We start from the raw sequence: 40,822 nt of genomic DNA on the forward strand, positions 1-40,822 counted from the left end.
TCAGCACGACGAACGGGTATTCGACGCGCCAGTCGGTCGCGTCGGTCACGTGCGACACGCGCGACAGCCCGTCGAAGCGGATGTTGTCCTTCTGCGTGCAGCGGCCGAGCGCCTTGGTCGCGCGGCGGCGCAGCTCCGCCATCTTGTCGAATTCGTCCGTGAATTCGTCGACCGCGCGCTGCGCGGCGGTTTCGAGCATCTCGACGCGCGATGCGCGTTCGCGGCCGGCGTCGTCGCGGTGCGCGGTGAGATCGGCGCTGCGGCGCTTGCCGATCTCGGTCAGGCGGTGGTTCAGCGCCTCGATCAGCAGCGCGCGGCGCTTCGGGTTGTCGAGCAGGTCGTCCTGCAGGTACGGGTTGCGACGCACGACCCAGATGTCGCCGAGCACTTCATACAGCATCCGTGCCGAGCGGCCCGTGCGGCGCTCGGCGCGCAGTTCGTCGAGCACCGCCCACGCCTCTTCGCCGAGCAGGCGGATCACGATCTCGCGATCCGAGAAGGACGTGTAGTTGTAGGGAATCTCGCGCAAGCGGGGCGCGGGGTCGGCGGCGACGGTGGCGGCCGCGCCATGCGGATCGAAAACTTGTGGTGCGTTCATGTTCGGACGACTCGGAGGGCCGATATCCCGTGCACGGGCGTCGGCAAGCGCGTGGGCGCAATCTTGGGGAAATCTGTTCTGTTACCAGGCGCGCGGCTGTCCTTCATGGGGCCGGAGCGGGCGACTCGCCCCTCCTGGCCGGCGACAGGGCCTGGCGGCACTCGGGATCATCAGCACGATCGCGCGCGGCGCGCATGCCGTTCGGCCGCGGGGCTGGCTGCGCGCGGCGTCGGCTTCAACGGTGCGATCCGAGGGTGCCTCTGCATCTTCCGAATCCTTGATTCAAAACGGAATTCTAACCCATGATCGCGCCGCCCGTGACACGCCGGACAGGTCGTGGGGCTATCGCCGCGAGCCGCGCCGGGCGGGGCTCGCGGCGGTTTCGCGCGACCATTCGCCGTCCGTCCGGTCGGTAACCATGCGGTTAAGCCGGTAAAGCGCGCCGGTAAAAAGCGGCGCCCCGGCGGCGGGAATGCCCTGCCCGCGCGCACACGCGGCCGCTCATGACCACCCGCCCGGCATGCCGCTTGCGTGCGGGCGGACCCTTGGCGCTATCATTGACCCTTTACCGTCTGCATCCGCACTGCACGCGAGCGCCCATGGCATCCCACGATTACCTGAAGAAAATCCTCACCGCGCGCGTCTACGACGTCGCGATCGAGACGGAACTCGAACCGGCCCGCAACCTGTCGGCCCGGCTGCGCAACGCCGTTTACCTGAAGCGCGAGGACAACCAGCCGGTGTTCTCGTTCAAGCTGCGCGGCGCGTACAACAAGATGGCGCACATTCCGGCGGACGCGCTCGCGCGCGGCGTGATCACGGCGTCGGCCGGCAACCATGCGCAGGGCGTCGCGTTCTCGGCGGCGCGGATGGGCGTCAAGGCCGTGATCGTCGTACCGGTCACGACGCCGCAGGTGAAGGTCGACGCGGTGCGCGCGCACGGCGGCCCGAGCGTCGAGGTGATCCAGGCGGGCGAATCGTACAGCGACGCGTACGCGCACGCGGTCAAGGTGCAGCAGGCGCGCGACCTCACGTTCGTCCACCCGTTCGACGACCCGTACGTGATCGCCGGCCAGGGCACGATCGCGATGGAGATCCTGCGCCAGCACCAGGGCCCGATCCACGCGATCTTCGTGCCGATCGGCGGCGGCGGGCTCGCGTCCGGCGTCGCCGCGTACGTGAAGGCGGTGCGCCCGGAGATCAAGGTGATCGGCGTGCAGGCCGAGGATTCGTGCGCGATGGCGCAATCGCTGAACGCCGGCGAGCGCATCGAGCTGAGCGAAGTCGGGCTGTTCGCGGACGGCACCGCGGTGAAGCTCGTCGGCGAGGAAACCTTCCGGCTGTGCCGCGAATTCCTCGACGGCGTCGTGACGGTCAACACCGACGCGCTGTGCGCGGCGATCAAGGACGTGTTCCAGGACACGCGCAGCGTGCTCGAGCCGTCCGGCGCGCTCGCGGTCGCGGGCGCGAAGCTGTACGCGGAACGCGAAGGCATCGAGAACCAGACGCTCGTCGCGGTCACGTCCGGCGCGAACATGAATTTCGACCGGATGCGCTTCGTCGCCGAACGCGCCGAGGTCGGCGAGGCGCGCGAAGCCGTGTTCGCGGTCACGATCCCCGAGGAACGCGGCAGCTTCAAGCGCTTCTGCTCGCTGGTCGGCGATCGCAACGTCACCGAGTTCAACTACCGGATCGCCGATGCGCAATCCGCGCACATCTTCGTCGGCGTGCAGATCAAGCGCCGCGGCGAATCGGCGGAGATCGCCGCGAACTTCGAGTCGCACGGCTTCAAGAGCGTCGACCTGACGCACGACGAGCTGTCGAAGGAACACATCCGCTACATGGTCGGCGGCCGCTCGCCGCTCGCGCTCGACGAGCGCCTGTTCCGCTTCGAATTCCCGGAACGGCCGGGCGCGCTGATGAAGTTCCTGTCGTCGATGGCGCCGGACTGGAACATCAGCCTGTTCCACTACCGCAACCAGGGCGCGGACTACAGCTCGATCCTCGTCGGGCTGCAGGTGCCGCAGGCCGATCGCGCCGAATTCGAACGCTTCCTCGCAGCGCTCGGCTATCCGTATGTCGAAGAGAGCGCCAACCCGGCTTACCGCCTCTTCCTGTCGTAAAGGTTTCGTGCAATGAATCCCGAACACTCCCCGCTCGGCAAGGCCACCGTCTACGCGGCGCAGTACGACGCGTCGCTGCTGTTCCCGATTCCGCGCGCCGGAGCGCGCGCGCAGCTCGGCATCACGTCGGCGCTGCCGTTCTTCGGCACCGACATCTGGAACGCATACGAGCTGTCGTGGCTCAACGCACGCGGCAAGCCGCAGGTCGCGATCGCGACGTTCTACGTGCCGGCCGAATCGCCGAACATCGTCGAATCGAAGTCGTTCAAGCTGTATCTCGGCTCGTTCGCGCAGTCGAAGTTCGACTCGGTCGACGCGGTGCGCGACGTGCTGAAGCGCGACGTGTCGGCCGCGTGCGGCGCGAGCGTATCGGTGCAGTTGGTGTCGGCGCACGATTTCCGCAAGCTGGAGATGGACGAGCTCGACGGACTGTCGCTCGACCGGCTCGATCTCGACACCGACGTGTACGAACCCGATCCGTCGCTGCTGTCGGCCGCCGAGGATGAAGCGCCGGTCGAGGAGACGCTCGTGTCCGACCTGCTGCGCTCGAACTGCCCGGTCACCGGCCAGCCCGACTGGGGCAGCGTGCAAATCCACTACGTCGGGCCGCAGATCGATCATGCGGGGCTGCTGCGCTACATCATCTCGTTCCGTAATCACACGGGCTTTCACGAGCAGTGCGTCGAGCGGATCTTTCTCGACATCCTGCATGCGTGCAAACCGGTGAAGCTCGCGGTGTATGCGCGCTATACGCGCCGCGGCGGGCTCGACATCAACCCGTTCCGCACGAATTACAACCAGCCGATGCCGGATAACGCGCGGACGGCGCGGCAGTGAATGAGTGGGTTGGCGGACATTTTCGGTCCGCCAACTCCGCCTGCGTGCGGAAAGCGCGCTTCTCTAATTCGGTGCGAATACGTCGGCCCGGCACTTCGGACAATACAGGTGGATTGTTCGACCATCGTCCACGGAAATGAAGCCTCGCCTTGCCTGGTCTATTCTCCATTTCGCCGCGCCACCACCCGCCAGACGCGCTTCGCCTTCGGCATAGCAACGCGCCGCGTCCAGGTCATGGCTGTACGCCCGTTCTGTTACGCGGCCCGCACGCTTGAAAAATGCGCTGACATCTGCACGCCGAAGAACAAACGTACGACACATATCCGCCGTTTCGTCCCCGCTGATGTCAGCCGACCATGCATCGTTCCTGAAGATTTCGACTGACTCCGGCACGACAATGGGTAGCGCGCCGCCAGGCGATAACCTATTGGACAGCGTGCCCGCAAGCGCACCGTGGTCGGTCAAGAGCGCCAAAGTCAAAACTGCGATCCAGATCACCATTGCCCCCCGGCGGCGTCCGTGGGGTTCTTCCGCAAGCCGCGACGTACACTGTCACCTGTCCCGCGCCGGCAAGCCGCCAAAGGTGCGTGCAAAGTTGCTCTCGATATAGGCCAGCGCACGCGTCAGCGCGTCGTGGTCTTCGTACAGATCGACAAGCGCGTCCTCATCGAGCGAATCTGGACCGATGCGCTTGATCTGTTCAAGCCGCAGACGGATGGTTTCCATCAGTACGGCGCATTCGCCCATCAGCAATGGTACGGCCATGTCGGCTGGAATTTCTGCTGGGTCACCTGAAGTCGTTTCAATTCACCTTTTGACAATAAGTAGCCTACTCCCGCAGCAAACCGATGAATTTGGCAAACGGCATGTTGCCGGGAGGCGCCGACCTGTGATGCCCCTCAATCAAGGCATGCGCCTTACCAAACACAGCCCCAAGAGCAATTACGCATTGCCCGGCATCCGCCAGACACCGCGCCTGTTCGAATATCCGATGTTTCACGGCAGCGCGGCCAATCGCGCGGCGTCCCATCTCCTTTCCACGGCTGCACGATGCAGCATCGCGAGCGTAATCGGTTCCCGTTTGAAGTCGTGCGGCTTTCGGAGCACCCATCGCAGGAATAGCGAATAGAGCAACCCTTCGCCTTCCATTAGGAAATATCTGTGGAAATCGAAATCCCCCGTATCCACAGCAAACCGTTCAAAAAAGTGCCCCATGAAATCGTTGGCTTCGTCGCCGGTTTGACCCAGGTCTTCCCAGAGCCGAGTGCCAGCGGCGAGCGGCTTCGATGGGCCGAGCCCTGCCTCCGACCTGACAAAGGCCTCGATCTCGTCCCAACTCACGTTTTCCATCGGAACACCCTATCCTCGCGTTTGACCAGGCTGTTGTATCTGGAGACCGTGCCGTGAACGATCGCGAACACGTCACGCGCAAGCAGCGCCCAACCCACGCCGGGAACGGCACGTCCGACGAACACGCTGAGCTTACGGGTCAAGATGATCCGAAACGACTTGATACTCTGCAGCGTGACGGTGGGTAAAATCTTCCTGTTCAACTGGTATCGGAAAATCGATCGAGCCATGACGGATGCGACGGACGTTCCTTTCGTCGCGCCGCCGAATTTCTGCCGCGTCGGCAAAACCGGCCAGCCCGCGAGAATCAGGATCAGAGCTTCGACATCGTCGATCCCGGCCCGTGCACACGTCTCTTCTACAGCCACGAAAAAGAAAAGCTCGGCGGGAGTGAGATCCGAATGAACGCTGTCGCGGTATGTATTGCTCGACATGGTGCGACTTCACGAAATCGTTGATCGGGAAGACGACCATACCCAGCAATCCGCTTAGTCTGCTCGTTCGAATTTCACGATGCCGGTTGCGAATTACGCGCCCATCACTGCCGTCACCCGTCAGACGGACCTATCGTCTCGCGCTCTCATCGACAGGATTCTATTCAAAGTGTAAAAATTCAGTGCCAACGCAACAAGGCCGGTGCACATCAATGCACCGGCCTTGTTGTACAGCTTCCGCCCTCGCCGCGTTACTTCACCGGCGGCTTGTACGCGATGCAATCGACCTCGACCTTGCAGTCGATGACCATACTCGACTGCACGCAGGCCCGCGCCGGCGGGTTCTCGCCGAAGTACGACACGAAGACCTTGTTGAACGACGCGAAATCGCGTGCGTCGTCGAGCCATACGCCACAGCGCACGACGTGCTCGAGGCCGTAGCCGGCTTCCTTCAGGATCGCGATCACGTTCTCGATCGTCTGCTTCGACTGCGTGACGATCCCGCCTTCGACGACCTCGCCGTTCACCATTGGCGTCTGGCCCGACACGTACAGCCAGCCGTCCGCCTCGACCGCACGCGCGAACGGCATCACCTGGCCGCCGGTCCCCTTCGCTTCGCCCACGCCATATCGCTTCATCGTTTCACTCCTCAAATTTCGGTTACGGATGCGCGCGCCGACAGCGGCGCGCGCGGAAGATCGAAATGCACACGTTCAGAACGCCGCATCGGCACTCGCGGGCACGCGCTCGCCGCGCGCGACGAAACCGCCGGCGCGCTCGCCGGTCGGCTGGCCGTTTTCGTACGTCAGCACGCCGTTCACCCACACCGCGTCGATTCCGTGCGCGGGCTGTTGCGGCTTCTCGAACGTCGCCGCGTCGATCACGCTCGCCGGATCGAACAGCACGAGATCCGCGTGGTAGCCGACGTGCACCTCGCCGCGCTTCGCGATCCCGTAGCGGCGCGCGGACAGCGACGTCATCTTGCGGATCGCCTCCTCGAGCGGCAGCAGGTTCGTATCGCGCACGTAGTGACCGAGCACACGCGGAAACGCGCCCCATAGCCGCGGATGCGGCAGCGGATCGTTCGGCAGCCCGTCGGAGCCGACCATCGTCGCCGGATGCGACAGGATTCGGCGCACGTCGTCTTCGGACATGTTGTGGTACACGGCGCCCGCGGGCCGGATGCGCTGCGCGGCTTCCTGCTCGGTCACGCCCCAGTCGGCCGCGATCGCCTTCAGCAGCTTGCCCGCGACTTCCGGGTGCGGCTCCGACCACGTGATCGTGATGTCGATGTCGCCCGTCACCTGCTTCAGGTCGAGCGTCGACGAGCTGCGGCTGTACGGATAGCAGTCGCAGCCGACCGGCTGGTAGCGGCGCGCGCCTTCGAGTGACGCGAGCACTTCGGTGCTGCGCCCCCAGTTCGACGGGCCCGCGCACTTCAGGTGCGAGATCACGACCGGCACCCGCGCGTGGCGGCCGACGCGATAGGCCTCGTCCATCGCGTCGAGGATCGCGTCGAACTCGGTGCGCATGTGCGTCGTATACAGCGCGCCGGCCTTGGCGAGCGGCTCGGCGAGCGCCATCACTTCCTCGGCCGGCGCCGCGAACGCGGAGCCGTACGCGAGGCCCGACGACAGGCCGAGCGCGCCGTTCGCGAGCGCTTCCTCGAGCTGCGCGCGCATGCCGGCGATCTCGCCGTCGGTCGCCGCGCGGTCGAGGCGGTCCATCTGGTTATTGCGCAGCGCCGTATGGCCGACGAGCGCCGCGACGTTCACGGCCGGGCGCGCAACGTTCACGGCCGCGACGTAAGCGGCGAAGGTCGGGTACTGGAACGCGCCGCGCTCGCCGAGCAGGTTCATCGGGTCGGGCGGATCGCCCGCGAGCGTCACCGGCGATGCGCTGATCCCGCAGTTGCCGACGATCACGGTCGTCACGCCCTGCGAGATCTTCGGGATCATCTCCGGCGCACGGATCACGTGCGTGTCGTCATGCGTGTGCACGTCGACGAACCCCGGCGCGAGCGCACGGCCGTTCGCGTCGACGACGTGCTCGGCCAGCCAGTTCGACAGGTTGCCAATCGCCGCGATCAGGCCGTTGCGGATCGCGACGTCGCGCATGACGGGCGGCGCGCCGGTGCCGTCGTACAGTTGCGCGCCGACGATCAGCGTATCGGCGGCTTCGGGATGCGAATGCATGGTCAGTCTCCTACCGGTTGACGGTCTCCGCCGCCACGGTGCGCATCGAGCGCGTGTTTGATGCGGCGCAGCGATTCCCGGCCCGCATCGCCGAGCCGCAACGCGACGCCGGTGACGAGCACGTCGATCGCCATCATCATCGCGTAGCGCGACGTCGACGGCTTGTAGATGAAATCGGTTTCGAACGCGACGACGGGAATCAGGTGGTCGGCGAGCTTCGCGAGCGGCGACGCCGGCGCGGTGATCGCGATCAGCTTCGCGCCATAGCGCTTCGCGAGCCGACAGCTTTCGAGCAGCTCGGGCACGCGCCCGCTCACCGACAACGCGACGACGACGGTATCGCTCGACAGCGTCGCGGCCACCATCCGCTGCAACAAGCTGTCCTGGTAGCTCGCGACCGGCCGGCCGAAGCGCACGAGCCGGAAGCGCAACTCGTCGGCCAGCGCGGTCGAGCCGCCGCCCTGCCCGTACACGTAGGTCATCTTCGCGCCGGCGAGCAGGTCGGCCGCCGCGTCGAACGACGTGTTGCGCAACAGCTGGTGGTTGTGCGCGAGCGCCACGCGGATCTCGTCGTAGACCATCGACGCAGGGTTCGCGTCGTCGGCCGGCGCGTCGTCGGACGGCACCAGAAAGCGCTGGCCGACCGCCGCCGCCTGCGCGACGAGCACCTTCAGTTCGCGCACGTCGCGGCAGCCGACGGCCTTCGCGAAACGCGTGACCGTCGCGACGCTGACCTCCGCGTCGCGCGCGAGCGCGCCGATGCTCGCATGCGCGGCGCGCGCCAGATCGGCGAGGATGAACGCGGCGACCTTGCGTTCGGCCTCGCGCAGCTCGGGCGCGCACTCGGCGATCCGCGCGACGATGTCGAGGACCGGCGGGGCGACCTGAGCCGGATAAGGCTCGGCGGCGAGCGGAGTGGGCGGGGAAGCGGGCGTGTTCATCGACGGAAAAGGGTATGAAGCCTGATGTTATTAAATAACATCACCGCGCCGATGCTACTTTCTGTACCATCTGCATGTCAACTTCAGTGCAATGCATAGTGATGATGGAGCGGGATGACATGAAAGTTACAAACTATCAGGAAGCGACGATCGATCCGTTCGGCAAGGGTCTGGGCAATGTGCCGAGCGCGAGCGTGCCGCTCGGCGACGCGGGCCGGCTCGAATGGAACCTGCTCGCGGAAGACGTCAGCCTGCCGGCCGCCGTGCTTTACGAGGATCGCGTCGAGCACAACCTGAACTGGATGCAGGCGTTCGTGCAGAAATACGGCGTCAAGTTCGCGCCGCACGGCAAGACGACGATGGCGCCACAGTTGTTCCGCCGACAGCTCGACGCCGGCGCGTGGGGCATCACGCTCGCGACCGCGCACCAGACGCAGGCCGCGTATCACGGCGGCGTGCGGCGCGTGCTGCTCGCGAACCAGTTGGTCGGCCGCCAGAACATGACGATCATCGCGGGGCTGCTGTCCGATCCCGATTTCGAATTCTTCTGTCTCGTCGATTCCGCGGAAAGCGTCGACCAGCTCGGCCGCTTCTTCGGCGACGCGAAGAAATCGCTGAACTTGCTGATCGAACTCGGCGTGCCGGGCGGCCGCGCGGGCGTGCGCGATGCCGCGCAGCGCGAGGCCGTGCTGGCCGCGATCGCGCGCTATCCGGACACGCTGAAGCTGGCCGGCATCGAACTCTATGAAGGCGTGCTGAAAGAGGAAGGCGAGATCCGCGCGTTCCTGCAACAGGCGGTCGCGCTCACGCGCGAGCTGGCCGAAGCCGGCCGCTTCGCGCGCACGCCGGCGATCCTGTCCGGCGCCGGTTCGGCGTGGTACGACGTGGTCGCGGAGGAATTCAGGAAGGCGTCCGACGCGGGCTTCGCGGAAGTCGTGCTGCGGCCGGGCTGCTACCTGACGCACGACGTCGGCATCTACAAGAAGGCGCAGACCGACGTGTTCGCGCGCAACCCGATCGCCCGTTCGATGGGCGAAGGGCTGCTGCCGGCGCTGCAGCTGTGGGCGTACGTGCAGTCGGTGCCGGAAGCCGATCGCGCAATCGTCGCGCTCGGCAAGCGCGATGCGGCGTTCGATGCGGGCCTGCCCGAGCCGGCGCGCCACTTCCGCCCGGGCCGCGACACCGCGCCGCGCGACGTCGCCGCCGCCGAAGGCTGGGCCGTCACCGGGATGATGGACCAGCACGCGTACCTGCAGATCCCGCCGGGCGCGGACGTGAAGGTCGGCGACATGGTCGCGTTCGACATCTCGCACCCGTGCCTGACGTTCGACAAGTGGCGCCAGGTGCTCGTGCTCGATCCTCAGTTCCGCGTGACGGAAGTCGTCGAAACCTTCTTCTGACGCCCGCCGCGCGCGACGCCGCCTTGCCGCTCGCGCGGGGCGGCCGTCACGCGCGCTTCAATCTGGGGGAGTACACTGCGCTTTCGTCCTCGGGGCCCGTCGCGGCCGTCATGCACGGCGCGACCGGGCCTTCAACGCTGCTTCACTGGAGAAAGCCATGGCCGCGAAGAAGATCCTGTTCCTGACCGGCGATTTCGCCGAAGACTACGAAACGATGGTGCCGTTCCAGGCGCTGCAGGCCGTCGGCCACCACGTCGATGCAGTCTGCCCGGGCAAGCGCGCGGGCGACAAGATCAAGACCGCGATCCACGATTTCGAGGGCGACCAGACCTATACCGAGAAGCCCGGCCACCACTTCACGCTGAACGCGGCATTCGACGACGTCGATGCGGCACGCTACGACGCGCTCGCGATCGCGGGCGGCCGTGCGCCCGAATATCTGCGACTCGATCCGAAGGTGATTTCGCTCGTGCGCGAGTTCGCCGAAGCCGGCAAGCCGATCGCGGCGATCTGCCATGCGGCGCAACTGCTCGCGGCCGCCGACGTGATCCGCGGAAAACGCATTTCGGCGTACCCGGCCTGCGCGCCGGAGGTGAAGCTCGCGGGCGGCGAATACGCGGACATCCCGGTCGACGCGGCCGTGACCGACGCACCGTTCGTCACCGCGCCCGCATGGCCCGCGCATCCGGCGTGGCTCGCGCAGTTCCTCGCGCTGCTCGGCACGCGCATCGAGCTGTAAAGCTGCGCCCCATCGGAATGAAATGAAGCGATGGCCGGCGGCACGGACGTGCCGCCCGGCTCCGCGGATCAACGCGCGACCGGCGTCGACCCGACGTCCGCGATCCGCGATTCCAGCATCGCGAGCGCACCCGACAGTGCATTGAGCACGTCGTCCGGCAACTGCGCCATCGTCTGTTCGAGAAACGCCTTGCGGCGCGGCAGGCATGCGTCGAACGCGGCGCGGCCTGCGTCCGTCAGCGTGACGTTGGTCACGCGGTTGTCGCGCGCGTCCGATTCGCGTTCGATCCAGCCGAGCGCGTCGAGCGACTTCAACTGGCGCGTGAGCGCGCCCGGATCGATGCGCAGCACTTCGACGAGCTTCTTCTGCGACGCATGCCCGTCCATCGTATGCAGCGCGACCATGATGCGCCAGCGCGGCATCGGCTGCCCGACGTGCGCCTCGAACGCGGTCATGAAGGCGCGATACGTGCGTCCGAATTGCTGCAAGATCGCGACGCGGTCCTGTTCTTCCATGCGCTGATTTCGTTCCGGTGAATCGTTGAGTCGTCGAATCGCTCGCCCGATCGGTCAATCGGCCGCGACGTGCGGTTCGATCTTGCGCCGCAGCGCGATCGGCGGCACGCGGCGGCACTGCCACACCGACACCACGGCGACGACGGCCGCCATCGCGACGCCCAGGTGAATCGCGCCGACCAGCGATTCGCGGGCCGCCTCCAGCAGCAGCGCGCCATTATGCCCGGCACGCGTCAACTCCGCGACAAGGCCGCCCTGCGCCGCGCGATCGATCAGGATCTGCGGATCGGCGAGCCGCGCGTGCCACTGCATCGCCTGATCGGCGGACAGCGCGCTGCGCACGCCGCTCGAATACATCTGATTGACGAGCGTGCCCGTGAGCGCGGTGCCGAGCATCCCGCCGACCATCCGCAGCGACTGCAGCAGCGCGGTCGCGATGCCGAGGTGCTCGCGGCCGGCCGTCTGCTGCGCGAACACGGTGAGGTTCGGCAGCACGAAGCCGAGCCCGATGCCGCCCGCGACCATCAGCGCCATCAGCCCCCACGCGGGCGTCGTGTGGGTCGACACGACGATGCCCGCGCACGCGATGGCGAACAGCACGAAGCCGACGTGCAGCATCGTGTTCGGGTTGCGAATGCGCGTGACGACGCGGCCGTTCATGATGCTGCCGATCGTGATGAACACGACGAGCGGCGTGATCACGAGCCCGGCCTCCTTCGGCGACATCCCGAAGCCGCCCTGGAACAGCAGCGGCGCGTAGAACAGCAGCGAGAACATCGAGAACCCGGCGAGGATCGCGAGTACGAACAGCGCGGACAGCGCGCGATTGCCGAACATGTCGAACGGCAGAATCGGCTGCGCGCAGCGCTTCTCCCAGTGCCACAGGCCGAGGCCCGCCGCGACCGCGACGACGAGCAGCAGCGACGCCCAGCTCGCGACGCCGTACTTCGGCAGCCATTCGACGAACAGTTGCAGCGCGCCGAGCGACAGCGCGATCAGGAGCGCGCCCGGCCAGTCGAGCCGCATCTTGCGATCGTGCGCGACGTGGCGCAGGTGCGGCAGGTAGCGCCACACGAAGATCAACGACAGGATGCCGATCGGCAGGTTCACATAGAACACCGAACGCCAGCCGAACGACTGGGTCAGGAAGCCGCCGAGCGACGGCCCGACCGCGTTCGCGATGCCGAAGGCGGAACTCATCAGCACCTGCCAGCGCAGCCGCACGACGGAATCCGGAAACAGGTCGGGAATGCACGCGAACGCGGTGCCGACCAGCATCCCGCCGCCGATCCCCTGCAGCCCGCGCGCGAGCACGAGGGTCAGCATGTCGTTGGCCATTCCGCACAGCACCGATGCGCCGGTGAACACGACGATCGACACGATCACGAACGGCTTGCGGCCGTAATAGTCGCCGAGGCGGCCGAAAATCGGCACCGTGATCACGGAACTGAGCAGGTAGGAGGTCGCGACCCACGCGTACAGGTCGAAACCGCGGAGTTCGGCGACGATGGTCGGCAGCGCGGTGCCGACGACCGTCTGGTCCAGCGCGACCAGCATGGTGACGAACGAGATCCCGATCATCGCGAGCAGCGATTCGCGGAACGGCAGGACTTGCCCGCTCGAATGGTGGGCGGCAGTATGAACGGCCATTTTTTGTCGACGCAACTTTTGCCGGGTCAAATAATCTCAAAATTCTAGCATGCCGGAGTAATCTAGGCTGGCGAGGGTTCAGCGCCCGTTCACGCCAAGGAGAAAGATGGAACCGATTTCAATCACCCCCGCGACGGCGCTGTCGGCCGACGATCGGGACGCGCTGCGCCGCGCGAAGCAGGTGCTGGAAAGCCCGTCGCTGACGATGAAGCTGACGGGCGTGCTCGGCGCGCCGGTCGAAAAAATGATCGCGCGGCTGCCGGACTTCGCGACCGGCAAGATCAACGATGCGACCCAGCTCGCGCTGCGCAAGTGTCTGAACATCGCGCTGCGCACGCTCGGCAAGCCGCAGGCGCCGGACGCGGAGCCCGAGAAGCCGAGCAACCTGCTGCACAAGCTCGCGGTCGCGACGACCGGCGCGGCGGGCGGCGCGTTCGGCTTTCTCGCGCTGCCGGTCGAACTGCCGGTAACGACCACGCTGATCTTCCGCTCGGTGTGCGACATCGCGCGCAGCGAGGGCGAGGACCTGACGTCGGTCGATACGCAGTTGCAATGCCTGGCCGTGCTCGGCATGGGCGGCAACCCGGACAAGCAGGAGGAGGACGCCGATCTCGGCTATTTCGTGCTGCGCGGCGCGCTCGCGCAGGCGATCTCGAAGGCGTCGTCGGACATCACGGCCAAAGGCATCGCCGCGCACAGCTCGGCGGCCGTGTTCAAGCTCGTGCAGACGGTGGCGTCGCGCTTCTCGGTGCAGGTGACCGAGCAGATGGCCGCGAAGTCGATCCCGGCGATCGGCGCCGTGCTCGGCGCGACCGTCAACACGCTGTTCATCGACCACTTCCAGCAGATGGCGCACGGCCACTTCACCGTGCGCCGGCTCGAACGCAAGTACGGTTCGGTGGCCGTCAAGGCCGCCTATCAGGCGACCGACGCCTCGCCCGCACGCTGAACCGCGCGCTCGACCGCGACGCGGCGCACGAACGCGGCCGCGCGGTCAAGCGCGTCGCGTGCTTCCGGCACCATGGGTGCGTACAACTGCCATACGTGCGGCATGTCGGGCCACACCTCGATGTCCACCTGAACGCCGGCCGCCTTCGCCTTCTCGGCAACGCGGCGCGAATCGTCGAGCAGCACCTCGGTGCTGCCGACCTGGATGTATAGCGGCGGCAGGCCCGTGAAATCCGCGTAGAGCGGCGATGCGTACGGATGCGTCGCCGGCGCGTCGCCGAGATACAGCTTCGCGGCCTTCGGCAGCGCCGCGGCCGCGAACATCGGATCGCGGCCGTCGTTGCCGCGCATCGTGTCGCCGGTGCCGGCGAGGTCCGTCCACGGCGAGAACAGGATCGCGCCGGCCGGCAGCGGCTCGCCGCGGTCGCGCAGCGCGACGAGCGTCGCGAGTGCGAGGCCGCCGCCCGCCGAATCGCCGCCGAACACGATCGACTCGGGCGGCGTGCCGAGCGCCAGCAGTTCGTGGTACGCGGCGAGCGCATCGTCGAGTGCGGCCGGGAAGCGGTTTTCGGGCGCGAGCCGGTAGTCGAGCGAGAAGGAACGCACGCCCGCGCGCTTCGTCAGCCCGAACACCAGCGGGCGGTGGGTTTTCGTCGAACAGAAGTAGTAGCCGCCGCCATGGAAATACAGCAGCGTGCGGCCGGGACCGCGCGCGGCGCCCGAGTCGGCGCGCTCGAGCCATTCGCCGCGCAGCGGTGCGTCGCCCGGGCCGTAGCACTGGCGCAGCCGGTAGCCCGACGGCGGGCGGCGCGGCACGATCATCCGCAGGTCGGTAAAGCGCCGGGCACGCGCGGGGTCGAGCACCTCGCGCGTGGTTTCCGGACGAAACTGCCAGCGCAGCAGCCAGCAGGCGAACTTGCTTTGCCAACTCATCGGACGCACTCCGTCATCAGAATGTGACGATGGTACGGGCGAACGCTCGCGCGTCGCTCGACAAGTGCCTCTACATCAAACGCCGGCGCTCAGTTCGCCGGCATCACCTGGCCGCGGATCTCGCCGGACGGGTGCTCCTTCGTATGGATGTTGAAGTACCACTTGCCGCCCATCAGGTCGGTGACCTGCTCGTCGGTGAGCGCCTTCGAACCCTTGATGGGGCTCGCCAGCTCGTCCTTCGGAATCGGCACCTGCACGCCGGCGTTCTGGCCGACCGGCGCGGGCCCGTGGAAATGCGCGGCCGTGGCCGGCCCGGTGAGGTGCGCATAAGTGACCGTCCACTGCAGCGTATGGGTGGCCGTATCGTAAGTGGCGTCGACGGCGCCCGAGCCCTGGGTCGCCGTCGGCGGCACTTCGCTCGACGGCTGCAGACTGGCGGACAGGCGCACCGTTTCGGCAGCGGCGCTGCCGGCGGCCAGCACGCCCGCCAACAACGCAACCTGGAGCAAACGCAGCTTGAGCATGGAGTCTCCTTGTACGACGTGGTACGCCGCCGGAACGGGGCGCTACGCATGATGGTAGTCGATCGCCGTCGCGCCGGCAGTCCGCCGAACGGCCATGCCGCGAATCGCCGCCCCGCCCGTCGGCGCGCCGCACGTGGCCGGCGATCCGGCGCGACGCCGCTCGCCCCGGTCTGCGTCAGTCTGGAACAGACCTTTGCAGCCTGATGGCTGAATCCAGGCGCGGCGTTTCGCTACACTTCGTTCCACAGTTGCTTGTTTCCTTCGTCCGAAGGAGTCTGCGAGTATTCACGCGGCAACCCGGCCGCGTTTTTTTTGCGTGCGCCGCGCGTCACGCGCGGTAACCCGGATCGATCCGGTCGACGATCCGCTGCAGCGCGTCGAACGCGTCCTGCCCCGCGCCATGCTTCGGATCGAAATTCAGCGAATCGCGCACGCACCCTTCGAGCACGGGCGGCGCAATCGGCAGCGCATCGCCGATCGCATGCGTCGCGACCTGTACCTCGCACGCACGGTTGAGCAGCCACATCAGCGCAAACGTCTGCGCGAGCGTCGCGCCGATCGTCACGGGCCCGTGGTTGCGCAGCAGCAGCACGGGGCGCCCGCCCGCGCTGTCGACGATGCGCCGGCCTTCCTCGAGATGCACGGTGATGCCTTCGAAGTCGTGATACGCGATCTTCCCGTACAACTGCGCCGAATAGAAATTCGAGAACGACAGCCCGTCGCGCGAGCAGCATACGGCCATCGTCGGTGTCGTGTGCACGTGCATCACGCAGTGCGCATCGGGCAGCGCCGCATGGATCGCGCTGTGGAACGTGAAGCCGGCCGGATTGATCGGCCAGTCGGAATGGCCGATCACGTTGCCGTCGATGTCGATCTTCACGAGGTTCGACGCGCACACCTCGCGGTAATGGAGCCCGAACGGGTTGATCAGGAAATGGCCATCCTCGCCCGGCACGCGCAGCGAGATATGGTTGTAGATCAGCTCGGTCCAGCCGAGATGATCGAAGATCCGGTAGGCGGCCGCGAGCTGCACCCGCGCCTGCCATTCGGCTTCGGAGAAGCGCGCGGGGCGCGTGAACGGCTGGTTCGGTACACGTTGCATGGGGAACTCCGGTTGTGGCGGCGAGCGGCGAGCGGCGCTGCGCATCGTCCATCGCCTGCCGGCGCCGCAAGCGATGCATGCGCCGCGTATGGCCGCATGTGCGGCGCGCCGTTCCGGCCCGCATTGCGCAAGCGCTTCGCCGGCGCCCTTCACGATAGGCATATCGTTGCGCGCACAACCATATCACCTTTCGCCGCGCACCGGTATCGCGGGTTTCGCCGGAGCCGCTCCCGCCCTTACAACTGGTCGTCGACCGGCAGCAGCGTGAAGATGCCGGTCATCACGTTGCGCAGCAGTCCCGCATGCGGGTCGACGTGATAGGTGGTGGTCTGACCGTCGTCGGTGCCCGTCCATTCGAGCGCGGGCGGGCTGCCGTCGGCCCGCTTGGCGAGCGTCACGCGGTAGCTTTCGTCCGGCTGCGTCACGCGCGCGAAGATCGCCGCGGCCTGCTGCGCGAGCACCGGGCTGTGGATCACGAGCGCGAGCTCGGTGTTCAGGTACGCGGAACGCGGGTCGAGGTTCAGCGAGCCGATCACGAGGATTTGCCGGTCGATCACGTACGCTTTCGCATGCAGGCTCGCGCGCGAGCGCGACCCGAACAGCCGCGCGGGCTGCTGGTCCGGCTGCGACTTGAATTCGTACAGCTCGACGCCGTGCTGCAGCAACGGCACGCGGTATGGTGCATAGCCGGCCTGCACCGCGACCGCGTCGGTCGCCGCGAGCGAATTCGTGACGATCGCGACGCGCACGCCGCGCGCGGCCGTGTCGCCGAGGATCTTCACGCCGGCGTCGTGCGGCACGAAGTACGGCGAAAACGCGAGGAATTCCTTCTGCGCGCCGCGCGTCAGCTCGGCCAGGCGCTGCATCGGCGGGCTCACGTACGTGCCGGTCGGCCGCGCGACCTTGGTCGGCGCATCGACCTTGAATTCGGCCGGCGCCCACACGAGTTCGAGTTCGGCGCGCGCGATCTGCCGGGCGAGCGGCGTCGCGTTCAGCGGCTTCGCGTTGTACGGATCGGCGTTCTTGCGCCAGTGCTCGCGCAGCTCGTCGCGCATCGCGTCGAGATCCTTAGGATCGAACTTCTGATGATTGAGCACGCGCAACGGATAGCTGCTCGCGCTCGCCCAGTAGTCGTCGAAGCTCTTCGAGATGTCGTGGGTCACGGGGCCGGCCGCCAGCACGTCGAGATCGCGGAACTGGAGCGTCGGGCTCGCACTGAAGTATTCGTCGCCGAGATTGCGGCCGCCGACGATCGCGAGCTGGTTGTCCGTGATCATCGCCTTGTTGTGCATCCGGCGCGTGAAGCTGTCGATCCGCGTGAAGAAGTTTGTCGTGCGCTCGACCACCCCGCGCTGCGACGCGCCGAACGGGTTGAACACGCGGATCTCGATGTTCCGGTGCGTATTGAGCGCAGCCATCACGCGGTCGATATCGTCGAAGTTCAGGTCGTCGACCAGCATCCGCACGCGCACGCCGCGATCGGCCGCGTACAGCGCCGCGCCGAGCAGCAGCTTGCCGGTCGTGTCCTCGGTCGCGATGTAGTACTGCATGTCGAGCGTCTTCGTCGCCGCCCGCGCGAGCGCGATGCGCATCTGCAGTGCGGTGGCGCCGTCGGCCAGCAGCCGGAAGCCCGACTGCCCCGGATGCGCGGCTTCCGGCGCGGCCAGTGCGTCGCGCAGCGGTGTCGCGGTATCGGCCGGCAGCGCGTGGGAGACGGGGCGATCGAGCGAGGTGGCAGGCGGATGCGTCGCGCACGCGGCGAGCGGCAGCAGCGCGCAGACGACCAGCGCGCGGGCCTGGCGGCATGCGGCGCGCCACGGCGGCACGGCCGGTGCGCGCCGGATCAGGGACGTGAGCACGAAAGCTTCCTCGACAGTCGGATCAATGGGCACGTCATCGCCGCGGCGCGCGGCTGACAGGCGGTTGCGGTCGATTCTAGTGGGCGCCCGACGAACCGGTCAATTAGGCGGGGCCGCATGCCGCGCCGAGCAACCGCCACGCGCGCCGTGCGGCGCGGCGTCTCGTCCGCGACGGCCGCCGCGCAAGCCATCGCAGCCGCTGGTCCGACCAATCTCACGACGCGTCGCCGCTGCGCTCGAAATGGCTGCGCACGTAGTCGATATGCGTCTGCATCGCGGTGCGCGCCTCCTCGGGGCGGTGCGCGCAAATCGCGTCGCATACCACCCGGTGCTGCAACAGGAGCAACTCGGATGCCTGCTCGTCCCCCATCGTCATCCCGGCCACGTTGATCGAAATGTGCTCGCGCAACATCCCGATCACGCTCGTATGCAGATGCAGGAACATCGTGTTGTGCGACGCGAGCGCGATCGCCTCGTGCAATTTCGCATCGGTCGCGGCTTCGACGGCCGCGTCATCGTTCGCGTGCGCGGTTTCGAGCTCGCGCAGCAGCGCGCGAATCCGGCGCCGGTCGTTCGCATCGGCCCGCAGCGCGGCGAAATAGGCGGTCGCGCCTTCCAGCACGCGGCGGAATTCGAGGATGTCGTCGCGCAGCGCCGGATGATCGGCGACCAGTTGGCCCCATGGCGACGCGATGCCGGCGCGCAACTGGTCGGTCACGTAGACGCCCGCGCCGCGCCGGCTCTGCAGCAGCCCGCGCGCGACGAGCCGCTGGGTCGCCTCGCGCACCGTATTGCGCGCGACGCCGTACTGCAGCGCGAGCACGCGCTCGGCCGGCAGCCGCGCGCCGGCCGGCCACGTGCCGTCGAGCAGCGCCGTCTCGATCTTGCGCATCACCACTTCGGTCCGGCCCCGTGCCGTCATCGCCGCCATCGTCGCGTCTCCCCGCGGAATGCGTGCCGCGCCGATTGGCCCAACCAATTTGAGCTTCGGCGCGGACGCGGCAATTATGCAGCGAAATCGACGCTCCGCACGCCGGACCGTCGCCTCTGGAGCGAGACATGAACCCACGGCCGTACCCCACCGCCCCCGCGCACGTCTATCTGTTCGCGACCTGCCTGGTCGACCTGTTCGTCCCCGAAGCGGGGCTCGACGCGGTCCGCCTGCTGGAACGCGAGGGGCTGACCGTCCACTATCCGCGCGGCCAGAGCTGTTGCGGGCAGCCGGCCTACAGCAGCGGCAACCCCGACGAAGCGCGCCGCGTCGCGGCCGCGCAGCTCGACCTGTTCGCGCAACCGTGGCCGGTGATCGTGCCGTCCGGTTCGTGCGCGGGCATGATCCGGCACCATTGGCCGGCGCTGTTCGCCGACGATCCCGTTCACGGCCCGAAAGCGCGCGCGATCGCGGAGCGGACCTACGAACTCGCCGAATTCCTCGTCCACGTGCTCGACGTGCAGCTCGACGCGGTGGTGGCCGACGCCGGCCCCGGCGAACGCGTCGTACTGCACACGTCGTGCGCGGCACGGCGCGAGATGGGCACGCGCGTGCACGGCGTCGCGCTGGTCGACGCGCTGCCGGGCGTGACGCGCATCGAACACGAACGCGAGTCCGAATGCTGCGGCTTCGGCGGCACGTTCTCGCTGAAGCATCCGGACATCTCCGGCGCGATGGTGCGCGACAAGGTCGCGTCGGCCTGCGCGACCGGTTGCGACCGGCTCGTGTCCGCAGACTGCGGCTGCCTGCTGAACATCGGACACGCCGCGGCCAAGGCCGGCGCGGCGCTGCCCGTCGAGCATCTCGCGAGCTTCCTGTGGCGCCGCACGGCCGGCGCCGGCTCGCTGCGCGGAGATTCGCAATGAGCGCACGCGACGCGATCCTCGCGCGACTGCGCGCCGCCGCACCGGGCGTCGCGACGAACGCCGCGCCCGCGCTCGATGCACGCATCGACGCGCATTACGACACGCGCCGTGCATTGGCCGGCCCCGCCCTGGATGCACGCGTGCAGGCGATGCAGACGGCGCTCGCCGCGTCGCATGCCGAAGTCTGGTGCGCGAGCGCCGACGCATGGCCCGCGCAGCTCGCCGCACGTCTGGCCGATGCCGGCGTGCGCCGCCTGCTGCTCGATCCGGCCCGCGCCGAATCCGCGGCGCTCGCCCGCGCGCTGCCCGAACCGGTCGCGCCGGTGCCGTTCGACCGGCCGATCGACGCCTGGAAAACCGAACTGTTCGACACGATCGACGCGGGCTTCACCGTCGCACGCTCGGGCATCGCGGCGACCGGCACGCTGGTGCTCGCGCCCGATGCCGGCACGCCGCGCACGGTGTCGCTGGTGCCGCCGCTGCACGTCGCGCTCGTGCATGCGAGCACGCTGCATGCGGACCTGCACGCCGCCGTGCAGGCCGAGCGCTGGCCAGCCGGCATGCCGACCAACCTCGTGCTGGTATCGGGCCCGTCGAAGACGTCCGACATCCAGCAGACGCTCGCCTATGGCGCGCACGGCCCGCGCCGCCTGTGGGTCGTGATCGTCACCGATTCGGCCGCGCCGTCGGCCGCCCCCGCTTGCGAGGAGCTGCCGCGATGAGCGACCACACGCTGCAATTCGTCGCCCCCGGCGACTTCAAGACCCGTGCGCGCGCCGCGCTCGACGATCCGGCGCTGCGCCGCAGCTTTCGCGGCGCGATGGACTTCCTGCAAGGCAAGCGCGCGACGCAATTCCCCGACGACACCGAGCTGCAGCATCTGCGCGATCTCGGCGAAGCCGTCCGGCAGCACGCGCTCGCGCAACTGCCCGCGCTGCTCGAACGGCTGGAGACGAAGCTCACCGCAGCCGGCGTGCACGTGCACTGGGCCGAGACGGCCGCCGACGCGAATGCGATCGTGCTCGGCATCGCGCAGGCGAAAAAGGCGCGCCGCGTGATCAAGGGCAAGTCGATGGCGAGCGAGGAAATCGAGCTGAACCATTACCTCGCGGAGCACGGGGTCGACTGCATCGAATCCGACATGGGCGAATTCATCGTGCAGCTCGCGGGCGAGAAGCCGTCGCACATCGTGATGCCGGCGATCCACAAGACCCGCGGCGACATCGCCGAACTGTTCGAGGCGCACCTGCCCGGCACGCGCTACACGGAAGACGTCGACGAACTGATCCAGACCGGCCGGCGCACGCTGCGCCGCGCGTTCGCGGAAGCGGACATCGGCCTGTCCGGCGTCAACTTCGCGGCGGCCGACACGGGCACGCTGTGGCTCGTCGAGAACGAAGGCAACGGCCGCCTGTCGACGACGGTGCCCGACACGCACGTGGCGATCATGGGGATCGAGAAGGTGGTCGAGAAGCTCGAGCACATCGTGCCGCTGTCGAGCCTGCTCACGCGCTCGGCCACCGGCCAGGCGATCACGACCTACTTCAACCTGATCTCCGGCCCGCGCCGCGACGGCGAACGCGACGGCCCGCGCGAGCTGCATCTCGTGCTGCTCGACAACGGCCGCACGCAGGCGTACGCGGACGAACAGTTGCGCGCGACGCTGCAATGCATCCGTTGCGGCGCGTGCATGAATCACTGCCCCGTCTATACGCGCATCGGCGGCCACGCGTACGGCACGACCTACCCGGGCCCGATCGGCAAGATCATCTCGCCGCACCTGCTGGGCCTCGACGCGACGGCCGACCTGCCGACCGCGTCGACGCTGTGCGGCGCATGCGGCGAGGTGTGCCCGGTGCGCATCCCGATCCCGCAATTGCTCGTGCGGCTGCGCACCGAAGCGAACCGCAAGCCCGGCGAACCGGTCGCGCATCCGTTGCGCGGTCAGGGCGCGAACTACGACCGCACGGAAGAACTCGTGTGGCGCTTCTGGTCGGGCGCGTTCGCGCATCCGCGCGCGTACCGCGCATTCCGCTGGGCCGCGACGCGCCTGCGCGCGCTGACGCCCGCGAAACAACTGGGCTGGACGCAGCACCGCACGCCGCTCGAACCGGCGCCGCGCAGCCTGTCCGACCTGCTGCGCGCCCGCGGCCAGCCCGAATAGCGCATCCGCTTTCAAACCCGTACCCCGATAAATCCATGGAGGAGACAACCATGCAGGTTTGGCACCAGATCTACACCCCGCTCGGCAGCCTCGGGCTGTCGGCGCTCGTCGCCGCGATTCCGATCATCTTCTTTTTCGTCGCGCTCGCCGTGCTGCGGATGAAGGGCCACGTCGCCGCCGCGATCACGCTGCTGCTGGCGCTCGGCGTCGCGATCGTCGCGTACGGCATGCCCGTGCCGCAAGCGCTCGCGGCGGCCGGCTTCGGCTTCGCGTACGGCTTGTGGCCGATCGCGTGGATCATCGTCGCGGCGGTGTTCCTGTACAAGATCGTCGTGAAGACCGGCCAGTTCGACATCATCCGCGCGTCGGTGCTGTCGATCACCGACGACCAGCGGCTGCAGATGCTGCTGATCGGCTTCTCGTTCGGTGCGTTCCTCGAAGGCGCGGCCGGCTTCGGCGCGCCCGTCGCGATCACGGCCGCGCTGCTCGTCGGCCTCGGCTTCAAGCCGCTGCATGCGGCCGGACTGTGTCTCATTGCCAACACCGCGCCGGTCGCGTTCGGCGCGATGGGCATCCCGATCATCGTCGCCGGGCAGGTGACGGGCATCGACGCGTTCCACATCGGCGCGATGGCCGGCCGTCAACTGCCGCTGCTGTCGCTCGCGGTGCCGTTCTGGCTCGTGTTCATGATGGACGGGCTGCGCGGCGTACGGCAGACGTGGCCGGCCGCGCTCGTCGCGGGCGGCAGCTTCGCCCTCACGCAGTACTTCACGTCGAACCACATCGGGCCCGAGCTGCCGGACATCACGTCGTCGCTCGTGAGCCTCGTTTCGCTCGCCGCGTTCCTGAAGGTCTGGCAGCCGAGCAGCGCGAAGCAGACGGCAGGCGGAATCGTCGCGTCCGGCGGCGGCGCGGCGCTCGCCGGCTTCGGCGCGGGCGGCAACGGGGCGGGCGCGAGCCGCCAGGCGTCGCCGTACACGCTCGCGCAGACCGTGCGCGCATGGTCGCCGTTCCTGATCCTGACGGCCGTCGTCACCGTGTGGAGCATCGCGCCGTTCAAGGCGCTGTTCGCCGCGCACGGCGCGCTCGCGTCGACCGTGCTGAAGTTTCACGTGGCCGGGCTCGACCAGCTCGTCGTGAAGACCGCGCCGATCGCCGCGACGCCGAAGGCGCTCGACGCGGTGCTGAAGATCGATCTCGTGTCGGCGGTCGGCAGCGCGATCCTCGTGACCGCGCTGATCTCGATGGCGCTGTTGCGGATGAAGCCGCGCGACGCGCTCGTCACGTTCGGCGAGACGCTGAAGGAACTGACGCGCCCGATCCTGTCGATCGGCCTCGTGCTCGCGTTCGCGTTCGTCGCGAACTACTCGGGGATGTCGTCGACGCTCGCGCTGATACTGGCCGCGACCGGCGGCGCGTTCCCGTTCTTCTCGCCGTTCCTCGGCTGGCTCGGCGTGTTCCTGACCGGCTCGGACACGTCGTCGAACGCGTTGTTCTGCTCGCTGCAGCAGGCCACCGCCCATCAGCTCGGCGTGCCCGAAACGCTCGCGGTCGCCGCGAACACGACGGGCGGCGTGACCGCGAAGATGATCTCGCCGCAATCGATCGCGGTCGCGTGCGCGGCGACGGGCCTCGTCGGCAAGGAATCGGAGCTGTTCCGCTTCACGGTGCGGCACAGCCTGCTGTTCGCGGTGATCGTCGGGCTGATCACGCTCGTGCAGGCGTACCTGCTGCCGGGAATGGTGCCGTAAGCGGCACGCAGGCACGGCCCAAAACAAAACCCCACGCCCGAACAACGAGCGTGGGGTTTTTCATGTCGCATGCCGATCGCCGGCGTCGACGGCCGGCGACCCACTACGCGATCAGCCGCGGAATCAGCTGCCCTTCGCGATGCGATCCTCGATGTGCTGCGCACGGCTCGACGAAGACGGGTGCGAACTCATCATCGAGCTCTGGCCGCCGTCGAGCTTTGCAAGCTTCTGGAACGCGGTAACGAGGCCCTTCTGGTTCATGTTCTTCTGCTTCATCAGGTCGAACGAGTAGTCGTCGGCCGCGCTTTCCTGCGACTGCGAGAACTGCGCGTTGATGAACTTCTCGGTGATGTCGCCGAGCTGCGAGCTCGACAGCGCCGCCACGCCCGGCGATGCCGCGCCGGCTGCGCTGCGCGCCGCGCTGACCGCGTACGCCGTCTGCATCGCCTTCTTCGAGTGGCCGAGTGCGACGTGGCCCATTTCATGGCCGATCACGCCGCGCAGTTCGTCGTCGTTCATCATGTCCATCAGGCCGCTGTACACGCGCACGCAGCCATTGCCCATCGCCCACGCGTTGACGTCCTTGGTCATGTAGACCTTGTAGTTGATCTTCTGGCCGTTCAGCGTCATGTCGCCGAAGCCCTTCATCACCTTCGTCAGGCGCTTCGCGTAGGCGCTGTTCGCCGGCGCGATCTTCGATTCGGCGTCGCTCGACTTGCACGACTCGTTCGACAGCGCGGCGATGTCGCTGTCCGACAGCGTCGCTGCCTTGTACAGGTTGGTCCCCGCCGACGTCAGGCTGTTCGCGTCAAGGCTCTGCACCCCGCCGCACGCGCTCAACAGAAACGCCACGCCACATGCCGCCACCGCTTTCTTGAGTTGCATCCCGGAATCCCTCGATAGTTGTATTTGGGAGCGGCGATTTTGCATAATCCGGCAGAAAATTACCAGTTGTTTACAGCGAATGACACGTTCATTACTCAGTGGATTGAAACGACGCGGCGATCCGGCCCCGCATTGACGACGAAAGGCGCGGCAATCGCCGCACCCGGCACGGCGACCGGGGCGGCCAGCGGACCGGCCGTCGCTCAGGCTGCCTGGTCGCGGCGCCGCGTCAGGCGGCGGGCGACGAGCATCGGCAGCCGCATCGCGAAGCCGGTGAACAGGCGCAGGTGCATCCACGCGAGCAGCGCGTTGTCGCGGCCGTAGTGAAAATGCGACACGCCGCCTTCGTGGCGGCCGAAATAGCGCACCGGCGCGTCGATGCGGATCGGGCGCACGCCGGCCCAGCACAGCCGCACGGCCGCTTCGGGATCGAAGTCGAAGCCGCGCATCCACGGCTGGCGCCGCATGATCGCCGCCAGCGGCGCGACCGGATACACGCGAAAGCCGTACAGCGAATCGCCGATCCCGGCCCACAGCGTCTCGAGGTCGGCCCACGCGTTCGACAGCCGGCGCCCCTGCACGCGCAACTGCGGCGCGCTCGCGTCGAACTTCGGCACGCCGAGCACCATCGCGTCGGGCGCGGCCTGCGACGCCGCCATGAAAGCGGGAATCAGATCGGCCGGATGCTGGCCGTCGGAATCCATCGTCAGCACGTGCGTGAAGCCGCCCGCGGCCGCCGCGTCGAGCCCCGCGAGCACCGCGGCGCCCTTGCCGCGATTCTCCGGCAGCACGATCACGCGCAGGCCGGGATCGCACTCGGCCATCGCCTGCAGCCGTTCGGCGCTGCCGTCGGTGCTGCCGTCGACGACGACCCACACCGGATTCCACCGCGCGCGGGCCTGGCGCACGGTCGTGTCGACCTTGGTGCCCGGGTTGTAGCTCGGAATCAGGACGAGATGGGTGGACGACGCGTGCAGCTTGGACATGGGAACAGCCGATGGTGAAGACGGGGATCCTGACAAAAGTGTATGACTCGCCGACGAACGCCGGCACGCGTCGTCGACGCCGGCCGCAGGCCGGACCGGCGGGCCGATCGTGAGGCTCTCGCGCTTCATGACAGCCACGCCATCGCATGACCGGCGCTGGCCTCGATCTCGACCAGCAGGTCGTCGCGACACACGTCCGCATGCACGAACAGCGGCCGCACGCGAGGGCCGGCCGCGTCGCGCAGCACGCGCTCGATCGCGGCCAGCGCCGCGGTATCGCCGGCGTCGCGCACATAGACGCGATAGCTCAGGTCGGCGAGCGAGAACGGGCCATGCCCCTGCCGCGCGGCCTGCTCGAGCACCGCCGCGAGGTTCGCGACCGTCTCGCGCGTCTGCGCGACGACGTCGCCGCGATGGACGGTACGGTGCCCGACGATGCTCGCGGTGCCCGATACGAACAGCACCGGCGCCGCCTTCCCCTCGGCCCAAGCGGCGGCGCGCGCGAACGTCGGCGCACGCGGGCCGTACTGTGCCGGATAGTGATACGCGCTGACCTGGCGCGGGTTCTCGATGGAATCGGCCGGCGTGCGGCTCGCGAGGAAATGAATCGCGAGCGGCGCGGCCGGCGACGCATCGCCTGCGACCGGCACGACCGAGCCGAGCGCGCACGCGGCCGGCACACTGCCCGTGAGCGCGCGTCGGCACGCATCGAACGCACGCTGACGGCCGATATTGAACTGACGATAGCGCTCGATCCCGCCCTGCACCGCATTGATCGCCGGCACGGTGTTCCAGATCCGCAGCGGATGCGGCATGCCGAGCGTATCGAGCAGGTCGAACAGCGCGCGGTACGCCTCGAACGTCGCGCGTTCGAGCGGCGTGCCGCCGTCGTGCGGCGCGTCGTACGCCGCGTCCGTCTCGTGCACGACGAGGCTACCGAACACGAGCCCCGCCGCTTCGCTGTAGCGGTAGTGCAACGCACCGCGCCGCGCGCTGCGCAGGTCGTGCGCATCGCATTGCCAAAGCTCGCAGACGGCATCGCCCGGTGCAACCTCGGCGCCGAGCAGCGCCATCTGCACCGGCGCGACCGGCAGGCCGGGCGCGGCATCGGTCAGCCTCCGCGCCATTGCGTCGGCGCGCGACGCGTCCGGTGCTCCCGCCGCGCCGATGCACACCGCGCCCAGCGCGCCGGAAAATACGCGATCGAGTCCGTCGCCCTGCGTGCGCGCGTCGCGCAGCAGCGCGGCGAGCCGCGCATCGGTCATCTGGACGAGCCGCAGCGCGCGCTCGCCGCCGTGCGCGAACGGCACGGCGGCGGGCAACAGCGGACTCGGGCGCCGTTCGGCGTCGACTGGATGCACGGACACTTCGATTTCCTCACTATGCGGCGCAGGCCGCGCGACCCCGCGGCACTGCACCGCGTGGCGTTACGTCAGGCCTACGCGGCGCGCTTCGTCACGCGAGCCCGCCGTTGACGGACAACACCTGCCCCGTCACATAGGCCGCGGCGTCGGATACCAGGTACGCGACCATCGCCGCGACTTCGTCGGGCCGGCCCGCGCGCTGCGCGGGCACGAGCTGCTTGATGCGTTCGGCGGGAAACGCCGGTTCGGCCATCGGCGATGCGATGATGCCGGGCGCCACCGCGTTCACGGTGATGCCGCGCGACGCGAGCTCCAGCGACAGCGACTTCGTCGCGCCGATCAGCCCCGCCTTCGCGGCCGCGTAGTTGGCCTGCCCGCGATTGCCCGTCACGCCGGCCACCGACGCGATGTTGACGATCCGTCCGCGCCGCATGCGGATCATCGGCAGCAGCAGCGGCTGCGTGACGTTGAAAAAGCCGTTGAGCGTCACGTCGATCACGCTGTGCCACTGCCGGCGCGACATGCCGGCCATCGGCGCGTCGTCGTGAATGCCCGCGTTGTTGACGAGGATCTGCACCGGCGCATCGTCGATGAACGGCTGCAGCGCGGCGAGCGTCGCATCGGCGTCGGTCACGTCGAACGCGATCGCGTGCGCGGCGCCGCCGGCCGCGACGATCTGCTGCGCGACGGCCTCCGCCTGCGCGAGATGGCGGTTCGCATGCACCCATACTTCATGGCCGGCCTGCGCGAGCGCCACGCAGATCGCCTGCCCGAGTGCGCCGCTGCCGCCCGTCACGAGCGCCCGCATCGAATTGCTCCGTTCATCGCGTTCTCACCTCGATCGATGCGGCCGCGCGCCGTCCGTCGAGCGCCGCCGCGTGCCGTCCTCACCGTTGCATCGCGCCCGTGCGCTACACCCATGCGCGCCGCCGTCACTTCGTGCGATGCGCGGCGACATAGGCCGCGAGCGCCCCGAGCGTCGCAAAGATCTTTTGGTTATCCGGATTGTCCGAGCGCAGTTCGAAGCCGTATTTCTTCGAAATCAGCAGCGCGATTTCCAGGATGTCGATGGAGTCGAGCCCGAACCCTTCGCCATACAGCGGAGTATCGGCCGTCACTGTGTCGAGCGGGACGTCTTCGAGATTCAATTCGCCGATGATCAGCGTGGCGAGCTCTTGTTCCAGTGCGTTCATCATGGGTGCGTGCAGGCGGCCCATGGCAGCGGGAGGTGCACGGAAACGGCAACCGTCGGGCACGCCCGGCGCGTGCGAAATCTCCGTCCCTCCGGCGTCTGCCGGCTTCCCCGCCTGCGTCGTTGGGGGATTGTTTGTAAAAGTTACGCGGATTCTAGACGAAGGGTATCGGGCCGTATACCGCGAATGGTTACAAGACTGGCGAGCCATCGCCGCGGCCCGTTTCGGACGCGAATGCACGAGACGCTTGAGCCGCTTCGGATGGAAATGGACCGACCCCGCGAAACCGTTCGTCCGGTGCCATACAATCGGTTACAAAACCCGGTCGCGGCGGCCCCGAACCGCGCTGCCGCGGCCCTAAAATGAGCGTGCCCGACCACCGGCCCGGACCCGCGTCCCGGCCACCATTCATATGATGTTTGACGCCCGCCCCGCGTCCCCCACGATCCGCCCGATGTTTCCTGCCATGCCGCATCCGCCCTTGCGCTCCGTTCCGGTTCGCCCGCCCGTCAGCCGCTGCCGCACGGCCGCCGACCGCTGCGCGCGCCGCGCGGCCGGAGGCCGCCGATGAGCCGGCTGCTGCCCGTCGCGCGGGGTGTCGCCGCGGTCGGCGCCGTGGCCGCCTACCAGGCCGGCGCGCACTACGCGAGCGCAACGCCTGGCGCGCACGGCTTCGGCCTCGCGATGGCGCTCGTGCCGCCGCTGCTGCTCGCGCTCGGCGCGGCGCTGCGCTCGCCGCGGCGCGCGTGGCTCGTGCCGGCCTGGCTGCTGGTTGCCGCCACGCTGTGGGCCGCGCGCGCGCCGCTCGCGCAGCACTTCGAATGGGGCCTATATCTGGAGCACGCGAGCTTCAACGTCGCGATGGCGCTGCTGTTCGGCCGCACGCTCGTGGCCGGTCAGGTCCCGCTGTGCACGCGCTTCGCGGCGATGATCCACGGCACGGTCACGCCGGCCGTCGCGCGCTACACGCGGCGCATCACGCTCGCGTGGACGCTGTTCTTCGTCGCGATCGCCGCCGTGTCGACGCTGCTGTTCGCGACCGCGCCGATCGTCACGTGGTCGACCTTCGCGAACTATCTGTCGCTGCCGCTCGTCGCCGCGATGTTCGCGGCCGAGCATGCGTGCCGGCGTTTCGCGCTGCCGCACGAGCCGCGGCCGCGGATGGTCGACGCGGTGCGCGCGTATCGCGCGTCGACCCACGCATCGCAGGGCTCGCGATGAATTCATGACCGGCACGGCCCCGCGGCCGTGCCGGCCTTCGTTCCCGTCTTGACCGATTTATGCCGACTCACCCGCTGGTATTCCATTCCTCGCCGGACCAGACGATCGCCTGGCGCGACGGCGCGCCCGTCACCGTGCGCGCGTTCGTCGCCGACGTCGCGCGCGTGGCCGCCGCGCTACCCGCCGGCGGCCACGTGTTCAACGTGTGCCGCGACCGCTATCGCTTCGCGGTCAGCCTGTGCGCGGCGCTCGTCGCCGGCAGGATCAGCCTGCTGCCATCGACGCACACGCCGGAAATGGTCCGCCAGCTCGCGTCGTTCGCGCCCGACGCGTTCTGCCTGCACGACGCGCCCGATTGCACGATCGACCTGCCGCGCTTCGCGTATCCCGATGCCGCGCCCGGCGAACCGGCGAGCGACGCGCCGTTCGCCGTGCCGCGGATCGATGCGGCGCGGATCATGGCCTACGTGTTCACGTCCGGCTCGACCGGCCAGCCGGTGCCGCACCGCAAGACCTGGGGCTTCCTGGTCGGCTGCGTGCGCGCGGCGGCCGATCGCCTCGGGCTGCTCGACGGCCGCGCGGCCACGCTGATCGGCACGGTGCCAGCGCAGCACATGTACGGCTTCGAATCGACGGTGCTGCTCGCGCTGCTCGGCGGCCTCGCGTTCAGCAACCGCCAGCCGTTCTATCCGGGCGACATTCGCGACGAGCTCGATGCGATCTCGCAGCCGCGCGTGCTCGTCACGTCGCCGATCCACCTGCGTGCGCTGCTGTCGGCCGGCCATGCGCTGCCGCCCGCGGCGCTCGTGCTGTCGGCCACCGCGCCGCTGTCGGAAAAACTCGCGCGCGAAGCCGAGGCCGCGCTCGACGCGCCGCTCGTCGAGATCTACGGCAGCACCGAAACCGGCCAGATCGCGACCCGTCGCACGTCGCAAGGCGCCGCGTGGGAACTGTTCCCGGACATCCGGCTCGACGCACGCGACGAACCGGACGGCGACGACAACGGGCCGACCGTGTGGGTATCGGGCGGCCACGTCGAGGCGCCGGTGCCGATGGGCGACGCGCTCGAACTGCTCGGCGACGGCCGGTTCCTGCTGCACGGCCGCAAGGCCGACCTCGTCAACATCGCCGGCAAGCGCACGTCGCTCGCGTACCTGAACCATCAGCTCAACGCGATTGCCCAGGTGGTCGACGGCGTGTTCTTCATGCCTGACGAAGCCGCGCCGGCGCACGGCGACACGGCGCTCGAGCCGGTCACGCGGCTCGTCGCGCTCGTCGTCGCGCCGACGCTCGCGGCCGCCGATCTGCAACGCGCGCTGCGCGAGCGGATCGATCCCGCGTTCATGCCGCGCCCGCTCGTGTTCGTCGATGCGCTGCCACGCAACGAAACGGGCAAGCTGCCGCGCGACGTGCTGGCCGCGCTCGTCGCGCACCATGCGCGCGCGACGGCCACGACGGCTGCAACGGCCGCGCCGCCCGCCGAGCGCGCCCCGGCCGGCACGCCCGCGCTTGCGTTCACGATTGCCGCCGACCATCCCGCGCTGCCCGGCCACTTCCCCGGCCATCCGGTCGTGCCGGGCGTCGTGCTGCTCGATCGCGCGATCCATACGATCGGTGCGGCGCTGAACCGTCCGCTGCACACGTGGCGGCTCGGGTCCGCGAAATTCCTGAGTCCGGTCGCACCCGGCGAACCGCTCGCGCTCGCGTACGACGCCGCGGCCAGCGGCGCGATCCGCTTCACGGTGCGCGCCGGGTCGCGCGAGGTCGCGAGCGGCGTGCTGTCCGCACCGCCGGCCGCGCAGGACGGTGCGCAACGATGAAACGCACCGCATGGGCCGAGCGCCAGGAGCGCAGCAACGCGAGCCTGCTGCGCGCGATGACGTGGATCTCGCTGCGCTTCGGCCGACCGCGCGCGCGCATCGTGCTGCACCTGATCGCGACGTATTTCGTGCTGTTCTCGCCGGCCGCGTGCGCGGCGTCGCGCGACTACCTGCGCCGCGTGCTCGGCCGCCCCGCGCGCTGGCGCGACGTGTACCGGCACGTATTCACGTTCGCGGCGACGATCCACGATCGCGTCTACCTGATGAACGGACGCTTCGACCTGTTCGACATCCGGCTGCACGGCGAGACGCGCGTCGATGCCGCGCTCGCGGATGGGCGCGGCGCGTTCCTGATGGGCGCGCACCTCGGCAGCTTCGAGGTCGTGCGCGCGATCGGCCGCACGCGTCCGGACCTGCGCGTGGTCGTCACGATGTACGAGGAGAACGCGCGCAAGATCAACGCGACGCTCGCCGCGGTGAACCCGGCCGCGCAGCCGGAGGTGATTCCGCTCGGGCACGTCGACTCGATGCTGAAGGTGCGCGAGCGCCTCGACGCGAACTGCATGGTCGGCATGCTCGCCGATCGCACGCTGCTCGACGACGCGGCCGCGTCGCTGCGACGCCTGCCGCTGCTCGGCGCGCCGGCCGCGTTTCCGCTCGGGCCGCTTTACATGGCCGCGATGCTGAAGCGCCCGGTGATCTTCATGACGGGCCTCTATCGCGACGGCAACCGCTACGACGTGCACTTCGAGACGCTCGCCGATTTCTCCGACGTGCGGCGCGACGCGCGCGCGGCGGCGGTCGACGCGGCGCTCGCGCGCTACGTCGCGCTCCTCGACAAGTACTGCCGCATGGCGCCGTACAACTGGTTCAACTATTTCGATTTCTGGCAGGGCGGCGATGCCGCGGCCGCGCGCCGCGCTGTGGCGCACGCCGGCGCCGACCTGCCCGCCACGAGGGATTCCGACGCATGATCGCCGTTCGCCGCCGCCGCCCGTTCCCGTTCTCGCCGCACCGCATCGCCCGCGTGCTCGCCGCCGCGGCCGCCGCGATCGTGCTGGCCATGCCCGCGCACGCAGCCGACGCCGGCTCGGCGTGGACCCTCGACCGGCTGATGTCGACGCTCGCGCAGCACAAGTCGGGCCGCGCGACCTTCACCGAGACGAAGACCCTGTCGATTGCCGAGCAGCCGATCGAATCGTCGGGTGAACTGATGTTCGTCGCGCCCGACCATCTGGAAAAGCACACGCTGAGCCCAAAACCCGAACACCTCGTTGTCGACGGCGACATGCTCACCGTCGAGCGCAACAACCGCAAGTACACGCTCGCGCTCGCGCGCTATCCGGAGCTCGGCGCGTTCATCGACAGCATCCGCGCGACGCTGGCCGGCAACCGCTTCGCGCTCGAACAGGTGTACAGGGTCGCCCTTTCCGGACGCGGCGACGACTGGACGCTGACGCTCACGCCGCTCGATTCGCGGATGCTGAAGGTCGTCAGCACGATCACGCTCGACGGCACGCGCGACGTGTTGCGCAGCGTCGCGATCCGGCAGGCCGACGGCGATCGTTCGGTGATGCGCCTGCAACCGGTCGCGGCGAACGCGAACTGATGGACGAGCGTACGCGCCCCGCCCCCGTCGCCCGCCGCGTGCCCGCATGGCGGCAGCGCGCGGTGCTCGCGTGGCTGCTCGCGCTCGTCGCGTGCGGTATCGCGATCGGGCGCGCGCACTTCACGGCCGACCTGTCCGCGTTCCTGCCGAATGCGCCGAGCGCCGGGCAGCGCGTGCTCGTCGACCAGTTGCGCGACGGCATCGTGTCGCGCCTGATTCTCGTCGCGATCGACGGCGGCGACGCGGGCACGCGCGCCGCGCTGTCGCGGCGCATGGCCGGCACGCTGCGCACCGATCCGCAGTTCGCGGCCGTGCACAACGGCGAAGCCGCGAACGACGCGCGCGACCGGCAATTCATCTTCGACCATCGCTATCTGCTGAGCCCGGCCGTCACGCCGCAGCGCTTCAGCGCCGACGGCCTGCACCGGGCGCTCGGCGACAGCCTCGACCTGCTGGGTTCGTCGGCCGGCCTCGTCGCGAAGGCGATGCTGCCGCGCGACCCGACCGGCGAAGTCGCCGCGCTGGTCGACGGGCTCGACAGCGCGGCCGAACCGGCGAGCCGCGACGGCGTGTGGGCGTCGCGCGACGGCACGCGCGCGGTGCTGGTCGTGCAGACTGCCGCCGCCGGCTCCGATACCGACGCGCAGGCCCGCGCCATCGACGCCGTGCGCCGCGCGTTCGCGGCCGCGACGCGGGCCGTGCCGAACGCGAACGCCGCGACGCTTGCGATGACCGGCCCCGGCGTGTTCTCGGTCGACACACGCGACACGATCCGGCACGACGTCGAGCGGTTGTCGACGGCAAGCGTCGTGCTGATCGTCGCGCTGCTGCTCACGCTGTACCGTTCGCCGCGCACGCTCGCGCTCGGCCTGCTGCCGGTGCTGACCGGCGTCGCGGCCGGGATCGCGGCGGTCGGCGTCGCGTTCGGCACGGTCCACGGGCTGACGCTCGGTTTCGGCACGACGCTGATCGGCGAAGCCGTCGACTATGCGATCTACCTGTTCGTGCAATCGGCGCAGGCCGGCACGCGCGGCGCCGCCCGCCCGGCCGACGCGACGCGCGCGTGGGTCGCCGCGTACTGGCCGACGATCCGGCTCGGCGTGCTGACGTCGGTGTGCGGGTTCGCGTCGATGCTGTTCTCCGGCTTCCCGGGCCTCGTGCAACTCGGGCTGTATTCGATCGTCGGGCTGACGGCCGCCGCGCTCGTCACGCGCTTCGTGCTGCCGCACCTGCGCGGCGAGCATGTCGCGATCCGCGACGTATCGCGCGTCGGCGCCGTCCTCGCGCGCGCGGCCGACGCCGCGCCGCGGCTGCGCGGGCCGCTCGCGGTGCTCGTGGTCGCCGCGTGCGCGACGCTCGCGCTGCATCGCGACGGCCTGTGGAGCCGCGAGCTCGCCGCGCTCAGCCCGGTGCCCGCGCCAGCGCAGGCGCTCGACGCGCGGCTGCGCGCCGACGTCGGCGCGCCCGACGTGCGCTATCTCGTCGTGATCGCCGCGCCGACCGAACAGGCCGCGCTCGAAGGCGCGGAAAAAGTCGCCGCGCAGTTGCAGCCGCTCGTCGACCGCGGCGCGCTCGGCGGTTTCGAAAACCCCGCACGCTACCTGCCGAGCGATGCCGCGCAGCGCGCGCGCCAGGCGAGCCTGCCGGATGCAACGGCGCTCGCCGCACGAATGCGCGATGCCGTCGCGCACCAGCCGATCGCGGTGAAACCCGGCCTGTTCGCGCCGTTCCTCGTCGACGTCGACGCCGCACGCCGCGCGCCGCTGCTGACGCGCACGGACCTGCGCGGCACGTCGATGGCGCTCGCCGTCGATGCGCTGCTGACCGAACGCGACGGCCGCTGGAGCGCGATGCTGCCGCTGCGGGCGCCGGACGCCGCGCGCGCCGCGCAGCCCGCGTCGAGCCTCGACGCCGCGCCGATTCGCGCCGCCGTCGCGCGCGCGGGCGTGCCCGATGCGCTGTTCGTCGACATGAAGGCCGAAGCCGATCGCCTGTACGTGAGCTACGTGCACGAGGACATCCGGCTGTCGCTCGCAGGATTCGCCGCGATCGCCGTGCTGCTGGCGATTGCGTTGCGCTCGCCGCGCCGCGCCGTGCGCGCCCTCGCCCCGCTCGTCGCGGCCGTGCTGGTCGTGACAGCCGGCTTCGCGCTCGCCGGCGTGCCACTGACGATCCTGCACCTCGTCGGGATGCTGCTGATCGTCGCGGTCGGCTCGAACTACGCGCTGTTCTTCTGCCGGCGCGACGACGCGCAGCCCGTCACGCCGTACACGCTCGTGTCGCTGCTGATCGCGAACCTCGCGACGGTCGCCGGCTTCGGGCTGCTCGCGCTGTCGCGCGTGCCGCTGCTCGAAACCTTCGGGCTGACCGTCGGCCCCGGCGCGATGCTCGCGCTCGCGTTCGCGGCGATTCTCGCGCCGCGCGCCGAGGGAACCGCAGGGTTCGGCCCGCGCGAACGAGGAGGCCGCGCATGAACGTGCCGCCTGTCATTCCGCCGCGCGATGCCGGCGACGCACGGCGCTGGAAGCCCACGCCGCTGATCGCGAGCGCCGCCGCGCTGCACGCCGGCGCGGCCGCAACCGTGATCGCGCAACCGGCCGCGTGGCCGTGGGCCGTCGGCGGCGTGGTCGCGTCGCATCTCGCGCTGACCGCGGCCGGCCTGTGGCCGCGCAGCACGCTGCTCGGCCCGAACTGGACACGCCTGCCGGCCGGCGCGGGCCGCCGCATCGCGCTGACGATCGACGACGGTCCCGACCCGGACGTCACGCCGCGCGTGCTCGACCTGCTCGACCGCTACGACGCGCGCGCGACGTTCTTTTGCATCGGCGATCTCGCGCGCCGCCATCCGCGATGGATCGAGGCGATCGTCGCGCGCGGCCATGCGGTCGAGAACCACAGCCAGCGGCACCGCCATACGTTCTCGCTGTCGGGGCCGGCCGCGCTGCGACGCGAGATCGCGGCCGCGCAGCAGACGCTGACCGACATCGCCGGCACGCGCCCGCTGTTCTTCCGCGCGCCGGCCGGCCTGCGCAATCCGTTTCTCGAACCGGTGCTGTGCGAATTCGGCCTGCAACTCGCGAGCTGGACGCGGCGCGGCTTCGACACGCGTGCGCGCGACGCCGCGACCGTCACGCGCCGCCTGCTGCACGGGCTCGATGCACGCGACATCCTGCTCGTGCACGACGGTCACGCGGCGCGCGATGCGCGCGGCGAACCGGTCGTGCTCGACGTGCTGCCCGCGGTGCTGCGCGCGGCCGCCGGCGCGCAGTTGCACTGGACCACCTTGCGCGCGGCGCGCGCGCCCGAACCGTCCGGCCAGCCGGGCGTTTCGGCACCCCCGTTTGATAAAATCTGACCTCGAACGGCGCGCGTGCCAGCCCTGCTGCCGCGCCTGTTCCGGCCACCGGATGCGACCCTCGTGAACCCTCTCCTGCTCTCGCACTTCACCGCCACCAGCTGCATCGGCCGCGGCCTCGACGCGACCCTCGATGCGTTGCGCCACGCCCGCGGCGGGCTCGCGCCGTGCCACTTCGAGCGTGCGGATCTCGATACGTGGATCGGCGCGGTGGACGGTGTCGATGCACAGCCCGTGCGCGCCGATCTCGCCGACTTCGACTGCCGCAACAACCGCCTCGCGCAACTCGGCCTGACGCAGGACGGCTTCGACGCGCACGTCGCGGCGGCGGTCGCGCGCTACGGCGCCGCACGCGTCGGCGTGTTCATCGGCACGAGCACGGCCGGCATCCTCGAAACCGAACGCGCGTACCAGCGCCGCGATCCGGCGAGCGGCGCGCTGCCGGCCGATTTCCGCTACGCGCACACGCACAACCCGTATTCGCCGGCCGCGTTCGTGCGCGCGTATTTCGCGCTGCGCGGGCCGGCGATGGCGATCTCGTCCGCGTGCTCGTCGGGCGCGAAGGTGTTCGGCTCCGCGCGACGCATGATCGAGGCAGGGCTGATCGACGCGGCCGTCGTCGGCGGCGTCGATTCGCTGTGCCTGACCACGCTATACGGCTTCAACTCGCTCGAATTGCTGTCGCGCCAGCCGTGCCGGCCGTTCGATCGCGCGCGCGACGGCATCTCGATCGGCGAAGCCGCCGCGTTCGCGCTCGTCGAACGCGTCCCTGCCCCGCCCGCCGCGCTCGACGGCGACGCGATCCTGCTGCTCGGCATCGGCGAATCGAGCGACGCGCACCACATGTCGTCGCCGCATCCGGAAGGGCTCGGCGCGCGCGCCGCGATCGAGCAGGCGCTCGCGTCCGCCGGCCTCGGCGCGCACGAGATCGACTACGTGAACCTGCACGGCACCGCGACGCCGAGCAACGACGCAGCGGAAAGCCGCGCGCTCGGCGCACTGTTCGCCCGCACGCCGTGCAGCTCGACGAAGGGCGCGACCGGCCACACGCTGGGCGCGGCCGGCGCGCTGGAGGCGATCGTCGCCGCGCTCGCGCTGCGCGAGCAATTCGTGCCGGCCGGCGTCAACACGACGCAGCCCGACCCGGCGCTCGCAGCCGATTACGTGCTCGCGAGCCGCAACACGCGCGTGCACGCCGTCCTCTCCAATTCGTTCGGCTTCGGCGGCACGAATTGCAGCCTGCTCCTCGGCCGCGCCCAGAGCGTGGCCGGCCGCGCCCGACGTTGAGGCCCGCCATGACACTCACCGCCTTCATCGAAAGCATCGGCCTCGTCGGGCCGGGATTGCACGACTGGCCGCATGCGGCCGACGTGCTCGCGGGCCGTGCGCCGTACGTGCCGGCCCGCACCGAGCTGCCGCCGCCGGCCGGGCTGCCGTCCGCCGAACGGCGCCGCACGGGCCCCGTCGTGCGCGCCGCGCTCGCGGTCGGCCACGAAGCGGTGGCCGCGAGCGGCCGCGACGCCGCGACGCTCGCGACCGTATTCAGCGCGTCCGGCGGCGACGGCCAGAACTGCCACGCGATCTGCGACACGCTGGCCGGCGACGATCGCCAGCTGTCGCCGACCCGCTTCCACAATTCGGTGCACAACGCGCCGGCCGGCTACTGGAGCATCGCGACCCGCGCGACGGCGACGTCGAACGTGCTGTGCGCGCACGACGGCAGCTTTGCCGCCGGCCTGCTCGAAAGCCTGTGCCAGGTCGTCGTCGATCGCGTGCCGAGCCTGCTGATCGCGTACGACACCGACTATCCGGAACCGCTGCGCACGGTGCGGCCGATCGACGACGCATTCGGCGTCGCGCTCGTGTTCGCGCCGGAAGCCGGCGAACGCACGCTCGCCCGCATCGACGTGCAGCTCACCGATGCACCCGCGACGACGCTCGCGCATGCCGGACTCGACGCGCTGCGCGCCGGCAATCCGGCCGCGCGCGTGCTGCCGCTGCTCGATGCGCTCGCCACGCGGCGCTCGACGCGCGTCGTGCTCGACTACCTCGACGATACGCGCGTGCAGGTCGACGTCGCGATGTCCGAACCGTCGGCGGAGCGCGCGCGATGACCGCAACGGCCGGATCGACCCCGCCGCTCGACCGCGCGTGGATTGCCGCGCACATTCCGCATGCCGGCGCGATGTGCATGCTCGATTCGGTCGACGCGTGGGATGCCGAACGAATCCGCTGCACCGCGACGAGCCACCGCGATCCGCACAACCCGCTGCGCGCGCACGGGCGGCTCGCGTCGGTCTGCGGCATCGAATACGCGGCGCAGGCGATGGCCGTCCACGGCGCGCTGCTCGGCGCGCACGAAGCGCCGCCGCGCGTCGGCTATCTCGCGAGCGTGCGCAACGTCGACGCGTTCGTCGACCGGCTCGACACGTTCGAAGCGCCGCTCATCGTCGATGCGCAGCGGATGAGCGGCGACAGCCGCTCGGTGCTGTACGGCTTCGCGCTGCGCTGCGGCGAGCGCGTGCTGCTGTCCGGCCGCGCGGCGGTGATGCTCGACGCATCGGCCGCCGGCGCGTTTCAACCGGCGCCTGCCGGCCACACGAATCCTCGATGACGAGGCTTACCTCAAGGAAACCGGTCGTGAAAGTTCGTCAGTTCATTGGCGCCGCGCTCGTTCTGGCGCTGCTCAGCCCGCTCGCGCACGCGGACATGTCGGAAGTGAAGCAGGACATCAAGCGCGATTCGAAGGAAGCCGCGCATAAGACCGGCGAGGCCGCACGCAGCTTCGGCCACGCGACCGCGAGCGCAGCGAAGGCGGTCGGGCACGGCGTCGCCCACGTATCGCGCGAAGGCTGGGATGCCACCAAGCGCACGACGAAGCGGATCTTCCACAAGAACGACGCGGGCGAGTCGGCTGGAAAGCGCGAGAAGAACGACTGACTGCGCGCCCCGCGCGCGCTGCCGACGGCATGTGCGCGCGCCGTGACCGCTCACCCACTGCTCACCGACCGCTCGGCCATCGCTCACCGCTGGCGACGCGCCGGCGCCGCCGTCAGCGTGCCCGGCGCATGCGGTGCGGCGACCTCGCCGGCCTGCGCGCGAGGCACTTGCCGTACGCGACGAGCCAGCAATCGCGATGATCGAAGTTCCGCAGCAGCCGTGCGCGGCGCCGCTCGAGCCAGTAGAGCGAGATCGCCATCGTCAGCCCGATGGCCAGCGCCGAGCCGCCGATCGCCAGCCCGATCCAGGTGTCGCCCATGCGTTCTCCGGAATGCGGCGCCGAAGCGGCGCGCCTGCCGCCGCTCCGGCACGGGATGGGGAACGCGGCCCGCCCCCGAGCGAGCGCCGTGCGGGCCGCCGCATGTCACTGCATGTGCTGACCGCCGTTGATCGCGATGTTGGAGCCCGTCACGAAGCCGGCCTCCTCCGAGCACAGGTAAGCCACCAGCGCCGCGACTTCCTCGGGCTTGCCGAGCCGGCCCGCCGGAATCTGCGGGAGGATCTTCGTGTCGAGGATGTCCTGCGGGATCGCGGTGACCATCTTCGTCGCCAGATAGCCCGGCGACACCGTGTTCACCGTCACGCCCTTGCGCGCGACCTCGAGCGCCAGCGATTTCGTGAAGCCGTGCATGCCGGCTTTCGCGGCCGCGTAGTTGGTCTGGCCGACCGCCCCCTTCGAGCCGTTCACCGACGAGATGTTGACGATACGGCCCCAGCCGCGCTCGACCATGCCGTCGCAGACCGGCTTCGTCATGTTGAACACGGAATCGAGGTTCGTGCGGATCACCGCGTCCCAGTTGACCTTGTCGAGCTTGCGCAGCGTCATGTCGCGCGTGATGCCCGCGTTGTTCACGAGAATGTCGACCGGGCCGACGTCCCGCACGATCTTCTCGATGCATTGCTGGCACGAGTCGTGATCGGCCACGTCCACCGGGTACGCATGGAATTCCCGGCCGGCTGCATGCATCTCGGTCAGCCAGCGGTCCGCGCCGGCGTTGTTCGGCGAATACGTGACGACTACCCGGTGACCCGCGTCGTTCAACCGGATGCTGACCGCCTCGCCGAGGCCGCCCATTCCACCTGTCACAACTGCAATTCGCTTGGTCATACTATGAATTACCGACAAAAAAGTAATCGATGAAAGGCGGAGCGACGGCCTCGCACATGCTGCCGCCCCACCGCTTCGATGCGCAGCCGCCCGCGTCGCGGGCGCGGCACCCACCGGCGCCGCGCTGTGTTGTTGACTGCCTGTCTTGCGCGAAAACCGCCGGGCTCGCTTGCGACGCCGATTCGCGCCGCAAGCGAGCCGTGTCGTCAGACGCGCTGCTCAGACGCGCTCGATCGCGAGCGCGACGCCCATCCCGCCGCCGATGCACAGCGACGCCAGCCCGCGCTTCGCATCGCGCTTGGCCATCTCGTGCAGCAGCGTCACCAGGATCCGGCAGCCCGACGCGCCGATCGGATGGCCG

The 40,822-nt window shown here is 69.3% G+C and carries 41 protein-coding genes and 1 pseudogene; 20 read left to right on the top strand and 22 right to left on the bottom strand.

The annotated features are described in order from the left end of the window. Nucleotides 1-598, bottom strand: a 598-nt coding sequence (locus tag QZM72_RS33225; RefSeq protein ID WP_301740226.1) for a DUF3683 domain-containing protein, incomplete at its 3' end; no start/stop codon positions are given. Between the two features lie 599 nt (nt 599-1,197). Here QZM72_RS33225 and ilvA point away from each other — a divergent pair. The 3 genes from ilvA (at nt 1,198) to QZM72_RS33240 (ending at nt 3,942) form a co-directional block, all read left to right on the top strand. Beyond that, nucleotides 1,198-2,721 (top strand): threonine ammonia-lyase, biosynthetic, encoded by a 1,524-nt coding sequence (ilvA, locus tag QZM72_RS33230; RefSeq protein WP_089468420.1) that lies wholly within the window; start codon nt 1,198-1,200, stop codon nt 2,719-2,721. Between the two features lie 12 nt (nt 2,722-2,733). Continuing rightward, the gene (gene queF, locus QZM72_RS33235) at nt 2,734-3,558 is read left to right on the top strand and encodes an NADPH-dependent 7-cyano-7-deazaguanine reductase QueF (RefSeq protein ID WP_089468421.1); all 825 of its coding nucleotides are present in this window, start codon (nt 2,734-2,736) and stop codon (nt 3,556-3,558) included. A gap of 108 nt (nt 3,559-3,666) precedes the next feature. Continuing rightward, entirely contained in the window at nt 3,667-3,942 is a 276-nt protein-coding gene (locus tag QZM72_RS33240; RefSeq protein ID WP_144030108.1) for a hypothetical protein, read from the top strand. 168 nt (nt 3,943-4,110) lie between these two features. Here the strand turns inward: QZM72_RS33240 and QZM72_RS33245 are convergent, their stop codons facing one another. From QZM72_RS33245 to QZM72_RS33270, 6 genes are all read right to left on the bottom strand, one after another. Further along, complete coding sequence (locus QZM72_RS33245) at nt 4,111-4,323, bottom strand: hypothetical protein (RefSeq protein WP_089468422.1); 213 nt, start codon at nt 4,321-4,323, stop codon at nt 4,111-4,113. 231 nt (nt 4,324-4,554) lie between these two features. Further along, nucleotides 4,555-4,908 (bottom strand): DUF1493 family protein, encoded by a 354-nt coding sequence (locus QZM72_RS33250; protein ID WP_089468423.1) that lies wholly within the window; start codon nt 4,906-4,908, stop codon nt 4,555-4,557. Next, nucleotides 4,896-5,342, bottom strand: a complete 447-nt coding sequence (locus tag QZM72_RS33255) for an STM2901 family protein (RefSeq protein ID WP_301740227.1) — start codon at nt 5,340-5,342, stop codon at nt 4,896-4,898. Before QZM72_RS33255 ends, QZM72_RS33250 begins: the two co-directional genes overlap by 13 nt. A gap of 251 nt (nt 5,343-5,593) precedes the next feature. Next, nucleotides 5,594-5,980, bottom strand: coding sequence for a RidA family protein (locus QZM72_RS33260; protein ID WP_050016655.1), 387 nt, complete (start codon nt 5,978-5,980; stop codon nt 5,594-5,596). Between the two features lie 75 nt (nt 5,981-6,055). Continuing rightward, a complete protein-coding gene (locus tag QZM72_RS33265) occupies nt 6,056-7,537 on the bottom strand; it encodes an amidohydrolase family protein (RefSeq protein WP_301740228.1) in 1,482 nt (493 codons plus the stop codon). A gap of 2 nt (nt 7,538-7,539) precedes the next feature. Then, a complete protein-coding gene (locus QZM72_RS33270; RefSeq protein WP_089468426.1) occupies nt 7,540-8,478 on the bottom strand; it encodes a MurR/RpiR family transcriptional regulator in 939 nt (312 codons plus the stop codon). 119 nt (nt 8,479-8,597) lie between these two features. Here QZM72_RS33270 and QZM72_RS33275 point away from each other — a divergent pair, with 119 nt between their 5' ends. Together QZM72_RS33275 and QZM72_RS33280 are read left to right on the top strand one after the other, a co-directional pair. Continuing rightward, nucleotides 8,598-9,878 carry an amino acid deaminase gene (locus QZM72_RS33275; RefSeq protein WP_301740229.1) on the top strand — a complete coding sequence of 427 codons (1,281 nt, stop codon included), beginning with the start codon at nt 8,598-8,600 and terminating at the stop codon, nt 9,876-9,878. 157 nt (nt 9,879-10,035) lie between these two features. After that, nucleotides 10,036-10,617 carry a DJ-1/PfpI family protein gene (locus QZM72_RS33280; RefSeq protein ID WP_089435629.1) on the top strand — a complete coding sequence of 194 codons (582 nt, stop codon included), beginning with the start codon at nt 10,036-10,038 and terminating at the stop codon, nt 10,615-10,617. Between the two features lie 68 nt (nt 10,618-10,685). Here QZM72_RS33280 and QZM72_RS33285 read toward each other — a convergent pair whose 3' ends face one another. Continuing rightward, nucleotides 10,686-11,132, bottom strand: coding sequence for a MarR family winged helix-turn-helix transcriptional regulator (locus QZM72_RS33285; protein WP_069620876.1), 447 nt, complete (start codon nt 11,130-11,132; stop codon nt 10,686-10,688). Between the two features lie 54 nt (nt 11,133-11,186). After that, the gene (locus tag QZM72_RS33290; RefSeq protein ID WP_089468428.1) at nt 11,187-12,782 is read right to left on the bottom strand and encodes an MDR family MFS transporter; all 1,596 of its coding nucleotides are present in this window, start codon (nt 12,780-12,782) and stop codon (nt 11,187-11,189) included. Between the two features lie 106 nt (nt 12,783-12,888). Between QZM72_RS33290 and QZM72_RS33295 the strand changes: the two genes are divergently transcribed. Continuing rightward, entirely contained in the window at nt 12,889-13,731 is an 843-nt protein-coding gene (locus tag QZM72_RS33295; protein WP_301740230.1) for an EcsC family protein, read from the top strand. Here QZM72_RS33295 and QZM72_RS33300 read toward each other — a convergent pair. From QZM72_RS33300 to QZM72_RS33320, 5 genes are all read right to left on the bottom strand, one after another. Then, nucleotides 13,701-14,663, bottom strand: coding sequence for an alpha/beta hydrolase (locus QZM72_RS33300; protein WP_301740231.1), 963 nt, complete (start codon nt 14,661-14,663; stop codon nt 13,701-13,703). The genes QZM72_RS33295 and QZM72_RS33300 overlap by 31 nt on opposite strands. An 89-nt stretch (nt 14,664-14,752) precedes the next feature. Beyond that, complete coding sequence (locus QZM72_RS33305) at nt 14,753-15,187, bottom strand: CHRD domain-containing protein (protein ID WP_301740232.1); 435 nt, start codon at nt 15,185-15,187, stop codon at nt 14,753-14,755. Between the two features lie 328 nt (nt 15,188-15,515). Continuing rightward, entirely contained in the window at nt 15,516-16,289 is a 774-nt protein-coding gene (locus QZM72_RS33310; protein ID WP_089468432.1) for a class II aldolase/adducin family protein, read from the bottom strand. A 236-nt stretch (nt 16,290-16,525) separates the two neighbouring features. Beyond that, on the bottom strand, nt 16,526-18,148 hold the full coding sequence (locus tag QZM72_RS33315; protein WP_301740233.1) for a phospholipase D family protein: 1,623 nt from the start codon (nt 18,146-18,148) through the stop codon (nt 16,526-16,528). A 214-nt stretch (nt 18,149-18,362) separates the two neighbouring features. Continuing rightward, nucleotides 18,363-19,079, bottom strand: coding sequence for a FadR/GntR family transcriptional regulator (locus QZM72_RS33320; RefSeq protein WP_089468434.1), 717 nt, complete (start codon nt 19,077-19,079; stop codon nt 18,363-18,365). A gap of 128 nt (nt 19,080-19,207) precedes the next feature. Between QZM72_RS33320 and QZM72_RS33325 the strand changes: the two genes are divergently transcribed. From QZM72_RS33325 to QZM72_RS33340, 4 genes are read left to right on the top strand one after another with little or no spacing between them, the layout of a single operon-like run. Beyond that, nucleotides 19,208-20,005 (top strand): (Fe-S)-binding protein, encoded by a 798-nt coding sequence (locus tag QZM72_RS33325; RefSeq protein ID WP_089468435.1) that lies wholly within the window; start codon nt 19,208-19,210, stop codon nt 20,003-20,005. Then, nucleotides 20,002-20,727 carry a lactate utilization protein C gene (locus QZM72_RS33330; RefSeq protein WP_089468436.1) on the top strand — a complete coding sequence of 242 codons (726 nt, stop codon included), beginning with the start codon at nt 20,002-20,004 and terminating at the stop codon, nt 20,725-20,727. The genes QZM72_RS33325 and QZM72_RS33330 overlap by 4 nt, the downstream gene beginning before the upstream one ends. Beyond that, nucleotides 20,724-22,169, top strand: coding sequence for a LutB/LldF family L-lactate oxidation iron-sulfur protein (locus tag QZM72_RS33335; RefSeq protein ID WP_301740234.1), 1,446 nt, complete (start codon nt 20,724-20,726; stop codon nt 22,167-22,169). The genes QZM72_RS33330 and QZM72_RS33335 overlap by 4 nt, the downstream gene beginning before the upstream one ends. 50 nt (nt 22,170-22,219) lie before the next feature. After that, on the top strand, nt 22,220-23,920 hold the full coding sequence (locus QZM72_RS33340) for a lactate permease LctP family transporter (protein ID WP_301740235.1): 1,701 nt from the start codon (nt 22,220-22,222) through the stop codon (nt 23,918-23,920). Between the two features lie 123 nt (nt 23,921-24,043). On the opposite strand, the gene QZM72_RS33345 is transcribed toward QZM72_RS33340, so the two are convergent. The 5 genes from QZM72_RS33345 to QZM72_RS33365 form a co-directional block, all read right to left on the bottom strand. Beyond that, a complete protein-coding gene (locus QZM72_RS33345; protein WP_301740236.1) occupies nt 24,044-24,805 on the bottom strand; it encodes a M48 family metalloprotease in 762 nt (253 codons plus the stop codon). A gap of 203 nt (nt 24,806-25,008) precedes the next feature. Then, complete coding sequence (locus tag QZM72_RS33350) at nt 25,009-25,791, bottom strand: glycosyltransferase family 2 protein (protein ID WP_089468439.1); 783 nt, start codon at nt 25,789-25,791, stop codon at nt 25,009-25,011. Between the two features lie 125 nt (nt 25,792-25,916). Continuing rightward, nucleotides 25,917-27,209 (bottom strand): endoribonuclease L-PSP, encoded by a 1,293-nt coding sequence (locus QZM72_RS33355; RefSeq protein WP_301740237.1) that lies wholly within the window; start codon nt 27,207-27,209, stop codon nt 25,917-25,919. A 37-nt stretch (nt 27,210-27,246) separates the two neighbouring features. Then, nucleotides 27,247-27,963: a 3-oxoacyl-ACP reductase FabG gene (fabG, locus tag QZM72_RS33360; RefSeq protein ID WP_301740238.1), complete on the bottom strand. Its 717-nt coding sequence runs from the start codon at nt 27,961-27,963 to the stop codon at nt 27,247-27,249. A 124-nt stretch (nt 27,964-28,087) separates the two neighbouring features. Continuing rightward, entirely contained in the window at nt 28,088-28,372 is a 285-nt protein-coding gene (locus QZM72_RS33365; RefSeq protein WP_084044082.1) for a phosphopantetheine-binding protein, read from the bottom strand. Nucleotides 28,373-28,915: 543 nt separating this feature from the next. On the opposite strand from QZM72_RS33365, the gene QZM72_RS33370 reads away from it, so the two are divergent. The 10 genes from QZM72_RS33370 (at nt 28,916) to QZM72_RS33415 (ending at nt 39,293) form a co-directional block, all read left to right on the top strand. Further along, nucleotides 28,916-29,569, top strand: a complete 654-nt coding sequence (locus QZM72_RS33370) for a hypothetical protein (RefSeq protein ID WP_301740239.1) — start codon at nt 28,916-28,918, stop codon at nt 29,567-29,569. Nucleotides 29,570-29,628: 59 nt separating this feature from the next. Next, on the top strand, nt 29,629-31,389 hold the full coding sequence (locus tag QZM72_RS33375) for an AMP-binding protein (RefSeq protein ID WP_301740240.1): 1,761 nt from the start codon (nt 29,629-29,631) through the stop codon (nt 31,387-31,389). Beyond that, nucleotides 31,386-32,363: an acyl-CoA synthetase gene (locus QZM72_RS33380; protein ID WP_301740241.1), complete on the top strand. Its 978-nt coding sequence runs from the start codon at nt 31,386-31,388 to the stop codon at nt 32,361-32,363. Before QZM72_RS33375 ends, QZM72_RS33380 begins: the two co-directional genes overlap by 4 nt. After that, nucleotides 32,360-32,998 (top strand): outer membrane lipoprotein carrier protein LolA, encoded by a 639-nt coding sequence (locus tag QZM72_RS33385; RefSeq protein WP_301740242.1) that lies wholly within the window; start codon nt 32,360-32,362, stop codon nt 32,996-32,998. Before QZM72_RS33380 ends, QZM72_RS33385 begins: the two co-directional genes overlap by 4 nt. Further along, nucleotides 32,998-35,472, top strand: coding sequence for an MMPL family transporter (locus QZM72_RS33390; protein ID WP_301740243.1), 2,475 nt, complete (start codon nt 32,998-33,000; stop codon nt 35,470-35,472). The genes QZM72_RS33385 and QZM72_RS33390 overlap by 1 nt, the downstream gene beginning before the upstream one ends. Continuing rightward, on the top strand, nt 35,469-36,353 hold the full coding sequence (locus QZM72_RS33395; protein ID WP_301740244.1) for a polysaccharide deacetylase family protein: 885 nt from the start codon (nt 35,469-35,471) through the stop codon (nt 36,351-36,353). The genes QZM72_RS33390 and QZM72_RS33395 overlap by 4 nt, the downstream gene beginning before the upstream one ends. Before the next feature lie 63 nt (nt 36,354-36,416). Next, complete coding sequence (locus tag QZM72_RS33400) at nt 36,417-37,640, top strand: beta-ketoacyl-[acyl-carrier-protein] synthase family protein (RefSeq protein ID WP_089468793.1); 1,224 nt, start codon at nt 36,417-36,419, stop codon at nt 37,638-37,640. 8 nt (nt 37,641-37,648) lie between these two features. After that, the gene (locus QZM72_RS33405) at nt 37,649-38,467 is read left to right on the top strand and encodes a beta-ketoacyl synthase chain length factor (protein ID WP_089468448.1); all 819 of its coding nucleotides are present in this window, start codon (nt 37,649-37,651) and stop codon (nt 38,465-38,467) included. Next, complete coding sequence (locus QZM72_RS33410) at nt 38,464-38,967, top strand: hotdog family protein (protein ID WP_089468449.1); 504 nt, start codon at nt 38,464-38,466, stop codon at nt 38,965-38,967. Before QZM72_RS33405 ends, QZM72_RS33410 begins: the two co-directional genes overlap by 4 nt. Then, nucleotides 38,964-39,293 (top strand): hypothetical protein, encoded by a 330-nt coding sequence (locus tag QZM72_RS33415; protein ID WP_089468450.1) that lies wholly within the window; start codon nt 38,964-38,966, stop codon nt 39,291-39,293. The genes QZM72_RS33410 and QZM72_RS33415 overlap by 4 nt, the downstream gene beginning before the upstream one ends. 112 nt (nt 39,294-39,405) lie before the next feature. Here the strand turns inward: QZM72_RS33415 and QZM72_RS33420 are convergent, their stop codons facing one another. From QZM72_RS33420 to QZM72_RS33430, 3 genes and pseudogenes are all read right to left on the bottom strand, one after another. Next, complete coding sequence (locus tag QZM72_RS33420; RefSeq protein ID WP_089468451.1) at nt 39,406-39,612, bottom strand: hypothetical protein; 207 nt, start codon at nt 39,610-39,612, stop codon at nt 39,406-39,408. Nucleotides 39,613-39,717: 105 nt separating this feature from the next. Next, complete coding sequence (phbB, locus tag QZM72_RS33425; protein WP_301740245.1) at nt 39,718-40,461, bottom strand: acetoacetyl-CoA reductase; 744 nt, start codon at nt 40,459-40,461, stop codon at nt 39,718-39,720. Between the two features lie 219 nt (nt 40,462-40,680). Continuing rightward, nucleotides 40,681-40,822 (bottom strand): annotated as a pseudogene (locus tag QZM72_RS33430) (acetyl-CoA C-acetyltransferase); the annotation flags it as partial.

The organism is Burkholderia sp. AU45388 (assembly GCF_030481585.1).
Taxonomy (GTDB): Bacteria; Pseudomonadota; Gammaproteobacteria; order Burkholderiales; family Burkholderiaceae; genus Burkholderia; species Burkholderia sola.

What these genes read in the sequence shown, in the direction of transcription:
- ilvA (WP_089468420.1), top strand. Translation starts at nt 1,198, where the DNA reads ATGGCATCCCACGATTACCTGAAGAAAATCCTCACCGCGCGCGTCTAC.
- queF (WP_089468421.1), top strand. Translation starts at nt 2,734, where the DNA reads ATGAATCCCGAACACTCCCCGCTCGGCAAGGCCACCGTCTACGCGGCG.
- QZM72_RS33245 (WP_089468422.1), bottom strand. Translation starts at nt 4,323, where the DNA reads ATGGCCGTACCATTGCTGATGGGCGAATGCGCCGTACTGATGGAAACC.
- QZM72_RS33250 (WP_089468423.1), bottom strand. Translation starts at nt 4,908, where the DNA reads ATGGAAAACGTGAGTTGGGACGAGATCGAGGCCTTTGTCAGGTCGGAG.
- QZM72_RS33255 (WP_301740227.1), bottom strand. Translation starts at nt 5,342, where the DNA reads ATGTCGAGCAATACATACCGCGACAGCGTTCATTCGGATCTCACTCCC.
- QZM72_RS33260 (WP_050016655.1), bottom strand. Translation starts at nt 5,980, where the DNA reads ATGAAGCGATATGGCGTGGGCGAAGCGAAGGGGACCGGCGGCCAGGTG.
- QZM72_RS33265 (WP_301740228.1), bottom strand. Translation starts at nt 7,537, where the DNA reads ATGCATTCGCATCCCGAAGCCGCCGATACGCTGATCGTCGGCGCGCAA.
- QZM72_RS33270 (WP_089468426.1), bottom strand. Translation starts at nt 8,478, where the DNA reads ATGAACACGCCCGCTTCCCCGCCCACTCCGCTCGCCGCCGAGCCTTAT.
- QZM72_RS33275 (WP_301740229.1), top strand. Translation starts at nt 8,598, where the DNA reads ATGAAAGTTACAAACTATCAGGAAGCGACGATCGATCCGTTCGGCAAG.
- QZM72_RS33280 (WP_089435629.1), top strand. Translation starts at nt 10,036, where the DNA reads ATGGCCGCGAAGAAGATCCTGTTCCTGACCGGCGATTTCGCCGAAGAC.
- QZM72_RS33285 (WP_069620876.1), bottom strand. Translation starts at nt 11,132, where the DNA reads ATGGAAGAACAGGACCGCGTCGCGATCTTGCAGCAATTCGGACGCACG.
- QZM72_RS33290 (WP_089468428.1), bottom strand. Translation starts at nt 12,782, where the DNA reads ATGGCCGTTCATACTGCCGCCCACCATTCGAGCGGGCAAGTCCTGCCG.
- QZM72_RS33295 (WP_301740230.1), top strand. Translation starts at nt 12,889, where the DNA reads ATGGAACCGATTTCAATCACCCCCGCGACGGCGCTGTCGGCCGACGAT.
- QZM72_RS33300 (WP_301740231.1), bottom strand. Translation starts at nt 14,663, where the DNA reads ATGAGTTGGCAAAGCAAGTTCGCCTGCTGGCTGCTGCGCTGGCAGTTT.
- QZM72_RS33305 (WP_301740232.1), bottom strand. Translation starts at nt 15,187, where the DNA reads ATGCTCAAGCTGCGTTTGCTCCAGGTTGCGTTGTTGGCGGGCGTGCTG.
- QZM72_RS33310 (WP_089468432.1), bottom strand. Translation starts at nt 16,289, where the DNA reads ATGCAACGTGTACCGAACCAGCCGTTCACGCGCCCCGCGCGCTTCTCC.
- QZM72_RS33320 (WP_089468434.1), bottom strand. Translation starts at nt 19,079, where the DNA reads ATGGCGGCGATGACGGCACGGGGCCGGACCGAAGTGGTGATGCGCAAG.
- QZM72_RS33325 (WP_089468435.1), top strand. Translation starts at nt 19,208, where the DNA reads ATGAACCCACGGCCGTACCCCACCGCCCCCGCGCACGTCTATCTGTTC.
- QZM72_RS33330 (WP_089468436.1), top strand. Translation starts at nt 20,002, where the DNA reads ATGAGCGCACGCGACGCGATCCTCGCGCGACTGCGCGCCGCCGCACCG.
- QZM72_RS33335 (WP_301740234.1), top strand. Translation starts at nt 20,724, where the DNA reads ATGAGCGACCACACGCTGCAATTCGTCGCCCCCGGCGACTTCAAGACC.
- QZM72_RS33340 (WP_301740235.1), top strand. Translation starts at nt 22,220, where the DNA reads ATGCAGGTTTGGCACCAGATCTACACCCCGCTCGGCAGCCTCGGGCTG.
- QZM72_RS33345 (WP_301740236.1), bottom strand. Translation starts at nt 24,805, where the DNA reads ATGCAACTCAAGAAAGCGGTGGCGGCATGTGGCGTGGCGTTTCTGTTG.
- QZM72_RS33350 (WP_089468439.1), bottom strand. Translation starts at nt 25,791, where the DNA reads ATGTCCAAGCTGCACGCGTCGTCCACCCATCTCGTCCTGATTCCGAGC.
- fabG (WP_301740238.1), bottom strand. Translation starts at nt 27,963, where the DNA reads ATGCGGGCGCTCGTGACGGGCGGCAGCGGCGCACTCGGGCAGGCGATC.
- QZM72_RS33365 (WP_084044082.1), bottom strand. Translation starts at nt 28,372, where the DNA reads ATGGGCCGCCTGCACGCACCCATGATGAACGCACTGGAACAAGAGCTC.
- QZM72_RS33370 (WP_301740239.1), top strand. Translation starts at nt 28,916, where the DNA reads ATGAGCCGGCTGCTGCCCGTCGCGCGGGGTGTCGCCGCGGTCGGCGCC.
- QZM72_RS33375 (WP_301740240.1), top strand. Translation starts at nt 29,629, where the DNA reads ATGCCGACTCACCCGCTGGTATTCCATTCCTCGCCGGACCAGACGATC.
- QZM72_RS33380 (WP_301740241.1), top strand. Translation starts at nt 31,386, where the DNA reads ATGAAACGCACCGCATGGGCCGAGCGCCAGGAGCGCAGCAACGCGAGC.
- QZM72_RS33385 (WP_301740242.1), top strand. Translation starts at nt 32,360, where the DNA reads ATGATCGCCGTTCGCCGCCGCCGCCCGTTCCCGTTCTCGCCGCACCGC.
- QZM72_RS33390 (WP_301740243.1), top strand. Translation starts at nt 32,998, where the DNA reads ATGGACGAGCGTACGCGCCCCGCCCCCGTCGCCCGCCGCGTGCCCGCA.
- QZM72_RS33395 (WP_301740244.1), top strand. Translation starts at nt 35,469, where the DNA reads ATGAACGTGCCGCCTGTCATTCCGCCGCGCGATGCCGGCGACGCACGG.
- QZM72_RS33405 (WP_089468448.1), top strand. Translation starts at nt 37,649, where the DNA reads ATGACACTCACCGCCTTCATCGAAAGCATCGGCCTCGTCGGGCCGGGA.
- QZM72_RS33410 (WP_089468449.1), top strand. Translation starts at nt 38,464, where the DNA reads ATGACCGCAACGGCCGGATCGACCCCGCCGCTCGACCGCGCGTGGATT.
- QZM72_RS33415 (WP_089468450.1), top strand. Translation starts at nt 38,964, where the DNA reads ATGACGAGGCTTACCTCAAGGAAACCGGTCGTGAAAGTTCGTCAGTTC.
- QZM72_RS33420 (WP_089468451.1), bottom strand. Translation starts at nt 39,612, where the DNA reads ATGGGCGACACCTGGATCGGGCTGGCGATCGGCGGCTCGGCGCTGGCC.
- phbB (WP_301740245.1), bottom strand. Translation starts at nt 40,461, where the DNA reads ATGACCAAGCGAATTGCAGTTGTGACAGGTGGAATGGGCGGCCTCGGC.